Here is a 49,348-nt window from a genome sequence, read left to right on the forward strand (position 1 = left end):
GGGGCAAGAGCGTTTTGCTTACTTTTGCGCTGTTCAAAAGTGAGCCGCTGTAAGAGCGGAACCATAAGCCGCCGTTACCTAAATAACGGATATGTACCCCATCCCCCTCAGGGCCGATACAAATGCGCATGCCCCGCACGATACAACGACGACTCACCAAAACTGTCACTGGCCAAAACCCGACCCACCAGAATCAACGCCGTACGCCGAAACCCCTTGGCTGCCACCTTCCCGGCAATATCCGCCAGCGTACCAATGGCCCAATCCTGATCCGGCCAGGTCGCCCGATGCACCACCGCAATCGGACAATCCTCCCCATAGTGAGGCACCAACTCAGCCACGATCTTCTCCAGATGATTCACCCCCAGGTGAATCGCCATGGTCGTCCCATGCTGCGCCAGGCTACTGAACACCTCACCCTCAGGCATCGCCGTCTTATCCGCATACCGCGTCAAAATCACACTCTGTGCAATGTCCGGCAATGTCAGCTCAGCCTCCAACAACGCCGCACAAGCCGCCACCGCCGTCACTCCGGGAATGATCTGAAACCCAATCCCAAGCTCCCGCAAAAGCCGAATCTGCTCCCCAATCGCCCCGTACAAACTCGGATCCCCGGAATGCACCCGCGCCACATCCTGGCCTTTCTCATGGGCCGTCTTGATCAGCCCAATGATCTGCTCCAGATGCAACTCCGCACTGTTAACCACCAGCTCCGCCTGATGCCCTTCAAGCACCGCCGCCGGCACCAGCGAACCGGCATAGATGATCACCGGGCAACTGCGAATCAGCCGCTGCCCCTTGACCGTGATCAATTCCGGATCGCCTGGGCCTGCGCCGATGAAAAAGACAGTCATGGATTCATTCCTGTGAAAAAAAGCACGCGAGCAGCCTTCCAGATGAAGATTGCTCATGATCGAGGCTGACGATTATCGGGAATTCAGCCGGCGCAAGCCAATGCAAAGGTGGCCTGGGCGGTTTTTTTGCGGGTGATCAGCAGGGTGGCAGGGCTTTGAGACAGCTGTTCTGCCAGTGCCAGGGCCGCACTTTCCGCGATGCCGTAGCAACCGGTATAAGCAAAAACCGTCTCCGACTTATGGCTCAATCGATCTTCATAGGGCGCCAATTGCGCCGCACTGAAAACCACCAAAGGCAGCTCCAGAATCTCTGCCAACTCAAGTAGCCCCGGCTCATCCTGCTTGAGATCAAGGCTGGCCAGCGCAGTGATGCGCTGACGCTCAATGCCACCCTCGGCGAGGGCGGCGTTGAACAGTTCACGCAGGATGTCGACAGAACAACCCCGCTGACACCCCAGGCCAACCGCCAGGATCATGCCGAATACTGACCATCACGGTTACGGCGAAACAGCCAGGCACTGATCAAGCCCAGCGCCAGCCAGAAGGCAACGTTGGTCAACTGCGAGGCGATCTTGAATTGAGCTTCCAGAGCCTCCGGCGCCAGCATCGAGTGGACTTCCGGCTGTGGTGCGCCAATCACATGGGGCACAGCCAGGATCGCCACGCCCAGGATTTTCAGCAGCCAGTTACGACCGAACACGATCAGCGCGATACCGGCAGCGGTCGAAGCGGCAGTGCCGATCCACCAGATTTGCCGTTGCGCCAGGTCTGCCGCCGCAGTCCCCGGCAATTCAGGCGGCAAGCCCAGGGTCGGCGCCAACACAAAGGTGGCGTAACCGGCCAGGCCCCATAGCAGGCCTTGGGCCGTACGGGTCGGTGCACGCAGGGTGTACAGGCCGGCAAGCATCAGGGCAAAACCTACGGCGACCACCAGGTTACCGCCCGTAGTCGACAGCACACGCTGCCAGCCATCTTCCGGCTCCCAGGCTTCAGCGTCGTGGGTGTGGGCCGTGGCATCGGCATGTTCATGCACCTCGGTCGCGGCCGGGGCGTTTTCGAAGGTTTCCGCCTGCAGGATCAGCGGGGCAACCCAGAAGCTTTGCAGCAAGGTCAGCAGCAAGGCGGCCAGGAGGCCGGTGAAACCTGCGGTTTGGGCAATACGCTTGATCATGTCGGCAGGTCTCAGTGGCACGGGAACGCAGCGCTGTGGCGGGTATCGTGGGCGGCGTTGTGCACCGCTTCGATGTGCGAGAAACCGGCGAAATACACCAGGCACGCGCCGAGGATCGACGCGCCTATGGCGGCAGTCAGGCGTTGGCTCAGGGTGGCGGTGGTGCTGGCGGTAGAGGCGGTGCTGCTGATGATCGACATGGCGCGTCCCTTCAGGGTTTCAGGGTGACACGAGCGCATGAAAACCCCGCGAGCCAGGCACGCAGGGTTCTGAACAGCGCCCGCCCACCGCGGGTTTGTTATCTGATTTTTTCGGGCCGGTCTCCGGGCTTGCGAGGGGCCTGGGCCTTGAAAGCATCACCTTCCCATGCCGTAGAGGCACAGTGGTTTTGATGCTTCACTCGCTTACCGTTGCGGGGGCAGCACCGGACTCGTTACGCCCTTGAGTAAAGGAACATGACTCACCGGTTTCCCGTTTCACCCTGTGAAGGGCACCCGAAACAAGATGTGTAGGAGAGCATGGGCGGGCGATGGGCGTCAAATCGCCGGGTTATTGCCAGCGTTTGAACAGCACGCTGGCATTCACGCCGCCGAATCCAAACCCATTGGAAATCGCGTATTCAATCGGCAACGACCGAGCTTGGCCCCGGACCATATCCAGTCCTTCGGCAGCGGGGTCCGGGTTGTCCAGGTTGAGGGTCGCCGGGGCAATCTGGTCGCGCAGGGCGAGCACGGTGAAGATCGCCTCGATCCCGCCCGCGGCGCCCAACAGATGGCCGGTCGCCGACTTGGTGGCGCTGATCGCGACGCTGGCATTTGCACCGAACAGCGTATTGATCGCTGCCAGTTCGCCGTTGTCGCCTACGGGGGTCGACGTGGCATGGGCGTTCAAGTGCTGGATCTGTGCGGCGCTGATCCCTGCCTGCGCGATCGCCAGTTCCATTGCCCTGCGTGCACCCGAGCCATCTTCCGGGCCCGAGGTCATGTGATAGGCGTCGGCGCTGGTGCCGTAGCCCACCAGCTCTGCAATAGGCGTCGCCCCGCGAGCCAATGCATGCTCCAGTTCCTCGATCACCAACAGCCCGGCACCTTCGCCCATCACAAACCCGTCGCGGCCTTGATCGAACGGGCGGGAGGCCAATGCCGGCGTGTCGTTGTAATCGCTCGACAGCGCACGCGCCGCCGCGAAACCGCCGAGGCTGACCCGGTGGATGCAGGCTTCGGCGCCGCCACACACGGCGATGTCGATTTCGCCGGCACGGATCATTCGCGCAGCATCACCAATCGCCTGTACGCCGGCGGCGCAGGCAGTGACGGGGGAGCCCAGCGGACCTTTCAGTTGATGCTGGATCGACACGTGCCCGGCCGCCATGTTGCCGAGGAATGACGGGATCGTGAACGGCGACAGGCGGCGAGGCCCTTTGCTGTCAGCCGTACGAACGGCCTCGGCAATCGCGGGAAAACCACCCACGCCGGAGGCGATGATTGTCGCGGTACGTTCCTGCTGCGATGGCGTCTGCGGACTCCAGCCAGCCTGGGCCAGGGCCTCTTGCGCGGCGGCCAGGGCAAACACGATGAACCGGTCCATCTTGCGTTGTTCCTTGGCCGGGATGACAGTGTCCGGGTCAAAGCCGGCTTCAGGGTCCTGGATGCGGTCCAACACTTGGCCGCCGATGCTGATTGCCAGGTCGCCGATCAATGCCTCGGGTAGCCTGCGAATCCCGGATTCACCGGCCAGCAGGCGCTTCCAGGTCTGTTCCACGCCGGTTGCCAGCGGTGTCACTGCACCCATGCCGGTCACAACAATTCGCTTACTCATGATCGCTTAGCTCCGCAAATTTCAGGTTGGTAGCAATGCATGGACGAAACTATCATTATGAAAGTAACATCCGATAGCTGAAATTTCCGTAGCCGCCCCAAAGAGGAACTGCAATGCAACGTAAGTCGCTGGTGAATGCCGAATGCCCGGTAGCCCGTGGAGTGGAACGGGTAGGCGAGTGGTGGAGCATCCTGATCATGCGCGACGCGCTGCAAGGTTTGCGGCGTTTTGACGAGTTTTCCCAGAGCCTGGGAATCGCTCCGAACATGCTCACCCGCCGGCTCAACAGCCTGGTGGAAGCGGGGCTGCTGGAGCGCCGGCAATACAGCGAGCGGCCGCCCCGTTTCGAGTACGTACCGACGCCGGTTGGCGAGGATTTCCGGGTGGTGATCATGGCGTTCATCGGCTGGGGCAACCGCCATTTCGCCAACGAAGGTGAAAGTCTGCAATTGGTCGACCGGAAAACCCGGCGCCCGGTGGAAGTGGCGGTGGTGGACGCCGACGGTGCACGCGTGTCCGTCGAGCAATGCAGCGTCCAGGCCGGTCCGGCGGCGAGCGAAGGCATGCTGGAGCGCCTGGCGCTGCTTAGTGCCAAACGCTCGGACATTGACCCGTCCCCGCGCACTGCGTAGCCTTGCACCTTCGAGGTTCTTCGGCCCAGGCCGAAGCTAAGAAGGGAACGCGGTCAATGCCGCGGCTGCCCCCGCAACTGTAAAGGGTTTATCTGACTGCCACGCCACTGCCTGAACAAGGCGGGAAGGCGCAGCCAGCGCCGGCATCACCGCCGGCAAGCCCCAAGCCAGGAGACCTGCCTCGCAACCGATTTTCTACTTCAACCGGGCGGGGTGATCCGGTGGCGAATTCTGCTTCTGCGCACCTGCGCAGGGCCACTCGTCCCGTATGCCCGCCCCAAAGGGCATCCGATGAAAACACTGGCCAAACTCCCCGTCACCATCGTTACCGGCTTCCTCGGCTCGGGCAAGACCACCTTGCTGCGCCACATGCTGGATAACGCCCAGGGGCGCCGCATCGCGGTGATCGTCAACGAGTTCGGCGAGCTGGGCATTGACGGTGAAATCCTCAAGCAATGCTCCATCGGCTGTACCGAAGAAGAGGCGAACGGCCGCGTCTACGAATTGGCCAATGGCTGCCTGTGCTGCACGGTCCAGGAAGAGTTCTTCCCGGTGATGCGCGAACTGGTGGCCCGTCGCGGCGACCTCGACCATATCCTCATCGAAACCTCGGGCCTGGCCCTGCCAAAACCCTTGGTCCAGGCGTTCCAGTGGCCGGAAATCCGCAGCGCCTGCACCGTTGACGCCGTGATCACCGTGGTCGACAGCCCAGCCGTGGCCGCCGGCACGTTCGCCGCCTTCCCGGACCAGGTTGACGCCCAGCGCAAGCTCGACCCGAACCTGGACCACGAATCCCCCCTGCACGAGCTGTTCGCTGACCAACTGGCCAGCGCCGACCTGGTGATCCTCAACAAGTCCGACCTGATCAGCCCTGAAGACCTGGCCCGTGTGCGCCTGGAAGTGGCAGAAGAACTGCCGCCGGCGGTCAAAATCATCGAAGCCAGCAGCGGTCGCCTGCCGCTGGACGTATTGATCGGCCTGGGCGCGGGCTCGGAAGAACACATCGACGGCCGCCACAGCCATCACGATCATCATCACGAAGGTGAGGACGACCACGACCACGATGCCTTCGACTCCATCTCCATCGAACTGCCTCAGGCCGACGAAAGCCTGCTGCTGGACGCCCTGACCCAACTGGTGGTCAAGCACGGCATCCTGCGGGTCAAGGGCTTCGCGGCGATCCCGAACAAGCCGATGCGCCTGCTGATCCAGGGCGTGGGCACGCGTTTCGACAAGCACTTCGACCGCGCCTGGCGCGCCGATGAGCCGCGCGCCACGCACCTGGTGCTGATCGGCCAGGAACTCGACGCCGCGTTGCTCGAAGCGCAACTGCGCGCTGCCCTCAGCGTTTAAACCATGCATCTGCTCAGGACCCAGCCCGGCGGTTTCGTTTCGGATGACAACATCGCCGACCTTGGGCAAACCCCCGCCGAGCTGGTGATCCTGTGCAGCGGTGATTCCAGCCTGGCGCTGCTGGCCGAAGCGGCCCAGCAGTTGCCCGAGGATTACCCGAGCCTGCGCCTGGCCAACCCGATGCAGGTGCAGAACCATGCTTCGGTCGACCTGTATGTGGATGAGGTGCTGCGCCACGCCAAGGTCATCCTGATTTCGCTGCACGGCGGCATCGGTTATTGGCGCTACGGTATCGAGCGCCTGGTGGAGTTGGCCGAGCGCGGCGTGCAGCTGATCCTGGTGCCGGGGGATGATCGCCCGGACCCGGAACTCAGTGGCCTCAGCACCGTGGGCGCCGAGGAACGTGACCGGCTCTGGCACTTCCTGCGCCAGGGTGGTTTGGGGAATGCGCTGGATTTCTATCGTTGCCTGGCCGCCGGCTACCTTGGCCGCGATTACGCCTGGAGCGAGCCGCAAACCCTGCCGCGCACGGCGATTTATCATCCGCATAAAGCCAATGCCCGTCTCAACGATTGGCAGGCTGACTGGCAAGCTGATTTTCCCGTGGCGGCGGTGCTGTTCTACCGCTCCCATTTGCAGGCGGCCAACACCGGCTTTATCGATGTTTTTTGCCAGCGCTTGCAGGCCGCGGGTCTCAACCCGCTGCCGATGGCGGTGGCCAGTTTGAAAGAGCCCGGCTGCCTGACCGTGGTCGAGGATTTGCTGGACGAGGTGCACGCCTCGGTGATTCTGAACACCACCGGTTTTGCCCAGTCCAGCCCCGAAGCGCCGCACCTGCGGCCGTTTCGCCGCAATATTCCGGTGATCCAGGCGATTTGCGCCCAGGACAACGAGCCCGGCTGGCAGGCCAGCGAGCAAGGCCTCGGCCCACGTGACCTGGCGATGCACATCGCGTTGCCGGAACTGGACGGGCGCATCATCAGCCGGCCCATCAGCTTCAAGGACCTGGCCTGGCGCAGTGAGCGCAGCCAGTCGGATGTGGTGTGCTATCGCGCACAGCCGGAGCGCATGGACTTTGTCGCCGAACTGGCGCGGCGCTGGGTCGAACTGGCGCGCGTGCCGAATGGCGAAAAGCGTATCGCGCTGATCCTCGCCAACTACCCGACCCGGGACGGACGTATCGGCAACGGCGTGGGTCTAGACACCCCAGCCGCCGCGCTGAATATCCTGCGGGCACTGAAAATCCAAGGTTATCCGCTGCCGGACGAGCTGCCGGAAAGCGGAACGGCACTGATCCAGGCGCTCTTGGGCGGCGTCAGCAACGACCTGGACAGCCTCGACTTGCGTCCGTGTCATCAGAGCCTGGCGCTGGATGACTACGAGGCGATGTTCAACCGCTTGCCCGAGTCCAATCGCCAGGCCGTGTTGGCACGCTGGGGTACACCTCATAGCGATCCGATGTTCCGCGACGGCCGCATGATGATCGCGGGCCTGCGTTTGGGCCTGACCTTCGTCGGCATCCAGCCGGCCCGGGGTTACCAGGTGGACGCGAGTGCGGTCTATCACGACCCGGACCTGGTGCCGCCCCATGGCTACCTGGCGTTCTACTTCTGGTTGCGCCACACCTACGGCGCCCACGGCGTGATCCACGTTGGCAAGCACGGCAACCTGGAATGGCTGCCGGGCAAGGGCGTCGGGCTTTCCGAGAACTGCTGGCCCGACGCACTACTGGGGCCGCTGCCGAATATCTACCCGTTTATCGTCAATGACCCGGGCGAGGGCGCCCAGGCCAAGCGCCGCACCCAGGCCGTGATCATCGACCACCTGATGCCGCCGCTGACCCGCGCCGAAACCTATGGGCCGTTGCGCGACCTGGAGTTGCTGGCCGACGAGTATTACGAGGCACAACTGCTCGACCCACGGCGTGCCCGCGAACTGCAAAAGGACATCCTCAAGCTGGTGCGCGAAACCCGCATCGACCAGGAACTGGCCCTGGACGAAAATCTCGACAGCGACGCCGATGCGGCGATCTGGCTGCCGCGCCTGGACACCTACCTGTGTGACTTGAAGGAGTCGCAGATTCGCGATGGCCTGCACATTTTCGGCGAGTCACCCGAGGGCCGCTTGCGCATCGACACCTTGCTGGCGTTGTTGCGTATTCCGCGTGGCGATGGGCGCGGGCCGCAATCGAGCCTGCTGCGGGTATTGGCCAAGGCCTTCGACCTGGGCTTCGATCCGCTGGACTGCGCCCTGGCCGAGCCGTGGACCGGGCGCCGGCCATTGGTGCTGCAGAAGATCGACACGCAGTTGTGGCGCACCGCCGGCGACACCCGTGAACGCCTGGAGCTGTATGCCGCGCGCTTGATCGAGCAGGCGCTGGAAGGTGCCGTGGAGCAGCTTGAAGAGCCCGGCTGGGAAGACGTCAAGGCGGTGATCGAGAGCTTGCGCATCGTCGTCGCGCCACGCCTGGATGCCTGCGGCCCGGCGGAAATGCGCGGGTTGCTGGATGCCTTGAACGGGCGCTTCGTCCCGGCCGGGCCCAGCGGCGCGCCGAGCCGGGGCCGCCTGGACGTGTTGCCCACCGGTCGCAACTTTTTCTCGGTGGATGTGCGCAACCTGCCCACCACCACTGCCTGGCGCATCGGCTTCCAGTCGGCGAACCTGATCCTTGAGCGTCACCTGCAGGATCATGGCGACCACTTGCGCCAACTCGGCCTGTCGGTGTGGGGCACTGCCACCATGCGCACCGGCGGCGACGACATTGCCCAGGCCATGGCGCTGATGGGCGTGCGCCCGGTGTGGGCCACGGGCAGCCAGCGGGTGGATGACTTTGAAATCCTGCCCATCAGCCTGCTGGACCGGCCACGGGTGGATGTGACCTTGCGCGTGTCGGGATTCTTCCGCGATGCGTTCGCCAACCTGATCCGCCTGTTCGATGCGGCGGTGCAAGCCGTGGCGGCGCTGGACGAACCCGACGACCTGAACCCTCTGGCGGCCAAGGTGCGCAGTGAGCGCGAGGCTTTGCGCCTGTCGGGCCTGGACGAGGACGCGGCGGCGAAGCAGGCTGGTTGGCGGATCTTCGGTGCCAAGCCCGGTGCCTATGGTGCCGGCGTGCAGGGCGCGATTGATGGGCGCTTGTGGCAGAGCCGCGAAGACCTGGCGGAGGTTTACCTGAACTGGGGCGGCTACGCCTATGGCGGCTCCGACGAAGGCACCGCCGCCCGCGAACAGTTTGCCCAGCGTTTGAGCCAGGTGCAGGCGGTGTTGCAAAACCAGGACAACCGCGAGCATGACCTGCTCGACTCCAATGATTACTACCAATTCCAGGGCGGCATGCTCGCCGCCGTGGAAACCCTGAGCGGCGACAAGGCCGCCAGCTATCATGGTGACCACAGCCAGCCGGACCTGCCGAAGATCCGCACGTTGAAGGAAGAGTTGAACCGGGTGATTCGTGCCCGTGCGGCCAACCCGAAGTGGACCGAAGGGGTGAAGCGCCACGGCTACAAAGGCGCGTTCGAGATGGCGGCCACCGTGGATAATCTGTTCGCGTTCGACGCTACGACGGCGTTGATCGACGATCATCAATACGCGTTGCTGGCGGATGCCTACTTGCTGGACCCGGACACCCGCGCCTTTGTGCAGCAGCACAACCCGGATGCCCTGCGGGACATGACCGAACGCATGCTCGAAGCCCAGCAACGCGGCATGTGGCAGGAGCCTGGGGCGTACCGCGAGGCGTTGGAAAACCTGTTGTTGGATATAGAAGAAGGCAGTTGATGACCGACATTCCACATTTCCCGCTGTCCGCTGTGGTCGGCGCCGACGACTTGAAACTGGCCCTGTGCCTGACGGCCATCGACCCGAAGATCGGTGGCGTGCTGATTGAAGGCCCGCGCGGCATGGCCAAGTCCACCCTGGCCCGTGGCCTGGCGGACCTGCTCGCCAGCGGCCAGTTCGTCACGCTGCCGTTGGGCGCCACCGAAGAGCGGCTGGTGGGCACACTCGATCTGGACGCGGCACTCAGTGAGGGCCGCGCACAGTTTTCCCCCGGCGTGCTGGCCAAGGCCGACGGCGGCGTGCTCTATGTCGATGAAGTCAACCTGCTGCCCGACCACCTGGTGGACCTGCTGCTGGACGTGGCCGCCAGCGGCACCAACCTGGTCGAGCGCGACGGGATTTCCCACCGGCATTCGGCGCGTTTTGTACTGATCGGCACCATGAACCCGGAAGAGGGCGAGTTGCGCCCGCAATTGCTCGACCGGTTTGGTTTCAACGTGGCGCTGAGCGGGCACACCCAGCCGGCCGAACGCGGGCAGATCATCCGTCGCCGCCTGGATTTCGACAGCGACCCTCAGGGTTTCTGCGGGCAATGGGCCGACCGGCAGGCCGCGTTGCGTGAGCGCTGCACCCGGGCTCGCGCATTGCTGGAGAGCATCCCGTTGGATGACCAGGCGCTGGCGCAGATTACCGAGCGCTGCTTTGCCGCCGGCGTCGATGGCTTGCGCGCCGACCTGGTCTGGCTGCGTGGCGCACGTGCCCATGCGGCCTGGCGGGGTGCGACGGCTATCAGCGAAGAAGATATCGAAGCGGTCGCGGAATTTGCCCTGCGCCATCGTCGTCAGGAGCAATCCCCGCCTGCAACGCCGCCCGCTGGCGGTCAATCACCCAAGCCCAATGATGCACCTGAAGGCCAGGGCCAATGGGGCGACATGCCCGCACCCGCCTTGCCGATAGGTGCTCGCCGTGATGTGCCCACCTGGCCAAAAAAGCCCTAGGCATCCGCCCCAAACCTGACGCGGGGGCGGATGCACGGCCCAAGGCGGGTCGACTGAACAAGGGCCGGCACGGCCAGGTGCGCAGCGCGGCCGAAGGTTCGATCAACTGGCCGGGCACCTTGCTCGGCGGGCGGCCGCAACGCCGCGAAGATTTGTTGTATCAACTGCGTAGCCGTACGCCCCATGAGTTGTGGCTGGTGATTGTCGATGCTTCGGCCTCCACCCGGCGGCATCAGGCGCTTAGCGATGCCAAGGGATTACTGGCCCAACTGTTCGACGATGCCTATCGACAGCGGGCGCGCATGGCGTTGCTCACCGCGAGCGGGCAATCGCCAAAGTGGCAGGTGCAGGGATTAAAGGCGGCAAAAGGGCTGGGTCATTGGCTTGATGGCCTCGGTGCAGGCGGTGGCACGCCATTGTTGGCAGCGCTGAACGAAGCGGGGCACTGGTTGGCGGCTCGTCGCAAGCGTTACCCGGTGGAGCAGCAGCGGTTGCTGGTGATCACCGATGGACGGCTGAAAGATGTGGCAGGGCTGCCGCCGCTGGACTGCCCGGGCTTGCTGGTGGACATCGAGCGCGGCCCGATTCGGTTGGGCCGTTCAAAGCAGCTGGCTATGGGGTTACAGATTGACTATCGGCATATCGATAACCTGTAAGCGCCGGCACGTTCGGCCAAAGATCCGCCACCAGAAACAACCGTTCGGCTTCTTCCCATTCGCGTTCGCTGTTTTCCACCAGGCGCACCAGCAACTGCGCGGGCGCCATGGGGTCCAGTTCGGTTAGCCAGTGCTGCATCCGGGCCGCGTCCCAGGCCTCGTTCGCCGGGTAGTGCGCCGGCGCCAGCCATGCGTGGCGGGGCAGCGGTTGCCAGCGTCCTGCCGGGCTTTGCTCGATAAACCTCGACCAATCGCGCTGATGCAGCCAGCGGCCATTCAGGTGTTGGGGATGCGCGCCCTGCGGCGCCTGCGCCATGCCCGGCCATGGGTAGAGCAGATACCCGCCCAGCCACAGATGGGCATCAAAAGCCTGGATATCCAGCGCGGCCAGGACCTCGCGGCTCTCCGGCCGGGCGGAAATCGGCAGTTGGTGCTGGGCCAGGTGGGCCAGCTTGCGGTCGAGCCGGTCATGACAGCCGGGGCCGAGCCATTGCGCGGTGTCCCTGCCATTACCGTCCTGGGGCCCGAGGTAGAGTTTGATCGCCAGTTCCAGATGATGCACACCGTCACGGTCCCGCAGCAGCATGTCCAGCTCGCCCAGGGTATGCCCGGCCTGGCGGATCGGCAGGTTGGCCGCCAGCAGCTCCACGCCCGGCGCATGTTGCACGGCGAATTGCCACAGCCGTTCGTAATACAACCCCAGCCGGCGGGTGCGTGCCTGGCTCAGCCAATGCAGCAAGGCACTGCTGTCCTGGTCCAGCTGGCGCAGCCACTGCTCCAGCAAATGCGGCGCCTGCACCCAGTCGCTGCCGGTCAGCGGGTGGCGTTGTGGCCACGGCGTTTGCGCGAGCATCGGCGGGGCGAGCATCACCCACGCGAGATCGCGCACCTCGGGGTGACGCAGTTGGCGGGGCAGGTGCTGCAAATCAGGGAACAGAGTCATGGTCCGAGCATAGCCTTTTACAGCCGGGAAGGGGGCTGAGAACCGTTGTCGTCTGGGGTTTGCGGCGACAAAGGATTTTGTGTAACGCCGGCTTTCGCCCATAATCGTTCTTTTTTGCAGAACCCGAACCCCGCAGGAGCCCCATGGAGCAATTTCGCAATATCGGCATTATCGGTCGCCTGGGCAGTACCCAGGTGCTGGACACCGTCCGCCGACTGAAAAAGTTTCTGCTCGAGCGCCACCTGCACGTGATCCTCGAAGACACCATCGCTGAAATCCTCCCGGGCCATGGCCTGCAGACCTCGTCGCGCAAGATGCTCGGTGAAGTCTGCGACATGGTGATCGTGGTGGGCGGCGACGGCAGCCTGCTGGGCGCCGCCCGGGCGCTGGCGCGGCATAACGTGCCGGTGCTGGGGATCAACCGCGGAAGCCTGGGGTTCCTCACCGATATTCGCCCCGACGAGCTGGAAGTCGAAGTGGCCAAGGTGCTGGACGGCCATTACCTGGTGGAAAACCGCTTCCTGCTGCAAGCCGAAGTGCGCCGCCACGGCGAAGCCATCGGCCAGGGCGACGCCCTCAACGATGTGGTGCTGCACCCCGGCAAGTCGACGCGGATGATCGAGTTCGAGTTGTACATCGACGGCCAGTTCGTGTGCAGCCAGAAGGCCGACGGCCTGATCGTCGCCACGCCGACCGGGTCCACGGCCTACGCGCTGTCGGCCGGTGGGCCGATCATGCATCCCAAGCTGGATGCCATTGTGATCGTGCCGATGTATCCCCATATGTTGTCCAGCAGGCCTATCGTGGTCGACGGCAACAGTGAGCTGAAAATCGTGGTGTCAAAAGACATGCAGATCTACCCGCAAGTCTCCTGCGACGGGCAGAACCATTTCACCTGCGCCCCCGGTGACACCATCACCGTGAGCAAAAAGGCACAGAAGTTGCGATTGATCCACCCGCTGGACCACAACTACTACGAAGTGTGCCGGACCAAGCTGGGCTGGGGCAGCCGCTTGGGGGGTGGAGGCGACTGATGCTCGATCCCGCGCGTAGCTACGACCTGATTGGTGACGTGCACGGTTGCGCTCATACCCTTGAGCACTTGCTCGACCGGTTGGGTTACCACAAGCAGGGCGGTACCTGGCGGCATCCGTCGCGAATGGCCGTGTTCCTCGGCGATATCATCGACCGTGGCCCGCGCATTCGCGAGGCGCTGCATATCGTCCACGACATGACCGAGGCCGGCCAGGCGCTGTGCATCATGGGCAACCATGAGTTCAACGCGCTGGGCTGGAGCACTCCCGCCGCCCCGGGCAGCGGCAAGCAGTTTGTGCGCGAGCACACGCCACGCCACGCGCGGTTGATCCACGAGACCCTGACCCAGTTCGAACAGCACCCGGCAGACTGGCACGATTTCCTCGGCTGGTTCTATGACATGCCGCTGTTTGTCGACGCCGGGCGATTCCGCGTAGTGCACGCTTGCTGGGACAACGGCTTTATCGAGCCCCTGCGCGCGCATTTCCCGGATGGCTGCATCGACGAACACTTCCTGCAAGCCGCCGCCGTGCCCGGCAGTTTCGCCAGCAATGCCTTCGACCGCCTGTTGCGCGGCACCGACATGCGCCTGCCGGACGGCTTGACCCTGACCGGCGGCGACGGCCTGACGCGTTCGTTCTTCCGCACCAAGTTCTGGGAAGACGACCCGAAAACCTACGGCGATATCGTGTTCCAGCCCGATGCGCTGCCGGAACCTGTGGCCGCCACGCCGCTGTCGTCCACTGAAAAGAATTCCCTGCTGCGCTACGGCGTCGACGAGCCATTGCTGTTCGTCGGCCACTACTGGCGCAGCGGCAAACCGGCGCCGATCCGCCCGAACCTGGCCTGCCTGGACTACAGCGCGGTGCTGTACGGCAAGCTGGTGGCGTACCGGCTGGATCAGGAAACCCGCCTGGACCCGCGTAAATTTGTTTGGGTCGATGTCGAGCGCCCTGAGGTTATTTCATGAGTACCGTTGCTGTATTACGCCTGCCGCTGGCGGTGGATTTGAGTGGTTTCGTCAAGCTTCTGCAACGCATGCAAGTGCCCCATCGCGTCAGCGAAGAAGCCGGGGAGCAGGTGCTGTGGGTGCCTGACTCCATCAGTGAAGACGTGAAGGTCCTGTACCAGCGCTTTCCGGCCGGTGACCCGGACCAGCAACTGGACATTCCCGAGCAGGCGACGTCGACCAGGCGTCCCGGGTTTGCCCAGCAGCTTCGCCACAGCCCGGTGACCGCGTTGGTGTTGCTGCTGAGTATCATCGTCGGCGCCGTTACGTTGCTGGGGGATAACCTGCAAGCCATGAGCTGGCTGACCTTCCTGCCGTTCAGCGTGGCAGGCGAGTACATCCGTTTCACGCCATTGACCGACAGCCTGGCGTCGGGACAGTGGTGGCGCCTGGTCACGCCGATGTTGATCCACTTCGGCATCCTGCACCTGGCCATGAACGGCATGTGGTACTGGGAGCTGGGGCGACGCATCGAGTTGCGCCAGGGCAGTATCAACCTGCTGGGCCTGACCCTGCTGTTCAGCCTGGTGTCGAACTACGCTCAATACTATTTTGGTGGTCCCGGCCTGTTTGGCGGGTTGTCCGGCGTGCTGTATGGCTTGCTCGGGCATTGCTGGATCTATCAGTGGGTGTCGCCGAATCCGGTGTATCGCCTGCCTCGCGGGGTGTTGGTGATGATGCTGGTGTGGCTGGTGCTGTGCCTGTCGGGCCTGGTCTCGATGATCGGCTTCGGCGAAATCGCCAACGCGGCCCACGTGGGTGGCCTGGTGATGGGTTGCCTGACCGGTTTGTTGGGTGGCTTGTACAGCCGCCGCAAAATGTCTCCTATTTAGTTAAGGAAGAGTCTTATGTCCTCTTTTGTCGAAATGATCGAAAACATCACCCCGGACATCTACGAGAGCCTCAAGCTCGCCGTGGAAATCGGCAAATGGTCCGATGGCCGCAAGCTCACCGCCGAGCAGCGTGAACTGTCGTTGCAGGCGGTGATCGCCTGGGAACTGCAGAACCTGCCGGAAGACCAGCGCACCGGCTACATGGGCCCGCAGGAATGCGCCTCGAAGTCGGCGCCGGTGCCGAACATCCTGTTCAAGTCGGATGCCATCCATTGATTGAGATTGGCCGTGGTGCAGTCAGCAAGATGTCGGCGCAGTTGGGTGAGCCGACCGTTCAATACGCGTTTCGCCTGGGCGATACCGAGGTGCCGGTCAATCCATTGATCGGCACTACCGTGCGCCTGGAATACCTCGGTGCGATCCATTGCACCCATTGCGGTCGCAAGACCAAGACCAGTTTCAGCCAGGGTTACTGCTACCCGTGCATGACCAAACTGGCCCAGTGCGACCTGTGCATCATGAGCCCCGAGCGCTGCCATTACGACGCCGGCACCTGCCGCGATCCGGCCTGGGGTGAAAAATTCTGCATGACCGACCACGTGGTGTACCTGGCGAACTCGTCGGGGATCAAGGTCGGCATCACCCGCGCCAGCCAGCTGCCGACCCGCTGGCTCGACCAGGGTGCCAGCCAGGCGCTGCCGATCATGCGCGTTGCCACGCGCCAGCAGTCGGGCTTCGTCGAAGACCTGTTCCGCAGCCAGGTGGCCGACAAGACCAACTGGCGCGCGCTGCTCAAGGGCGATGCCCAGGCCGTCGACCTTGCGCAGGTGCGCGACGAACTGTTCGCCAGCTGTGCCGAAGGCATGCTCGGTTTGCAGGAACGCTTTGGCCTGCAGGCCATCCAACCGGTGACCGACATCGAACCGATCGAAATCCGCTACCCGATCGAGCAGTATCCGACCAAGATCGTCAGCTTCAACCTGGACAAGAACCCGATTGCCGAAGGCACGCTGATGGGGATCAAGGGCCAATACCTGATCTTCGATACCGGCGTGATCAATATTCGTAAATACACGGCCTACCAGCTCGCCGTGCATCAGTAGAAGGACGACAGACATGCGCACCGAACAGCCGAAGATGATTTACCTGAAGGACTATCAGGCGCCGGATTACCTGATCGACGAGACGCACCTGACCTTCGAGTTGTTCGAGGACCATAGCCTGGTCCACGCGCAGCTGGTGATGCGCCGCAACCCCGAGCGCGGCGCCGGCTTGCCGCCGCTGGTGCTGGACGGGCAGCAGTTGGAGCTGCTGTCGGTGAACCTGGCCGACCAGGAACTGACCGACGCCGACTACCAGTTGAGCGACAGCCACCTGACCGTGCACCCCACCAGCGCGACCTTCACCCTCGACACCACGGTGAAGATCCACCCGGAAACCAACACCGCCCTGGAAGGCCTGTACAAATCCGGCGGCATGTTCTGCACCCAGTGCGAGGCCGAGGGTTTCCGCAAGATCACCTATTACCTCGACCGTCCGGACGTGATGAGCGTGTTCACCACCACGGTGATCGCCGAGCAACACAGCTACCCGGTGTTGCTGTCCAACGGCAACCCGATTGCTTCCGGCCCTGGCGAAGACGGCCGGCACTGGGCGACCTGGGAAGATCCGTTCAAGAAGCCGGCGTACCTGTTTGCACTGGTGGCCGGTGATTTGTGGTGTGTCGAAGACACCTTCACCACCATGACCGAGCGCACCGTGGCGCTGCGTATCTATGTCGAGCCGGAAAACATCGACAAGTGCCAGCACGCCATGAACAGCCTGAAGAAATCCATGCGCTGGGACGAGGAAGTCTATGGCCGTGAGTACGACCTCGACATCTTCATGATCGTCGCGGTCAACGACTTCAACATGGGCGCCATGGAAAACAAGGGCCTCAACATCTTCAACTCCAGCGCCGTGCTGGCCCGTGCCGAAACCGCCACCGACGCCGCGCACCAGCGAGTCGAGGCGATCGTTGCCCACGAATACTTCCACAACTGGTCGGGCAACCGCGTGACTTGCCGCGACTGGTTCCAGCTGTCGCTGAAGGAAGGCTTCACGGTGTTCCGTGATTCGCAGTTCTCTGCCGACATGAATTCGGCCACCGTCAAGCGCATCCAGGACGTGGCTTATCTGCGCACTCACCAGTTCGCCGAAGATGCCGGCCCCATGGCCCACGCCGTGCGTCCGGACGGCTTTATCGAGATCTCCAACTTCTACACCCTGACCGTGTACGAAAAGGGCTCGGAAGTCGTCCGTATGATCCAAACCTTGCTCGGCGCCGAAGGGTTCCGCAAAGGCAGCGACCTGTACTTCGAACGCCACGACGGCCAGGCTGTGACCTGCGATGACTTCATCAAGGCCATGGAAGACGCCAACGGCGCTGACCTGACCCAGTTCAAGCGCTGGTACAGCCAGGCCGGTACGCCACGCCTGGCGGTGAGCGAGTCCTACGACGCGGCGGCTAAAACCTACAGCCTGACCTTCCGTCAAAGCTGCCCGGAAACCCCGGACAAGGTGGAAAAACTGCCGTTCGTGATTCCGGTTGAGCTGGGCCTGCTGGACGGGAAGGGCGCGGGCATCGCCTTGCGCCTGGCCGGTGAAACCGCTGCCGGCGCCACGTCCCGCGTGATCTCGGTGACCGAAGCCGAACAGACCTTCACCTTTGTCGACATCGCCGAGCACCCGCTGCCGTCGCTGCTGCGTGGCTTCTCGGCGCCGGTGAAGCTGAGCTTCCCGTATAACCGCGACCAACTGATGTTCCTGATGCAGCACGACAGCGATGGCTTCAATCGCTGGGACGCCGGCCAGCAGCTGTCGGTGCAGGTGTTGCAGGAGCTGATCGCCCAACATCAGCAGGGCAAGGCGCTGGTGCTGGATCAACGCCTGATCACTGCACTGCGCAGCGTATTGAGCGACGAAAGCCTGGACCAGGCGATGGTCGCCGAGATGCTCTCGCTGCCGAGCGAAGCCTACCTGACTGAAATCAGCGAAGTGGCGGATGTCGACGCCATCCACGCGGCCCGCGAGTTTGCTCGCAAGCAGTTGGCCGACAACCTGTTCGAGGGCCTGTGGCTGCGTTACCAGGCCAATCGCGACCTGTCGAAGAAAACCCCGTACGTGGCCGAGGCGGAACACTTTGCCCGTCGCGCCTTGCAGAACATTGCGCTGTCGTACCTGATGCTCAGCGGCAAGCCGGAAGTGCTGGCGGCGACCCTTGAACAGTTCGACGCGTGCGACAACATGACCGAGCGCCTGACGGCCCTGGCGGTGCTGGTCAACTCGCCGTTCGAAGAAGAGAAAGCCAAGGCGCTGGCGGTGTTTGCCGAGAACTTCAAGGACAACCCGCTGGTCATGGACCAGTGGTTCAGCGTGCAGGCGGGCAGTGGTTTGCCGGGCGCGCTGGAGCGGGTCAAGACGTTGATGCAGCACCCTGCGTTCAACATCAAGAACCCGAACAAGGTGCGGGCACTGGTGGGCGCGTTTGCCGGGCAGAACCTGATCAACTTCCACGCGGCGGATGGTTCGGGTTATCGGTTCCTGGCGGACCTGGTGATCCAGTTGAATGGCTTCAACCCCCAGATTGCTTCGCGGCAATTGGCACCGTTGACCCGCTGGCGCAAGTACGACAGCGCGCGGCAGGCGCTGATGAAAGGCGAGCTGGAGCGGATTCGCGCTTCGGGCGAGCTGTCCAGCGATGTGTTTGAAGTGGTGAGCAAAAGCCTCGCTTAACTGAGGCTGAGTACTGCATCTGTGGCGAGGGAGCTTGCTCCCGCTGGAGTGCGCAGCGCTCCCAAGATTTTGGGGCCACTACGCAGCCCAGCGGGAGCAAGCTCCCTCGCCACAACGGGTCTTAGATAACCGGCGGCCAGCGCAGGTCTTGGGCATCATCGTCCGTATAACGTGGGAAGCGCTCCGCGATCATCTCGTGGGGCACGCCCAGCGGTATCGCGCTGGCAGCATCCAGGCGGGCCACTTGCTCAGCCGAGAGTTGCACACTCAACGCACCCAGGGTGCCGTCCAGCTGTTCGCGGGTACGCGGCCCCAGGATCGGGATCAGCGCGGTGGTAGAACGACGGGCCTTTTCCCGTAGCCAGGCGATGGCGATGTGAGTCGGCGTGGCGTCCAGTTCACCGGCAACCGCCAGCAGGGTGTCGAGCACTGCGGTTTCCCGTGCGCTTTTTTCAGCGTGGACCAAAATCCCCAGCTTGCTGGCGCGGGTATCGTCCTGGCTGTTGCGGTACTTCCCGGTCAGAAAACCACCCCCCAGCGGTGACCATAAAGTCGCGGCCAGGCCCAGGGCCTCGGCCATGGGCAGCAGCTCGCGGTCAGCGGTGCGTTCGGTCAGGCTGTATTCGGTCTGGATCGCTACCAGGGGTGCAAAGCCGCGCACTTCAGCGAGCAGGTCGGCGCGGGCAATGCGCCAGGCGGGGAAGTTGGACAGCCCGGCGTAGTGGATCTTGCCGGCACGCACCAGGTCATCAAAACCCCGCAGGATCTCTTCCATCGGCGTGACGTTGTCGCTGATATGCGCCCAGAACAGGTCGATGTGGTCGGTGTTCAAGCGTTTCAGGCTTTCTTCGACGGCGCGCACCATGTTCTTGCGGTTGTTGCCAAGCTTGAGGGTGCCTTCGTCTTGAGGCTGGGTGCGCAGGGTGTATTTGCTGGCGATCACCAAGCGGTCGCGTTCCGAGGCAATGAACTCGCCGAGCAGCACTTCCGATTGGCCGAACTGGTAGCCGTTGGCGGTATCGAGGAAGTTTCCGCCGGCCTCCAGATAGCCGTCGTAGATTCGCTTGGACTCGTCGCGCTCGGCGCCGTGGCCCCAGCCTGTGCCGAAATTGGCGGTACCCAGGACCAGCTCTGAAACCCGCAGGCCGCTGCGACGGCCAAAGACTTTATTGCGCATACCGAAACTCCTGACGCTGTGGTTGGTTTAAATGTTTCGCAACATCTATTAAATATGATGCGAGTCATATATTTCGTCAAGGGGCTTTTTTGGCGGCTGAAGGGAAGGGTGCCTGCTCCTGACACTTTCTGACGGAGGCCTCTGCTAAGCTGCGCCACCTTTCTTTTTCGAGCATGATCAACGTGTCGCGTACCAGTCGTCTGTTGACCTTGTTGCAAGTCCTGCGGGGCAAAAAGCGCCCGGTGACGGCCGCCGTGCTGGCGGCAGAACTGGAGATTTCCGAGCGCACGCTGTACCGCGATATCGCCGAACTGACCGCGTTGGGCGCACCGATCTACGGCGAGGCGGGCGTGGGCTATGTGCTGCGTGCGGGCCTGTTTCTGCCGCCGCTGATGCTCAATGCCGACGAGACCGAAGCCATCGTGCTGGGCTTGCGGTATGTCGACCAGCGCGGTGATGACGTACTGAGCCAGGCGGCGGCCAATGCGCTTGCAAAGATCGCCGACGTGCTTGACCCGGCTGCCCAGGAAGCCTTGCGCAATCCGACGGTGCTGCCGGGCCCGCCAGGCTTCGGCTACCCGGAAAACCGCGTGCCGTTGAATGTGTTCCGCGAGGCCATTCGCGGCCAGGCCAAGCTGCACATCGACTACGCCGATGCCAGCCAGACCGCCAGCCAGCGCCTGATCTGGCCCCTGGCCCTGGGCTTTCTCAACGAAGTGCGGGTGATCGTCGCGTGGTGTGAATTGCGTGGGGCCTATCGCACCTTCCGCACCGACCGAGTGGCCGCCGCGCGCCTGCAAGGTGAACGGTATCCGGGGCGCCGCAGCGATTGGTTGCGGGGCTGGCGCAAGCTGATGGAACAGAACGAATCCGGGCCGTTCACTCCTGACAAGAACTGACACAACGCTGCTTTAGGATGGCTCCATAAATCACTAAAAAGGAGCTGTTACCATGTCCCAACCCACCCCTGAACTGGCCCCGGCTATTGCAACCTACATTGCCGCGGCGAATGCCGGCGACACCTCGCTGGTGGCCGACTGTTTCGCCGAAGATGCCAACGTGTTCGACGAAGGCGAGCACCGGGTCGGTACCGCCGCCATCGCCCGCTGGATGGAAGACACGGGGCGTCGTTACCAGCCCAGGGTCCAGGTGCTGAATGTGCAGCACCGCACGGGCAAGGTGCTGGTCAGCAACCTGATCACCGGCAGCTTTCCCGGCAGCCCGCTGGAGCTGCGCTATACCTTCCGCCTCAATGAACACGGCAAGATTGCCCGATTGGATATTTCCCTGTAGCCGTCATGGCATACTGCCGGGCATGACTTTCGACTCGCCACTTGCCGCCTATCAGCACGCCATCACCGAACAGGGTTTTGTCCCCGACGACGCCCAGCGTGAGGCGGTGCAAGCCCTGCAGGACTGCCATCAGGCCTTGCACCACGGCCATGGGCCCATCACCGGGGTGTACCTGTGGGGCCCGGTCGGCCGGGGCAAGACCTGGCTGATGGACCAGTTCTACCAAAGCCTGGGAGTGCCAGCGCGGCGCCAGCATTTTCATCACTTCATGGGCTGGGTGCACCAGCGTTCATTCCAGCTCACGGGCACCCACGATCCCTTGCAGGCCCTGGCCCGCGAACTGAGCCGGGAAGTGCGGGTGCTGTGTTTCGATGAGTTGTTTGTCAACGACATTGGTGACGCCATCATCCTCGGCCGGCTGTTCCAGGTGATGTTCGAGGAAGGCGTGGTGATGGTCTGCACGTCCAACCAGCCACCGGACCAGCTGTACGCCGACGGTTTCAACCGGGATCGTTTCCTGCCGGGAATCGAGGCGATCAAACAGCATATGCGGGTGGTGGCAGTCGATGGCGGGGAGGATCATCGGCTGCACCCGGGCACCGCACTGCAGCGTTACTGGGTCGACCAGCCCGACGCGTTGGCCGAGGTGTTTCGCCAGTTGAGCGCCGGGCAGGCAGTGAGCAGCGCCCCGGTTGCGGTCGGCTACCGCTCCATCGTGGCAGTGCAGTCCAGTGAAACCGTGCTGTGGTGTTGCTACGCCGACCTGTGTGAGCAGCCGTTGGCGGCGATGGATTTCATGCTGCTGTGTGATCGGTTCAAGGCCATTTTGCTCGGCGAGGTGCCCAACCTCAGCGCGCAAAAGCGCCCGGGACGAATCGCTCGTGGCACCGAAGACGCTGCCGAACGGGTGGACGCCGGGGACCGGGAACTGCCGGAACTGTCGGTGCATGACGACAGCGTCCGGCGTTTCATCGCGCTGGTGGACGAGTGCTACGACCGCAAGGTGCCGCTGTACATCGAGGCCCGGGTGCCGCTGGAAAGCCTCTACACCGAGGGTTACCTGGAGTTTCCATTCCGCCGCACCCTGAGCCGCCTGCAGGAGATGCAACTGGCACGGTTTGGCGAGCCTGGCGCGCTTTCACGCGGGCAAATGTAGTTAATCTCCTTCATCTAATGCCTGCACCACGCTTACAATCGAGCCCTTTTATGGGGACCGAGTCCCTGTCGCACCGTCAACGAGGAAGGAAATGGACAGCGCAGACATCCTGGTGCTGCAAGCCAGCTACACCAATCCGGTACACGCCGAGGCCATTGGCCTGGTGCTCAATCATTACGCCGAAGACCCCATGGGCGGTGGCCACAGCCTGCCGGCCGACCGCTTGCAGCAACTGCCGGCAGAGCTGGCCAAGCGTGCCCACGCGTTCAGTGTGCTGGCCTTTGTCGGCGGTACGCCGGCCGGCCTGGTGAACTGCTTTGAAGGGTTTTCCACCTTTGCCTGCCGCCCGCTGGTCAACGTGCACGACGTGGTGGTGATGGATCAATTCCGTGGCCTGGGGCTGAGTCAGAAGATGCTGCAAAAGGTCGAGGAAATTGCTCGCCAGCGCGGTTGCTGCAAGATCACCCTCGAGGTGCTTGAAGGCAACGCCGTGGCGCAGTCGGCGTATCGAAAGTTTGGGTTTGATGATTCGGTATTTGATCCGCAACATGGCCGGATGTTGTTCTGGAGCAAGCCGCTTTAATTAATGTTTATTTAATTAAAGGCAAAAAAAGGCGCCAGCAAGTGGCGCCAAATTGACCTTGGCTATCAGAGCGGAATAGCACAGGTATTGCGGGTAAATCAGCTGTTCGGTGTGTTGGTAGTTTGGTCGGCCGTTGCCGGCTTTTCGGTCTTGCCGTCAGCCATTGCGGTTTGCTGGGCAGCACCGTGAGTCTGTTCCTGAACGAAGGTGAAGTTGTTGTAGAACTCCTTCGAACGCTCTGAGCCGCCTTCTGCAAAGGCGGCTACGGAAGTCATGGTCATCAGGCCGGCAAGGATAACAGTCGAAAATTTCATGGCAGTGTCTCAGTAAGTGTGTTGGGTCCGCGCGTTGTCATCAGCGGCGGGATGGGGAGACTGTGGGCCAATGATATTAAGTAAGGGTTAACCTCGCGCTGACCGAAAGTTAACGATTTCGTTAACTTCCAATCTTTAGCAGCGATGAATTCAGAGCTTCCAGTCCAGTGCAACGCTGATAGAGCGCGGGTCTCCCCAATACACGCCGTTATAGAAGCCGACGCGCTCGTAATATTTTTTATCAAATAGGTTGTTGATATTAAGTGACGCCGACAAGTGGTCATCGAACTCATAGCGCGACATCAGGTTGACCACGGTATAGGCCTGCTGGGTGATCCGGGTGCGCTCCCTGATCAGGGCTCCATTGGTGTCCCGGCCAACCGGGCGATAGGCGAAGTCGTAGAAGTCGCTTTGCCAATTCACCGCGCCGCCGACCGTCAGCGCGTGCCATTCGCCGGGCAGGCGGTAGGCCGTGGACACGCGCAGCAGGTTCAGCGGCAGGTGGGTGTTATTGCGCTGCTTGTCCCCGTTCAGGGAGTGGGTGTAGGTGTATCCGGCGGTCAGGTTCCAGTCGGGGCGCACCTCTCCGGACACCTCTACCTCGAAACCCTGAACCTTGTTGCCTTTGCCGCCGGATGTGAAGAACTGCTCGCCGGTCTCCGGATCCGGTGGGGTCAAACTGTCCAGTTCCGCGACGTTGTCCTGTTTGCTCCAGAAGTACGCGGCCGCCAGGTTCAGGCGCTCTTCCAGCAGGCTGCCCTTGATGCCCACTTCATAGTTGCTGCCTACCACCGGCTCCAGGTATTGCTTGCTGGCGGTGCGTTCTTCCTGCGGGTTGAAGATATCGGTGTAGCTGGCGTAGACGGTGTACTCCGGGGTCAGGTCGTAGAGCAGGCCGGCGTAGGGTGTCCACATGTCGTTGTGGGTCTGGCTGGATTTTGACGTACCGAGGAACTGGTCAGTGTCCCTGTTGTAGTTGTAGGTGGTGCTCTCGATCTCCCAACTGCCGTAGCGGCTGCCCAATACCGCATGCAGGCGATCGGTCAGGCTCAGGCGGGTGGCCAGGTAGCCGGCCTTTTGGCGGGTGCTGCCTTGTTCGCCCTTGAGGCCGGTGTTGGTGTCGGGGAATTTGCCGATCCCGCCCATGTGTTTCCAATCGTCGATGCTGGTGTAGTCCTTCGGCACCGTACCGCTGCGCAGGTGTGGCGAAGCGTCACGCTGCTCGGACTCGCCGTAACCCACCATCAATTCGTGCTCATGACCCAGCAGGGCATAGGACCCGGACAGGTTCAAGTCGACCACGTCCATTTTCGAGGTGCCGAGCATGTGGCTGGTCCAGGCGGTCATGCCGCTGCGGTCGGCATTCGGGAAGCCTGAGCCGCCGTAATAGACCTTGCCGTCGGTGTCGCTTTCACGGTGGGTATAGGCGGCCTTCAGGTGCCAGTCACCCGCCAGGCGGTGGTCGAGGGTAGCGAAGGTGGTTTCATCTTTCAGCGGCCAGGAACTCCAGTGGGCCGCGATGTTGGCGGAGCGGGGCAGCCTGGCTTTGCTGCCGTCGCTGTTCCAGTAGGGCAAGGTGCCCCACGCGGTGCCCTGCACATGCTTGTTCTGGTAATCGAAGCTCACCGCCAGCACCGTGTCGTCGGTCAGGTCGCCTTCGAGGATGCCGTAGCCGACTTCCCGTTGCAGCGCGTAGTTGTCGCGGTAGGACTGGGTGTCACGGTAGGCGAGCACCGTGCGGCCGCGCAGGCGCCCATCAAACGCCAGGGGGCCGCCAACGTCCAGGTAGCTGTAGTAATTGTCGTGGGAGCCGCCACTGACGCCTGTCTTGGCCTGCCACTGTGCGGTCGGACGTTTGCGCACCATATTGACCGTGGCCGAGGGGTCGCCGGCGCCGGTGGTCAGGCCGGTGGCGCCGCGGACCACTTCGACCCGGTCGTAGATGATGGTGTCGGCATCGGACTTCATGCGGCCGAAGGTGTTGAGCATGCCGTCAATCTGGAAGTTGGTGATGCCGTAGCCGCGCGAGGAATAGCCGACCCGGTCGGAGTCCAGGTGCTGCACCACCACGCCGGTGGTCTGGCGCATCACTTCGGTCAGGGTGTTGAGGTTGAAGTCGTCCATCTGCTGGCGGGTGATCACCGAGACTGACTGCGGGGTTTCCTTGATGGACAGGTTCAACCGGGTGGCGGTGCCCATTGAGCCTGTGGTGTAGGCACCGGTGTGTTCGGTGTTGGCGCCAAGGCCTTCGGCGGTGATGCTGGTGCTGCCCAGTTCCAGGGCTTTGGCCGGCGCTTGGGATTCCTGGTCGGGGTCGTTTTCGGCCAGCAGGTCCGGGCTCAGCACCACGCTGAAGAGGCCCAGGGTCAAGGTCATGGAACGGGTAATAGGCGCGAACATCGCGGCGAACTCCTTGTCGTCTATGAAAAATGCCATTGGCTCAAAGACGAAAGGAGGCGGGGAACTTTAGCGCTAAACGAGAATAATTATTATCTTAACGTTGCCGCCAAATCGGGTTTCACCGCTTTGCGCGGATGAAACCCGGGCGATTCAAGCTACTTGACGACCACGTTGACGGCGTCTGGCTTGGGCTTGATCAGGCTGAAATCAATCAGCGGTTTTTGCTGGCGTGCATACGGGTCGCCAATCATCCGTGGCCGAGGCTTGAAGCTGTCACTGACCAGGCTCTTGCTGTGGTCCAGTTCGTCGAAGCTCAACCCGGCCATGTCGGCCCAGGTATGGATCAGCTGCGAGCTGGTGTAAGGGCGCTGCAAGTCACCGGCAAAACTCCAGTCATGGCTTTCACGCCACTTGGGTGATGCGTAGGCCATGAACGGAATGGTGTACATCGGTGCTGTCGGTTTGCCTTCGTTACGGCCCAGGGTGTTGTGGCCGGCCGAATCGAACACGTCTTCGCCGTGGTCGGAAAGGTACAGCAGGAAACCGTTCGGATCGGTCTTGGCGTAGTCCTTGATCAGGCTCGACACCACGAAATCGTTGTACAGCACCGCATTGTCATAGCTGTTGTAGGTCGGCAACTGTGCGTCGCTGACCCCCTCAGGCACACCCTGGCGGTCGGTGAACTTGTCGAAGGTCGGCGGGTAGCGGTACTGGTAGCTCATGTGGGTACCCAGCAGGTGCACCACGATGAATTTGCGTTCGGCGGTGTCGGACATGGCCTTGGCAAACGGCTCCAGCACGTCGCCGTCATACTGGCGCGCATTCTGGTTGCGGTTGTTGTTCAGGTACACCTGCTCGTCGGCCTGTTCGGAGAAGGTCGTGAGCATGGTGTTGCGCTTGGTCATGGTCTGCTGGTTGGTGATCCAGAAGGTCTTGTAGCCGGCCTGCTTCATCACGCTGACGATGGACGGGGTCTTGAGGTACAGGTCCGGGTTTTCTTCGTCAGCGAAGGTCAGCACCTGTTGCAGCGCCTCGATGGTGTACGGGCGCGGGGTAATGACGTTGTCGAACACCGCCAGTTGGTCCCGCAGCTTGTCCAGTTCCGGCGTGGTGTTGCGCGGGTAGCCATACAGGCTCATGCGCTGGCGGTTGGTGGACTCGCCGATCACCAGCACCAGGGTCGACGGCTGGCCGGCCATGCTGTCCTTGAGGTTGGTCAGGGGCGGGATCTTGCTGGCGCTGGTCAGCATGCCTTGCATGTTATCCAGTTGTTCGGTGTAGCGGCGGTAGGCGACGATCATCTGCCATGGCACTGCCGGCTCGATACGGGTTTCGAAGCGGTCGATGGCCAGTTCCATGGTCTCGCTCTTGGCGATCTGCTTGACCAGCGGGTAGCCGACGATGGCAATCACGATTGCGGCAGCCGCCAGCATGGCCTGGCCACGTGGCAGGTACACCGGGCGCACGCGGGTCCATAGGAAAACGGCCATGGCGGTGTGGGCAATAAACGCCAGCACGATCCACCAGGCAAAGTATTGGGTGGCGTATTCGCCGGCTTCAGAGATGTTCGACTCGAACATGATGAAGATGACGCTTTGAGAGAATTCCTGCTGGTAGATGAAGAAATAACCCAGGCTGGCCATGGAACAGGCCCACAGCACCACGCCAATCAACCCCGCCACCAGGCGCGCGCGACGCGGGAACAACAGCATCGGCGCCAGCCACAGGGCGCTCATGAAGAATGCCTGGCGGAAACCACTGAAGCCGGAGGTGCCGGTCAGTTGGATCAGCAGTTGGGTAATGCCCGAGAAATACCAGAAGAACAGAAACATCCAGCCGAGGCCGGCCCAATCAAAACCTTTCGCAGACGTAGTGCTGCGTTTGAACATCGCCATCCAGCGCTCCAACCCGATAATTTCAGTGTCAACGCGCAGGGATGCACGCAAACAGAGGGCCTGCGCACGTAGCGCGGCCCTATTCGGCGGGAGTATCGGGAGGGGGATGTGAAAACTTCGTGAGTTATTCCTGAACGGTTCGTTCAGCCCACGTTCAGCAAAGTGCGGGCTGGGTGCCGGACGGCTGATTGAGCTGGCCCTGCAGGTGCGAGCGCAAACGCATGACTTCCTGCTGCAGTTGGTCGCGCTCGTTTTTCAACTGGCGCAATTCATCGCGGCGAATGGTGACGTAGAGGGTCTGTGGCGGACGGGTCATGTGTGCAGTGCTCATTGCTTACCTCGCAAATAGCCGGTCTATCGCGGTGCCAGAGCGCTTGAATCGAGGCTCTCGGCAACAGTCGGGGCAATTCTGAATTCTTTTTTTAATGAAGGGAACTTTTTTATTTTTGATGGTCGTTGTGACTTTTAACCCACTGAAGGCGAAAGGATGGCCACTTTTTGTCATGAAACTATGCCAATCCGCTCTGGACTAACCCTCATTAGCCTCATTGCGCTATAAACTGTGACACACATTTATTCGTAGTAAGGAGCATCAGCACATGCAACTGGGGATTATTGGACTAGGCCGCATGGGTGGCAACATTGCGCGGCGCCTGATGCTCAATGGGCATACCACCGTGGTTTACGACCGCATTGAAGCATTCGTAAAAGGTCTGGCAGGCGAGGGCGCCACGGGCGTTGCTGACCTGGCAGGCCTGGTGGCCGGGCTGCAAAAGCCCCGGGCGATCTGGGTGATGCTGCCGGCAGGCGACCCGACCGAGAACACCATTGAAGAACTGAGCCAACTGCTTGAAGACGGTGATGTGATCATCGACGGCGGCAACACCTTCTATAAGGATGACATCCGTCGGGCCAAGGCCCTGTCGGAAAAAGGCCTGCACTATGTCGACGTCGGCACCTCCGGCGGCGTCTGGGGCCTGGAGCGCGGCTACTGCATGATGATCGGCGGCGACGCCGAGACCGTTAAGCTGCTGGACCCGATCTTCGAAAGCCTGGCACCGGGCCTGGGCACAATCCCGCGTACCAAGGACCGTTCCGCCGCAGCGGACAGCCGTGCCGAGCGCGGCTATATCCACGCAGGGCCTGCCGGTTCCGGGCACTTCGTCAAGATGATCCACAACGGCATCGAGTACGGGATGATGCAGGCCTTCGCCGAAGGTTTCGACATCCTCAAGACCAAGAATTCGGAGAACCTGCCGCAAGACCAGCGCTTCGACCTGAATGTTGCCGATATCGCCGAAGTCTGGCGCCGCGGCAGCGTGGTGTCGTCCTGGCTGCTGGACCTGACCGCCGACGCCCTGGCCACCGATCCGAAGCTCGACGGGTATTCCGGCTCGGTCGCCGACAGTGGCGAAGGCCGCTGGACCATCGAGGCCGCCATGGAACAATCGGTACCGGTTCCGGTGCTGTCGAACTCGCTGTTCGCACGCTTCCGCTCCCGCCAGCAAAGTACCTACGGTGACAAAATGCTTTCTGCCATGCGCTTCGGCTTTGGCGGCCATGTGGAGACTCCCAAAAAATGACCGCCAACGGCAAGAAACCCAAGGCCGAACCCGCTCCGCCCACCACACTGTTTCTGTTTGGTGCCCACGGTGACCTGGTCAAGCGCCTGCTCATGCCGGCGCTGTACAACCTCAGTCGCGACGGGCTGCTGGGCGATGGCTTGCGCATTGTCGGCGTTGATCACAACGCCATCAGCGACGCCGATTTCGCCAAGAAGCTCGAGGACTTCATTCGCACCGAGGCCGCCAGCAAGGTCAAGGGCAATGCCGAGAACGCCCTGGACCCTGCATTGTGGGAACAGTTGGCCAAAGGCATCAGCTACGTCGAGGGTGATTTCCTCGACGACGGCACCTACGCCGATATCGGCAAGAAGATTGCCGACAGCGGTACTGGCAACGCGGTGTTTTACCTCGCCACTGCGCCGCGTTTCTTCGCCGAAGTGGTGCAGCGCCTCGGCGCGGCCGGCTTGCTGGAAGAAACCCCGGAGGCGTTCCGCCGGGTGGTGATCGAAAAGCCGTTCGGCTCCGACCTCGCCACCGCCGAAGCGCTGAACGCCTGCCTGCTCAAGGTGATGAGCGAAAAGCAGATCTACCGCATCGACCATTACCTGGGCAAGGAAACCGTCCAGAACATCCTCATCAGCCGTTTTTCCAATGTGCTGTTCGAGGCGTTCTGGAACAACCACTACATTGACCACGTACAAATCACCGCCGCCGAAACCGTCGGCGTGGAAACCCGTGGCAGTTTCTTCGAACACACCGGCACCCTGCGGGACATGGTGCCCAATCACCTGTTCCAGTTGCTGGCGATGGTCGCCATGGAACCGCCGGCTGCCTTTGGTGCCGACGCAGTGCGGGGCGAGAAGGCCAAGGTGATCGGGGCCATCCGGCCCTGGTCGCTGGAAGACGCACGGGCCAACTCGGTGCGTGGCCAGTACACCTCGGGTGAAGTCGGCGGCAAGCAGTTGCCGGGTTACCGCGAAGAGGCCAATGTTGCGCCCGACAGCAGCACCGAGACCTTCGTTGCCCTCAAGGTGTTGATCGACAACTGGCGTTGGGTGGGTGTGCCGTTTTACCTGCGCACCGGCAAGCGCATGAGCATCCGCGACACCGAGATCATCATCTGCTTCAAGCCGGCGCCTTACGCGCAGTTCCGTGATACCGAGGTCGATGAACTCAAGCCGACGTACTTGAAGATCCAGATCCAGCCGAATGAAGGCATGTGGTTCGACCTGCTGGCGAAAAAGCCCGGGCCGACCCTGGACATGGCCAACGTGGAACTGGGGTTTGCCTACAAGGACTTCTTCGAGATGCAGCCGTCGACAGGTTACGAAACCCTGATCTACGACTGCATGACCGGCGACCAGACCTTGTTCCAGCGCGCCGACAACATCGAGAACGGCTGGCGTGCGGTGCAGCCTTTTCTCGATGCGTGGAAGCAGGACGACGGCATCCAGGCCTACAAGGCGGGTGAGGACGGCCCGGCGGCGGCTGATGCGTTGCTGGCCCGCGATGGCCGTACCTGGCACAGCCTCGGATGAGTGACTTGCCGAGTCAACCCATCCGTTTTGTGTTGAGTGATATGGATGGCACGTTGCTGCATCCGGATCACAGCCTCAGCCAGCGCACCATTGATACGGTTCGCGCCTTGCGCGCGGCCGGGGTGTTTTTCAGCCTGGCCAGCGGGCGACCTCCCAAGGCCATGCGTCAGCAGGTCGAAGCACTGGGCATCGATGTGCCGATTGCCGGCTTCAACGGCGGCACGCTGGTCAATCCCGACGGCAGTATTCTGGTGGCGCATCACTTGCCGGCAGAAGCGGCGCTGGTGGCGTTGGCCTTGTTTACGCCGCAGCCGGACGTTGAAGTCTGGCTGTTTGCCGACGGCGACTGGCTGCGTCGCGATCCCGGCGGACCGATGGCGGTTCGCGAGGAGCACGGCCTGGGCTATGGGGCGATCGTGGTGGAGAGCTTCGAGCCGTATCTGGATCGGGTCGACAAGATTGTTGCGGCCAGTACCAATACCCATCTGCTGATGGAGCTCGAGGCGCAGTTGCAGCCCAGGGTCGAGGGATTGGCCCAGGTGTCGCGTTCGCAGCCGGTGTTCCTGGATGTCACCGCCATGAAGGCCAACAAGGGTGAAGCATTGAGAACCCTTGCGGCGCACCTCGGTGTGCCACTGCAACAGACCGCAGCCATCGGTGATGGCGGCAATGACCCGGCGATGTTTCATGTGGCGGGGTTGTCGATTGCCATGGGCCAGGCAGAAGAGGTGGTCAAGCGCCAGGCCAGCGTCGTGACCGGCAGCAATGTCGATGACGGTGCGGCGGAAGCCATCGAGCGGTTTATTCTCTCGGCCTATTGATCGGTAACCACACTAATAAGTAGTCAGCTATGCAAAGTTGCAACTTGCATGGCTGACTGTCCACTTGAGTTAGTGCGGGTCAATATATTGCGCAGCCGGGCGGCACACTTTCGGGTGCCGTCTCACGCACGCTTCAGTTACTTGGGCATTGCCCAGGATTGCAACTGGTAGCCATCTTTGTCGAGTTCGGCACGGGCCTGCAACAGCAAGTTCTCAAGCTGTGCCGGGTCGGTATAAGTGCTGGAAGACAGCTGCTTGCTACCGATACGGGTATTGGTGCGGTCGATGACGCTCAGGCTCAGGGCGCCGTTGCCGTCGTGCCAGGCCACACATTGAAAGGGCTGGAAAGCACGGTCTGCGATCAAAAGAGCTTCGTTGATGCGGAGCGGGGCGTTCATGGGGTCTTCTCTCTAAATGCCCATTCAAGTGGAAGCCGTTGGTTGGGCGTGCCTAACGACTGGTTACTTGTACTGATGCACGATTACCGGGTGCGGGTCACATGTTAGAAGAAGATTTTTTAACTTTCCCTGATTAAAGTCATGTAAGGGGCTATTTTGAAAGCCTCATGAAAGTTATGCCGCGGCAATTGACCGCACCCGACTGACATAAAAGACCCGGTTCGTTCGCGACTTATAGCGAATCGGTACAAAGGGTGCGTCAAGATCTTGCTAGGGTTACCAGCAGACTTTGCAAATAGTTGTTTTTAAATAACTTTAACGATTTTGACGCCAAGGAATAGTCATGATTGTTACACCTGCCCCGCGCCGCCTGCTTGTGGTCGATCCCTGTGATGACTGCCACCGGCTATTGCCCGGTTTGCGCGCAGCGGGGTGGGACGTGGACAGCTGCGCCCTCGAGTCGGTGGGTGAGCGCTCCTGTGACGTGGGTTTGTTGCGCCTGCAGCCGTTTCACCTGGAGCGACCCGAAGCGGTCAAGGAACTGATCAGCCGCAGCGGCACCGAGTGGATTGCGGTGCTTAACCAGGAAGTGCTGCGCCTGCAGAATGTCGGCGATTTTGTCTGTGAGTGGTTCTTCGACTTCCATACCTTGCCGTTTGACGTGTCGCGGGTGCAGGTCACCCTGGGCCGCGCCTTCGGCATGGCGCGCCTGCGGGGCAAGGGCAACAACGCGCCTGCGGGCCAGCCGGAACACGAGTTGCTGGGGGACAGCCGTCCGATCCGGGAATTGCGCAAGCTGCTCGCCAAGCTGGCGCCCACTGAATCCCCGGTGTTGATCCGTGGCGACAGCGGCACCGGCAAGGAATTGGTCGCGCGTACCTTGCATCGCCAATCCCAGCGCCATGCCAAGCCGTTTGTGGCGATCAATTGCGGGGCGATTCCCGAACACCTGATCCAGTCCGAACTGTTCGGCCATGAGAAGGGCGCCTTCACCGGCGCCCATCAGCGCAAGGTGGGGCGGATCGAGGCGGCGCACGGCGGCACCCTGTTTCTCGATGAGATCGGCGACTTGCCTATGGAGCTGCAAGCCAACCTGCTGCGTTTTCTCCAGGAAAAACAGATCGAGCGAGTCGGCGGCAGCCAGCCGATTGCGGTGGATGTACGCGTGTTGGCGGCCACCCACGTCGACCTGGAAGCCGCGGTCGCAAAGGGCACTTTTCGCGAAGACTTGTATTACCGGCTCAACGTCCTGCAAGTGGTCACCGCGCCGTTGCGCGAGCGCCACGGTGACGTGGCGATGCTGGCCAACCATTTTTCACACTTCTACAGCCAGGAAACCGGCCGCCGTCCCCGCAGCTTCAGTGAAGACGCACTGGTGGCCATGGGCGAGCACGGTTGGCCGGGCAATGTGCGCGAGTTGGCCAACCGCGTGCGGCGGGGCCTGGTACTGGCGGAAGGGCGGCAAATCGAAGCCGTTGATCTGGGATTGCAAAGCCAGCAGGCAATCGCGCTGCCGATGGCTACACTGGAGGATTACAAGCACCGTGCCGAACGCCAGGCATTGTGCGATGTGCTCAACCGGCACAGCGACAACCTGAGTGTCGCGGCGCGTGTGCTGGGGGTTTCCCGGCCGACGTTCTACCGGTTGCTGCACAAACACCAGATCCGCTAGGGCGGGTAAACCGAAAAGCCCCGCAACGACCCTTATCGTTGCGGGGCTTTTCCCGTTGTCATGCCTTAAAAATAATACGGGAACTTCAGGCTGAAGCTGAACGACGGCGCATCCGGTGTGATCCCGATGGCCAGGTTCGGCACGATGGTCAGGTTGTCGCTTGCCGCAATCGTCATGCCCACGTTGAAGTAACCCGCGTTGGCATCGCTGGAAACCACTGACTGCCAGTCGCCGCCATCCGGCTTGAGCTTGCTCTTGCGTTGCACCAGGTCGGACACCGAGAACGACATACTCATCTTCTCGTTCAGCGCAAACGCCACGCCAGCGCCGATCTGGAAGCTGTCGCCCAACTGCACTTTCCCCGGGGTCTTCTGGCCGACCTGGGAGCTGATATCGCTGAACGAGTCTTCGAAGTTGTGGGTGTACGACAGCGAGCCAAACAATACCGCCGGGTCGAAGGTCTTGACCAGCGAGATACCCGGCGTGATCGACCACACACCGTTGCCGGTGGGCAGGCTTTCCGGCACGAAGAGGTTGGTGTTGCTGGATGACTGGACCAGCTTGATCCCAAACGGATCTTCGCCGGTGGGCGCCTTGACCCGCACCGACACCACGGCATCCGGCAGGTTGACGCTCTCGTCGAGGAATTTGTAGGCAATCCCGAAGTTGACGTCGCCGATAGTCGGGTCACGCGTGACCGATTGTTCCGAGGTCGCGGTGCCGCTGCCACCGTTGGCACCACCGGACTGATAGGTCGACTCGCGGTACACCACCGGCACGTTTATATCGAACTGCCAGCGGTTGTCGAGGTTGTAGCGGCCCGTGAGGTCGACGGTCCAGTTATCCGACTTGATCCGGTCCAGGTTGATGTTGCCGAGGAAGATCGAGTCCAGCGCCAGGAAGCCGTTGAGGGTCAACTGGCGGGCATCGTAGCGGGAATAGGTGACGCCGGTTTCAAAGCTGAACTTGCCGTTGCCAAAGAACCCGCTGGCCTCGTTATACAAGTTGCTCACGCTCTGCGCCGGGGCCGAATCATCCTTGAGGGACTGGCCGTAGGACGCGCCACCGGCTGCACCGCCCGAGGCCGCAGCCGCGCCGACTCCCGGCGTGTTGCCGGCCACCGTGGTGCCGCCTTTCTGGAAGTCTGCCGGGGATTTGGCCAGGCGTTTGGGCGGCGGCGCCACCGGTTGTTCTTCCACCTGGCGTACCCGTTGCTCCAGCACCGCCAGTGCTTTTTGCTGCACTTCGTAGCGTTGCTTGAGCTCCAGCAATTCCTTTTTCAATGTGTCTATGTCGGTGTCCGGCGCGGCATACAACATGGATGCGGGCAGGAGCGTGCTTAAACAAATTACGGCACGTAACGATAGCGATCGATGCATGGAATAAGCCGTCCCTTTCTAATGCGCAAGTGTCGAGGCACAGCGTAGTTCAATAACCGTTAGGGCGTAGGCCCCTGAGCTGATTCAGGTTGAGGTTCTGCCCCAAATTGTTCAAACCGTTGTTGCCCAGCACCACATTGAGTTGGGTCATGTTGCTGACGAAGTTGCTGTTACCCTGCAAAACCGTGCCTTGCAGGACATTCCCGGCGCCGATCTGCTGCAACGAATTGCCCTGATTGTTGTTGGCCAGGATCGCCATTTGCAGCCCGCCATTGGCGGCCGACACCGTGACCTGGCCGGCACCCGTGCTGCCGGTGACCGACTGGCCAGCCACCAGGGCTTGTCCGGACTGGACGACATTGGCCGGCGACAAGCCATTCTGGTTCACATTGATATTCACGTTATTGCTGGCGGTGTTGCCATCGCCGGCGGCGCGCACGCTTTGGGTCACGCCCTGGCCACTGCCCAGGCCGGCACCACCGACCACCGTGCCGGTGCCATTCGGCTGGTTGGGCGAGACTTTGGTGGGGCTGTCGGTTACCTGCACATAAAACTGCGGGGTGACGGTCGACGCGTTGACGTTCATGCTGGCCGAGCCGGTCACGCTGTCGCCGGCGGCATTGGTCCAGGTGCTGCTCATCACGATGCCAAAACTGATGATCCGCCCCGGCATCACGTAGCGACCACGCAGGTCAGCCAGTTCCGAGTCCTTTATTTCAATCGGTTTGAACACCGATGACGCATAAGCGGGCATTGAGGCTGCCAGGCACATGACCGTCAGCCAACGGTAAGTGTTCATCGTTTGCTCCTGGAGCGTCCTGCCCCTTATTGCGCTTCTAGAAGAAGTCGCTCTGGATAAAACCGAAGTCCATCAATTCACTGTCCCGCACCGGACTGAACTCATTGATTCTGTTTTTCGCCGTCAGTGGGGTGGGCGGGTCGAGCAGCACGTTGGTCTTGTCATAACCTTCGCCCAATACCGCGAAGACGATGCCATTCCAGCCTTTGACGAAGTCGTCGCGGGCATAGCGTTTATGGCCCAGTACCGGGTCGCCGATGTACACCCAGTCCTTGTCGGCGCGCTGCATCACCACGAAGTGCTTGTAGCCGCGAATCTCCAGCAACACCACCACCGGGATCTTCACCGTGAGCAGGGTGTCTGCATTGATCCGGTAACCCCGGGCGCGCATCCCGATGCTTTCCAGGTAGCGCTTCATGTCCAACATCGAAAAGCCCTGGGTACGCACCAGGTCCTGATCGGCGTTGACCAGCATGCCCTTGATGATGTGGTCTTCATCCACATCCATCCAGTAGGCCTGGCGCAGGATGGTGGCCAGGGCGGCGGCACCGCAGCTGAAATCGGTTTTCTGTTCCACCAGGTTGGCGAACTTGCGTTCACGGATGCTCTCGACCTTCTTGAAAATCAGGCCACCGCCGGGCATGGCAGCAATCGCCATTTGCCCCGCCCAAGTCGGGCCGGTGAGCAATAACAGGAGGGTGAGGGCGATGATCCGCATGATCGAATGGCCTGGAGGACACTGGAATAAAAAGGGGCCTTGTCGCCAAGGCCCCGTTGCATCAGAAACGTACGCCGGAGGAAATCACAGTGGTGTTGCCCTGCTGATTGCCCACGCCTGCAGCAATGTTGGCGCCCAGGTTGCCCGAAGAGCCATTAAGCGAGTTGTTGGCGCTGGCGTTGTTCACGACAGGCAGGTAAGTGTGGCTGCCCCATGGGCCAGACTGAGTGGCCACGGTATTGAGGAAGGTGTTGTCGACGCTGGTTTGAGTAGTGTTGCTCGAGGCAGCGGCGGCGGCACCACTGGCAGAAGCAATTGCCAGTTGGTTTTTCTGTTGGTTGAAGTTACCCGCGGCAACGCTCACACCCAGGTTGCCGGAGCTGCCGTTGGCCGAGTTGTTGAGCGAAGCGTTGTTGTGGGTAGCCACTTGCACCGAGACGTTGTTGCGGTTGTCTTGGGTAATGGTAGCTTGGGCAAACACGGCATCTGCATCACCGGCCGCAATGGCGGTCTGGTTGTCTTGTTGGTTGCCATCACCGGCTGCGATGTTGGCCTGGGCGTTGCCGCTGCTGCCGTTCAACGAGTTGTTGGCCGACGCGTTGTTCTGGGTGCCCAGGTTGAGCACGCCATTGTGGTTGCTCGATTGCGCATCGGAAACGGCGGCTACTGCAGCGGTAGGCTGATGAGTAGGTGGGTTGGCATGTGCGGCGGCAGCCATGATTGCAGCGAGAGCGAAGGCCAGTGGTTTAAGAGCCATTGTAGTTTTCATGGTATTTCCCCTTGCTTCTAATTAGTTGGTTAAGTGTTGGTACGGTCCAGCTTCGAGCTCCAATGAATCATTGGATCTGTACGTTCAGGGCGTTAGCCATGCGGTTCCCCACCCCGGCACTCTGATTCACCTGTACCACTCCACGGCTGCCGGTGAAGGCCTGGTCGCTTGTGACGACCTGGCGGCTGCCAGTGGTAGAGGTGAACCCTGAGTTTGGTGACAGCGCCACGTTCTGTTGCGACATGACGCTGTCGTCGATGCTTTGCGGGCCAGCATTCACGCTGATCCGCACCGCATTGATCATCTGGTTGCTGGCCCCGGCCGACTGGTTGACGCCCAGTACACCGCTGCCATTGCTGAAAGAGCTGCCCTGGATCGCCACCCTGGCGTTCTGGGAGCGATCGGCCGGTGCGCCGCCGATGGTCTGGCTGAGGGCGCCGCCCGCCTGGGAGTTGCTGCCCGCCGAAATCGCGCGGCTGTTGAGCTGTTGTTGCTGATTGCCGGCCGCCTGGTTGATCGAGACGATGCCGTTGTATTGCTTGCCGGAGTTGTCGATCACTGCGCTGTTGTCAGCCATGGCCGCCGAGCAGCCCAGGATCGCCAGGAACAACCAGGAATGGTTCATCTCACTGGCCTCCCATCAGGCTGCCGATATTGTTCAAAGGCGCCATGCCGCGGGAGATTGAGCCATTGATCTGCCCCGAGAGGCTGGAGCCGCCACCATGGCCGGCCGCTGCGCCGCCACCGAGGCCTACGCCACCCCCGTTGTTGGTCAAGCCGGGAAGGTTGCCGCCGGGCAGGATGGCGCGAGTGATGCTGGAGCCGCTGCTGATGTTGGCGTAGTCGTTGTCGCTCAGCTCGCTGGTGGCCCGCAGGATCTGTGGAGAAGAATTGGCATTGACGGTGACCGGGTTGGGGTCGACGCCAGCGGTGCGGCCAGCCATGTGGCCCTGGACGGTGCGCTGAATCACGATCACACCGTCGCCTGCCGCGAGCACCGGGAGGCTCACGCTGATACTCAGTACACAGCTGATCAGCAGAAGGCTCAATGAGCCTGGATTAAGTGTCTTCACGACGGCATTCCTTATTCTTGGCGCTGACCCTAAACAGCGCTGTCAGGAAGAGAGCAGGAGCTGTGCCGCTTTTGAATTTGGGATGACATTCATGGGGTTATGAGCGCGGGGGATAGAATGCACAGTGGATGTGTTTCAACTGTGAGACAGCGGGCCTTTGTCCAGCCCGCCTGGCAGGTGTCTCAGGGATGAAACACTGCGCGCCGTAAACCCGGCACTCCGCAGCCGGCTGTCAGCTCAGCCGGTGCAAGTGTTTCAAAAATGGACGATTTGACGCAGGCAGCATCCGGGAGGAGGGCGCAGGCCCATGACCCTGGCTCAGCTCTTTGGGGTTTTGCGCGGAATCGAATTGAGTACAGGGTTGCCGTCCTGGTTCTGGGTCAGGTAGACCGGCAGGACCTTGGGCAGGGAGGGGACGAGGTTGGACACCTCGTTGATGTTGTAGATGCCACCAATGCGGATCGCGCCGGTGCCTGCGTCGGCCAGCATCACGGGTTTGCTCAGGTAGCGATTGATCAGCGGCAACGCGTCGGCCAGGGCCAGGTTGTCGAGGATCAGCTTGCCTTCACGCCAGGCCAGGGCGGTGTCGCCCGGGGCAATTGGCTGGGCCTGGGGGCTGGCATCGCCACGGTTGTAGCTGGCCTGCATCCCGGGTGACAGGCGCAGGCCGCTGTGGGCGTCGTCGCTGCTCACCAGCACCGAGCCTTGCAGCAGCATGACCCGCACATGGTCTTCGTATTTCCAAACATTGAACTGAGTGCCGGTCACCCGAACCTGGCCGTCACCGGCGTGGACGATAAACGGATGTTGCGCGTCATGGCTGACCTTGAAAAACGCCTCGCCTTTTTTCAGGGTAACCCGGCGCTGATCCTTGAAATTGCTGTAGACCAGTTCGGTGCCCAGGTTAAGTTCAACCTGGCTGCCGTCGTCAAGGGTGACCTGGCGCAAGCTGTTTTCAGCTTCGTAATGGTTGTACGAGCTGGGCAGCCAGCCTGCTTCCCAGCCGGTAAAGGCCGCCAGTGGCAAGGCCACCAGGCATATCGCCGCCGCTACCGCGTAGTTCCTCAAACGGCTGCGAGGTTGTCGTCGCGCCACGACGGGGGCCGGCTCGCTGCGGGGCAAGTGATCGGCAACGTCCCAGATTTCCAGCATCGCGGCGTATTCGAAGGCATGCAGTGGATGCGCATCGTGCCACTGCTCGAAGGCCTGACGCTCCGCCGTCGTGCAATCGCCAGCGTGCAGACGCATGCACCAGTGCGCAGCGGCATCGGTGATGGCGTCGTATTCGGCTTCTGATAGGGACTTATCTGTCATTAACTCATCCTGATTTCCGACATTCTAACCTCCACAGCAGGACGGCGAGAACAGCCATCATGGCGAATGCACATCAATTGGAACTAATTCTCGTCTGCAGGGCCCTAAAAAATTCAGGACAGGTAACACTCATTCCCTAATGGAGCACGAAAATGCTTAAGAAAACCTTAGCCGCCGTTGTCGCAACCACCGCCTTGCTCAGTGCTGGAGCCGCCCTGGCGGACAAACCGGGCGCAGGCTGGATCACCATCGAAAAAGCCATCGAGACCGCCAAGACCAAGGCTGGTTACGTCCAGATCTACAAGATCGAAGCCGATAACGATGGCTACTGGGAAGGTGAGGGGCGCAAGGCCGATGGCGTGGTCTATGAGTTCCGCATCGATGGTGAGTCGGGCAATGTGTTGCGCGATCAGAAAGACTGAATGAACTGACGGGTGCGGGCGTTCGGCCCGCACCCTGTCTGTTACGGTGTGGCTTCGGCAATCGAAGGCACGGGGTCCAACTGGCGCCCCAGGGTGGTGATCAGCAAGGTCAGTGAGTCGGCGTTATCCATCTGTGTATTGAACCGCCGCGTCAGGTTGGTTTTGAAAATTCCCCGCGCGTTGCTCAAGTCCACGCCTCCGGTCGTGGCAAGAATCTGCTGCTTGATGTAGTCATCTTCCGGGTCGGTCCCCAGGTCGAATCCGGTAGGCCCCCACGCGTCCGTTGATTTGAACAATTGCCCAACAGGCGTGTTGATCGAGTACGCATTCTCCTGCACGTTGCGCAGCCAGTCCTGAAGATCGCGACCGGCTTGGGTCTGTACTTCAATCAGGTCGGAAAAAGGTGATGTGGAATTGAGGTAGGCGACGTCGGCGGTATTGCTCACGATATGAGTCAACTCATGAATCAAGGTGGTCGCGCGGGCATGGGCTCTTTGGTCGAAGTGATTGATCAGGCGCCCTTCGAAATCGGCCGTAGGGGGGTTGAAGAAGTTTTCAGTGAGGTAGATGCGTCGATCCGGGTCGCCGTCGATGGTAAACGCCCAGTGCCGTTCGGGTTCGGCAATATGCACACCGGAGACGAAACGCCGGGAATTGAGCGAGTAGAGTGTCGGCTCCAGCGCCTCATCGAGGAGGGCGGTCACCGTGTCCATGAGTTTTTGCGCGAGGGCTTCCGGAAACTTGGCCGGGCCGGTGTCGGCGTCTATCGGGATGCCGAAGAAGCGGTTGATAAAGCGATGCACCCGGGTCACGGGCGGATACTGGTGGTCGAGCAGTTTCAGGTTCTGCTGGCAGTTGTGCAGGTAGAAGGTTGCCAGGTCCAGTGCCTCGACGATCGCCTGGGCCCTGGAGGGCGACACACGCCGAATCTCGGCGAGGCCGCGGGCCTCGACGTTCATCACCTGGTCCACGGCTGTCCGCACCTCACGGCGGTCCATCATTGCACTCCACCCGGGGCCGTGGCGGCGAACTGATGCGCCCGGGTCCAGGGTCCATTTGCGGTTGGCATCCAGGCGCACAAACGGTCCTTTGGACCGTGCACTGAAAAGCCGCCAATGGCCTTCGACCTGCCTGGCGCGGTAGACCTTGCCTGCGCACGGCAGGTAATGCCGGTTGTCCGTCGCTGTGTAGACGCCCGTGTTGCTTGCCGTCAGGCCCTCCAGGCTGATGTCGCAGGCTTCGTACGCTTGCAGCCGGGTTCGGGCCCGGGCGGTGACGTCGATGTCGTGCCAGGCACTGGCCGTTTGCGTCGGCGCGGGTTGCGCGGGGGCGGTGCCTGGTGTCGAGGGTTCATCCATCAATGCGCGGATCGAAGCCATTTGCGCGACACCGCCGATGAAGGTTTGCAGCGCTTCGCGCCAGCGGTGTTGCTGCAAGTCTTCGGCAGAGGCCTGGAACAGTTTGTAGCTTTGCCAGATCACCAGCGGCACCATCAGCTTGCCCGGCAGCAACGCCTGCGCGTGCTGCAGTCCGCTGCTGAACAAGGCTTTGAGGGTGTCCCAGGCTGACCGGCCGTTGGCCTGGGATTGCTGTTCAAACAGGTTCGAGATCAATCCGATGTTGTCGCGGTACAACTGCCTGAGCGCGTGGCCCCTGATCGGATTGGCCCCCAGGGTGATTTCCGAGGTTCCCCCGACTGTGCTGGCCCAGAGGTGTCTATACGTGGCTTGCTCAGCCTCTGGCAGGCGACCGATCACCCAGTCCTGCAAGGGGCCGGGCAGGTTGAGCCGGCGAATCAAATCCGCCTCGTTGTCGAACTCCTGGAACGCCTGTTGCGGCCCATAGGGCGCATACATCACCAGCGGAGTGCTTTCGACGGCACTGATCAAGTAGACCCCAAGGGCCTTGATGGACCGGGCCCCCGCCGTGGCGATCAACTCCAGCGGACGCACTGTCGAGGTCGCGCGCTCGACCGCTGCGCGGGCGAGCGCGTCCGGCATGTCGAGGACCTGTTCGACCAGGCTCAGGCCCGCGGGTGATAACAGTTCCTGCAGCCTCAGCGCGTGGGCATTTTGCAACAGTTGCCAGGGCAGTTGCCGAATAAACCGGCGCTCCCGCACGTCTGCGCCCGGCTTGCCCGGGGTGAGTTTTTCGACCAGGCAAGCCTGGTGGTCCTGCTTGAGGGGCAGGCGCGCGAGGATCTGGCGCACCACAGCAGGTGTCAGGCCGGCGGCTGTGGACTCGACATCGAATGCAGCAGCTTGCTGGCTGACGTGATTGAGGGCGTAGTCCACCAGGTTCTGCCGCTGGCCGGCCAATACCAGCTTGGGCAGGATGTAGACGTCTTGGGGGCGCACGTCATAGGGCTGCAACAAGTCGATGAGCTTGCTGCCGAGATACGCTGGCAGCGGCAGGAAATCGTCAAGGTAGTCCTTGTCGTCCGTGAGGCTGTGGCGGTATTGCTCAAGGATTTCGACATGGCGACGCTGTTGGCTGACAGACGCCATCCCCAGCCAGGCGGGCAGTGATTGTTGTGCCATGAAGGTCTGGGCGATTTGTGAGGCATGGCTCAGGTCGTTGGCCGGCAAGGCCTTTTCCAGCCCCCCGAGACGCTTCAGCAAGGCGTCCCCTGAGAGCGTCAGGGTGAGGCAGTGAGCCCGTTGTGCCCTGTAATGATCAATCCAGGACTGCTGGCAGTGCTGTGCGACCGCGCCGTTGATCAGCATGAACTGACCGAGTGCGCAGGCCTGGTGCGGTTTGAGATAGCGCGGGTCGAGATTGGCCAGTAGCTGCCTGCGAAGGTCCGGGGCGGCCAGTCGTCGTTGCAGTTCTGTCTGCAACTGGCTGACATTGGCGAAACTCTCCAGGCCGCGCGCCGGCGTCCACAGCACGGCCCGGCCTGAGTGGGACGGGGCCAGGCCACCGCGTTCGGTGAGCATCAAGCAATGCGCCAGGGGCACCCGTTGCGTCAGGCCCTCGGGTTCGACGGTCAACGCATAGGCATCCGGGATGAATCCACCCAGGCCCTGGCGCCGGCGGCGATCAGGGTGTTGAAGATCAAACACCGTCTGCACGATCGCCTCATCACGCGCGTCCAGGCTGTTGTTGAGGCGCCTGAGCCTGGCTTCGCCCTGGATCGCCACCGCCATGGCATGGGCCATCGGCGCCCTGAGCTGTTCCAGGTATTCGCGGGGAATATCGGCAATGTTGGAGTGATGAAACTTGACCAGTGCGGCATCGAGCGCCGCGTTGGCTTGCGCTATGTCCAGGCCGCCCAGCGGTGTAACAGACCCATCGCCCTGGCTGGCGTAAAGGCCATAGTGCGGCGTTTGCGGAATCGGCCCGCGCTTGTGTATCAGGCGCGCAAGAAAGTAACTGCGCAGGCTCTGGCTTTCCAGGGGCGCAGTGGCGGGTGTCGCGGTTGTGCTGGCGGCGTAGCGATTGACGTAGATCTTGCCGGGATCGTGGCCAGCCAAGCCGCGGCGGTTGAACTCGGCGGTGAGCGCCTGATTGACGGTGTTGGCCAATGTGGGTTGCGCTCGCACCTGGGTTGCCAGCGTGTCCTGGATATCGGTCATCTGCTTTTGCAGCAGGGCGGCACGTTCGGCGGCCACCGACACCGGGCGAGTCGGGTCGGCCAGTACCGAATGAGGCGTCCAGCGTCCCGCGGTATCCAGGCCCGGGAGGTGGCTGTCGATCATGTACCGCACATCCACCGCGTAGTCGAGCAAGGCCGCGGGGTCAATGCCGGCGCGGGTGCGTCGGTACAGGTCGAGTGCGTAGCGTAGGTTCTGTTGCTGCTTGCCGATGATGGTTTCGAGCACCTGCTCAAACAGATTGCCGGCGATAGGAATGCCGGAAAACTGCGGCGTCTTGAACCCCACAAACAGCGCCCGCTCCTCCAGGGACATCAGGTTGTAGAGGTCGTCTTCATAGCCTGGTGCCTTGACCATGGCCTTGAGGGTGCCCATCAGATCGTCGTAGGTCCCGAGCACCTGCAGGCCCTTCTCGGGGGTGTAGAGAAAGGTCTGCGAATTGCCGATCATCAAGGTGCTGGCCAGCTCGACGGTGTTGCTTGGCTGCTCCCAGATCTGTACGTTCTCGACGCGCAGCGTCTGGCTGTTCGGGGGGGCCTCGTTACCCCGGGAAGAGTACAGCGCTGCCAATGCCCGGCTTTGCTCCGGACTGATGATGGATTGCTGGCGCTTGAACAGCAGATCCAGTTGCGCATTGGCGGCCATGGCCCGGGCGAACCAGGCCCGACGCGACACGCCCGGTGCGATCTCGCTGTTCCAGAACGTCTCCAGTGCACTGTGCAGGAACGGGATCAGTTGGCCGGCTGCTTGTTTGATCGCGGTTTCCCAACGCTGCGTGTCGCGGGCCTTGGCGTCGGCAGGCCGCTTGGGGTGGAAAAACTCCCGGGTTTGCCCGGCGGGCCAGGCTTGTTCACGGTAGTACAACAGCACCGCGTCATTGAGTTGCAGCGAGTCGAGCCAGCGAGGCACCGTGTGCCCAACGGGCTCTTTGGCGAAAAAACTCACGTGGGCTTCGCCGGGGCTGAGCCCGGGGAACAGTGGGCGGCAGACGCTTTCGAGCAGTTTTGAAAGCAGGGCGCCGAGGGCGGGCAACTGTTTCAACGCCGCCAGCAGCGCCTGGCGATTATTCTCCTGATAGCGCCTGAGGGTTTTTTCCTGTTCACCCAATACGTCGCCGAGCATGGCCTCCGGTGTCAGCACCAGTCGGTTGTCGAGTAGCGGCGATGGTTGTTGCTGCAAGGGCAGGAAGTACAGCAGTTGCGTGGCGCTGTCCGGGGTTTTCAAGCGCTCGGTCAGTGCTGTCAGCAAGTGGGCGGGGCTGTCGAATTTTTCCAGGCCGCCGTACGGGGTGTAGAGCCAGGCATGTGGGTAGGCGCTGGTTGAACTCATCATGAAGCTGCCGGCCAGTTCGACGGCATTGGCAGTGCTTTTATTCAACCAGATGCGCTGCGCGATCATTGGCGGCGACTGTTGGCGACGGCCTGCATCGCTGGCAAAAAACACCTTGCCGAGAAACTCGATGTCCCTGCTGTCGATGTTCAGCTGGCGCTCACGGTCCAGCGCCCTCCAGCCCACGCGCATGGCTTCGGGGAAAAAATACGGGAGAGGGGTGTGGCTCATCATCCTGATCCTTGAAGAGTTGCGTGCCTGCAACCTATCCAGGCCTGGCGCCACGAGGGGCTAGATATGTCTGGCGCTCCCTGTCGACAGCCATGGGGCAAACCCTGTCTAATCGACGGACCGATTCTTGTACGCTGTCGCCCATTCCAATAATTAAACGGGAGCTTCAGATGTCTGCATCGCCTTTGGATGTCGAGTCTTCATCAGAGCGACTCAGTTATGCGCAATTGACCGACCTGCTGCGCCAGGTTTTTGTCCGCCACGGTACGTCGGCCGATGTGGCCCAGGTGCTGGCCGAGAACTGCGCCAGCGCCGAGCGCGACGGTGCCCACAGCCACGGTGTATTCCGTATCCCCGGTTACGTCTCGACCCTGGCCAGTGGCTGGGTCAACGGCAAGGCGGTGCCGGTGGTCGAGGATGTGGCCAGCGGATTTGTGCGGGTGGATGCCGGCAACGGCTTCGCCCAGCCCGCACTGCAAGCCGCCCGCCCGTTGTTGGTGGAAAAGGCCCGCAGTGCCGGGATTGCCTTGCTGGCGATCCATAACTCCCACCACTTCGCGGCGCTTTGGCCGGATGTCGAGCCCTTCGCCGAAGAAGGCCTGGTGGCCTTGAGCGTGGTCAACAGCATGACCTGCGTGGTGCCCCACGGCGCCGACCGCCCGCTGTTCGGCACCAACCCCATTGCCTTCGCCGCGCCCCGCGCCGATGGCCTGCCGATCGTGTTTGACCTGGCCACCAGCGCTATCGCCCATGGCGACGTGCAGATTGCCGCGCGCAAGGGCGAGCGCCTGCCGCCGGGCATGGGCGTGGACAGCCTCGGCCAGCCGACCCAGGACCCCAAGGCGATCCTCGAAGGCGGCGCGCTGCTGCCGTTTGGCGGGCACAAGGGGTCGGCCCTGTCGATGATGGTCGAGCTGCTGGCCGCGGCCCTCACGGGCGGTAACTTCTCGTTTGAGTTCAACTGGTCCGATCACCCCGGCGCTCGCACCCCATGGACCGGCCAACTGCTGATCGTGATCGACCCTAGCAAGACCGCCGGGCAGAGCTTCGCCGAGCGCAGCCAGGAATTGGTGCGACAGATGCATGCGGCAGGGTTGCGGCGTTTGCCGGGGGATCGGCGCCATCGCACACGGGCGAAGTCGCAGGCAGGCGGGATCGAGATCGAAACGCAGGAATTGGGTCGGTTGCGGGTGTTGGCACAGGCGTGAAGCGAGCTGCGCCCGGGGAGGGCGCAGCCGTTGCATCAGATCAGTTGCGGCGGCCCAGCAACAGGCCGACTACCAGGCCAAACCCGGCGGAAATCGCCACGGTCTGCCATGGGTGGCCACCGATATAGGTTTCGGTGGCATCCACCACCGGCTTGCTGCGCTCGCGCACGTTGGACACCGAGTCCAGCGCCTGCTTGAGCTTGATGGCGACCTGTTCACGCAGGGTTTCACCTTCTTCCCCCACCAGTGACGCGCTGCTTTTGAGCAGCTTGTCCGATTCTTCGATCAGTGCGGTCAGCTCACTGAAGGCTTGGTCCTTGATTTGGTCTTCGACGGCTTGGGCGGCAGATTTGCGAGCCATTGGGTTAACTCCTTGCGGGTGAATGTGGCAATGAATGCGCTTGATGAAGAATGGAGTGTTTGAAGCGGGCAAAAGTTGCAGTTTTTTTCCTGTGGTCAGCTTAGGAGAAATCCAGGCCAGGAAATTTCAACCTACAGTGTAAGATGTCACCTATTTGTGCAGCAGGTAATTCAACATGAGCTTCAATCTGGCCAACAAGCCCCTCGCCGAGCGCGCCGCGCTGGAAGATGAAAAGTCCCGTCTCTACGACCTCTGGCAAAGCAACCTGGGCAAGGCCAAGGGCGAGGCCGCCCGCCTGTTTGGCGAACGCGCCAAGCGCAAGGGCAAATGGGCCGAATGGGTGCGTGCAGAACTGGACGGCATGTCACCACCGGAGTTCTCGAACATGGTGCGCAGTGAAGTCAATCGCCTGATGGCGGCGAAGTAAAACAAGCCTCGATTGCCTCGCGCACCTTGAGCAGCAACGGATCCAGTTGCGCCTGGGTGCGCCAGCCCAGCTCCACCGGGTAACGCGGCAGCGCCAGCGGGCAAGGCAGCTCCCTCAGTCCGGTCATCTGCGCGATGGCCTGGGCCGCATGGCCGGGGATGGTCGCCACCGCCTGGCTGCCCTTGAGCAGGAACGGCAGCGCCGCGAAGTGCGTGGTCGAGGCACCTACGTGGCGGCTCAGCCCCTGCGCGGCCAGGCCCTCGTCGGTGATCCCGATAAACCCGCCGGATGACACCAGCACATGCTCGCGCCTGACGAACTCGTCGAGGTCGATGGCCTGTTGTCCCGGCGCCAGGCTGTCGGGGTCCACCAGGCACGCGTAATGGCCTTCCCCCAATACCTGCCGGCTCAACCGGCGCTCGGCAAACCCGCCGGCGGTGATTGCCAGGTCCAGGCTGCGGTCGAGCAGGGCGTCGGCAACGATCTGGCTGTGGGTCTGGCGGAACATCAACCGTAGCTTTGGCGCACGCCGGGCAATCTCTTCAATCAGCCGCCGGCCGTAGGCGATTTCGAAATCATCCGATAACCCCACCACCACCGAACGGCCCTGATAGTGATTGCCCTGGGGATCCACCATCGCCAGGCTCTGGCGGCAGCGATCCAGGGCTTCGCTGATCACCGGCTTCAACTGATTGGCCCGCAAGGTGGGCGCCAGGCCCCGGCCGGTACGCACGAACAACTGATCGCCGTACACATCGCGCAAGCGGCGCAGGGCTGCACTGATCGCCGACTGCGTGACGCCAAGGCGCAGGGCGGCACGGCTGGCACTGGTTTCGTCGTGCAGGGCCTCGAAGGTTTTCAGCAGGTTGAGATCGACGTTGGCGATATTCATATGGCTCATATCAGTTAGCAGCGAAGTGGGCTTTATTCATGATTGCCGCTGGCCGGAGAATGGGCAACCCCCATTGATACGGAGTGATCGTGATGCCTGTTTCTACCGTGGCTGCGCTGCAAATCGGTTCCTTGCCGGGTGGCAAGGCTGAGACCCTGGAACAGATCCTGTCCTACGAGGACGAAATCCTGCGCAGCTGTGCGCAACTGGTGGTGATGCCGGAAGCGTTGCTCGGGGGTTATCCCAAGGGTGAGGGCTTCGGCACCCAGCTGGGGTATCGCCTGCCTGAAGGGCGCGAGGCCTTTGCGCGATATTTTGCCAATGCGATTGATGTGCCGGGCGTGGAGACCGAAGCGTTGGCCGGCTTGTCGGCGCGTACCGGGGCGAGCCTGGTGTTGGGTGTGATTGAGCGCAGTGGCAGCACGTTGTATTGCACGGTGCTGTATTTCGAGCCGGTGGGCGGGTTGGTGGCCAGGCATCGCAAATTGATGCCTACCGGCACTGAGCGGCTGATCTGGGGCAAGGGTGATGGTTCGACGTTGCCGGTGATTGATGCCGCGGTAGGGCGCATCGGTGGCGCCGTGTGCTGGGAGAACATGATGCCGTTGTTGCGCACCGCGATGTACGCCAAGGGTGTGGAAGTGTGGTGCGCGCCGACGGTGGATGAGCGGGAAATGTGGCAGGTGAGCATGCGGCATATTGCCCATGAGGGGCGGTGTTTTGTGGTGAGTGCGTGTCAGGTGCAGGCGTCACCCCAGGCGTTGGGCGTGGAGGTGGCGAACTGGCCGGTGGATCGGCCTCTGATCGCGGGGGGCAGTGTGATTGTCGGGCCCATGGGGGACGTTCTTGCCGGGCCATTGCTCGGTGGCGCGGGGTTGCTGGTGGCGCGGATTGATACGGATGATTTGGTGCGGGCGCGGTATGACTATGATGTGGTTGGGCATTATGCCCGGCCGGATATTTTCGAATTGATCGTGGATGAGCGGGTTAGGGCGGGGGTGCGGTTTATTGGTGATTGAGTACATATCCGTTTCTTCGGTAACGGCGGCTTATGGTTCCGCTCTTACAGCGGCTCACTTTGGAAAAGCCCCAAAGTAAGCAAAGGGCTCTGCCCCGCCTGTCGGCACCTCGCCTAGGCTCGGTGTTCCCTCACTCCGGCATTGCT

At 61.9% G+C, this 49,348-nt stretch carries 45 protein-coding genes and 2 riboswitches; of the genes, 23 read left to right on the forward strand and 22 right to left on the reverse strand.

Translation table 11 applies throughout. The features are described 5' to 3' along the window. Positions 1–107: 107 nt before the first annotated feature. The 5 genes from cobM to fabF all read right to left on the reverse strand — a co-directional run bounded on the left by cobM (position 108) and on the right by fabF (position 3,843). On the reverse strand, positions 108–854 hold the full coding sequence (cobM, locus tag HX821_RS29985) for a precorrin-4 C(11)-methyltransferase (protein WP_008431975.1): 747 nt from the start codon (positions 852–854) through the stop codon (positions 108–110). 83 nt (positions 855–937) lie between these two features. Beyond that, positions 938–1,330, reverse strand: coding sequence for a cobalamin biosynthesis protein (locus tag HX821_RS29990; RefSeq protein ID WP_177037243.1), 393 nt, complete (start codon positions 1,328–1,330; stop codon positions 938–940). Continuing rightward, positions 1,327–2,025, reverse strand: a complete 699-nt coding sequence (locus HX821_RS29995; RefSeq protein ID WP_087694356.1) for a CbtA family protein — start codon at positions 2,023–2,025, stop codon at positions 1,327–1,329. The genes HX821_RS29990 and HX821_RS29995 overlap by 4 nt, the downstream gene beginning before the upstream one ends. An 11-nt stretch (positions 2,026–2,036) precedes the next feature. Then, a complete protein-coding gene (locus tag HX821_RS30000; RefSeq protein WP_003217883.1) occupies positions 2,037–2,225 on the reverse strand; it encodes a CbtB-domain containing protein in 189 nt (62 codons plus the stop codon). 96 nt (positions 2,226–2,321) lie between these two features. Then, positions 2,322–2,538, reverse strand: a riboswitch (cobalamin riboswitch). A 36-nt stretch (positions 2,539–2,574) separates the two neighbouring features. Continuing rightward, complete coding sequence (fabF, locus tag HX821_RS30005) at positions 2,575–3,843, reverse strand: beta-ketoacyl-ACP synthase II (protein ID WP_177021151.1); 1,269 nt, start codon at positions 3,841–3,843, stop codon at positions 2,575–2,577. Positions 3,844–3,956: 113 nt separating this feature from the next. Between fabF and HX821_RS30010 the strand changes: the two genes are divergently transcribed. The 5 genes from HX821_RS30010 (at position 3,957) to HX821_RS30030 (ending at position 11,259) form a co-directional block, all read left to right on the forward strand. Next, positions 3,957–4,475, forward strand: a complete 519-nt coding sequence (locus HX821_RS30010) for a helix-turn-helix domain-containing protein (protein ID WP_177009805.1) — start codon at positions 3,957–3,959, stop codon at positions 4,473–4,475. After that, positions 4,472–4,674, forward strand: a riboswitch (cobalamin riboswitch). (Overlaps the previous gene by 4 nt.) Before the next feature lie 92 nt (positions 4,675–4,766). Beyond that, positions 4,767–5,828, forward strand: a complete 1,062-nt coding sequence (cobW, locus tag HX821_RS30015; protein ID WP_003217887.1) for a cobalamin biosynthesis protein CobW — start codon at positions 4,767–4,769, stop codon at positions 5,826–5,828. A 3-nt stretch (positions 5,829–5,831) separates the two neighbouring features. Further along, positions 5,832–9,605, forward strand: coding sequence for a cobaltochelatase subunit CobN (cobN, locus tag HX821_RS30020; protein WP_177037245.1), 3,774 nt, complete (start codon positions 5,832–5,834; stop codon positions 9,603–9,605). Next, the gene (locus HX821_RS30025; RefSeq protein ID WP_177037247.1) at positions 9,605–10,603 is read left to right on the forward strand and encodes an ATP-binding protein; all 999 of its coding nucleotides are present in this window, start codon (positions 9,605–9,607) and stop codon (positions 10,601–10,603) included. Before cobN ends, HX821_RS30025 begins: the two co-directional genes overlap by 1 nt. Before the next feature lie 53 nt (positions 10,604–10,656). Beyond that, positions 10,657–11,259 (forward strand): VWA domain-containing protein, encoded by a 603-nt coding sequence (locus tag HX821_RS30030; protein WP_177037275.1) that lies wholly within the window; start codon positions 10,657–10,659, stop codon positions 11,257–11,259. Here the strand turns inward: HX821_RS30030 and HX821_RS30035 are convergent. After that, a complete protein-coding gene (locus tag HX821_RS30035; RefSeq protein WP_177037249.1) occupies positions 11,216–12,202 on the reverse strand; it encodes a DUF1853 family protein in 987 nt (328 codons plus the stop codon). The two genes, HX821_RS30030 and HX821_RS30035, sit on opposite strands and share 44 nt — an antisense overlap. Before the next feature lie 143 nt (positions 12,203–12,345). Here HX821_RS30035 and HX821_RS30040 point away from each other — a divergent pair, with 143 nt between their 5' ends. The 6 genes from HX821_RS30040 to pepN are packed head-to-tail and all read left to right on the forward strand — an operon-like array spanning position 12,346 to position 18,853. Beyond that, a complete protein-coding gene (locus tag HX821_RS30040) occupies positions 12,346–13,236 on the forward strand; it encodes an NAD(+) kinase (protein WP_003217892.1) in 891 nt (296 codons plus the stop codon). Further along, positions 13,233–14,207 (forward strand): metallophosphoesterase, encoded by a 975-nt coding sequence (locus HX821_RS30045; protein ID WP_161635726.1) that lies wholly within the window; start codon positions 13,233–13,235, stop codon positions 14,205–14,207. Before HX821_RS30040 ends, HX821_RS30045 begins: the two co-directional genes overlap by 4 nt. Continuing rightward, positions 14,204–15,079, forward strand: coding sequence for a rhomboid family intramembrane serine protease (locus tag HX821_RS30050; RefSeq protein ID WP_008431996.1), 876 nt, complete (start codon positions 14,204–14,206; stop codon positions 15,077–15,079). The genes HX821_RS30045 and HX821_RS30050 overlap by 4 nt, the downstream gene beginning before the upstream one ends. Positions 15,080–15,094: 15 nt before the next feature. Further along, positions 15,095–15,355 (forward strand): YeaC family protein, encoded by a 261-nt coding sequence (locus HX821_RS30055; protein ID WP_003217900.1) that lies wholly within the window; start codon positions 15,095–15,097, stop codon positions 15,353–15,355. Then, positions 15,352–16,182 (forward strand): DUF2797 domain-containing protein, encoded by an 831-nt coding sequence (locus tag HX821_RS30060; protein WP_003217902.1) that lies wholly within the window; start codon positions 15,352–15,354, stop codon positions 16,180–16,182. The genes HX821_RS30055 and HX821_RS30060 overlap by 4 nt, the downstream gene beginning before the upstream one ends. A gap of 13 nt (positions 16,183–16,195) precedes the next feature. Then, positions 16,196–18,853: an aminopeptidase N gene (gene pepN, locus HX821_RS30065; RefSeq protein WP_177037251.1), complete on the forward strand. Its 2,658-nt coding sequence runs from the start codon at positions 16,196–16,198 to the stop codon at positions 18,851–18,853. A 121-nt stretch (positions 18,854–18,974) separates the two neighbouring features. Here the strand turns inward: pepN and HX821_RS30070 are convergent, their stop codons facing one another. Next, positions 18,975–20,030 carry an aldo/keto reductase gene (locus HX821_RS30070; RefSeq protein WP_177037253.1) on the reverse strand — a complete coding sequence of 352 codons (1,056 nt, stop codon included), beginning with the start codon at positions 20,028–20,030 and terminating at the stop codon, positions 18,975–18,977. A gap of 182 nt (positions 20,031–20,212) precedes the next feature. On the opposite strand from HX821_RS30070, the gene HX821_RS30075 reads away from it, so the two are divergent. The 4 genes from HX821_RS30075 (at position 20,213) to HX821_RS30090 (ending at position 23,062) form a co-directional block, all read left to right on the forward strand. Further along, on the forward strand, positions 20,213–20,929 hold the full coding sequence (locus HX821_RS30075; protein WP_032898885.1) for a YafY family protein: 717 nt from the start codon (positions 20,213–20,215) through the stop codon (positions 20,927–20,929). A 52-nt stretch (positions 20,930–20,981) separates the two neighbouring features. After that, positions 20,982–21,323 (forward strand): nuclear transport factor 2 family protein, encoded by a 342-nt coding sequence (locus tag HX821_RS30080; RefSeq protein WP_008432007.1) that lies wholly within the window; start codon positions 20,982–20,984, stop codon positions 21,321–21,323. Positions 21,324–21,345: 22 nt separating this feature from the next. Beyond that, positions 21,346–22,479, forward strand: a complete 1,134-nt coding sequence (gene zapE, locus HX821_RS30085) for a cell division protein ZapE (RefSeq protein ID WP_177037255.1) — start codon at positions 21,346–21,348, stop codon at positions 22,477–22,479. A gap of 91 nt (positions 22,480–22,570) precedes the next feature. Then, complete coding sequence (locus tag HX821_RS30090; protein ID WP_008432012.1) at positions 22,571–23,062, forward strand: GNAT family N-acetyltransferase; 492 nt, start codon at positions 22,571–22,573, stop codon at positions 23,060–23,062. A 98-nt stretch (positions 23,063–23,160) separates the two neighbouring features. Here HX821_RS30090 and HX821_RS30095 read toward each other — a convergent pair whose 3' ends face one another. From HX821_RS30095 to HX821_RS30110, 4 genes are all read right to left on the reverse strand, one after another. Next, entirely contained in the window at positions 23,161–23,376 is a 216-nt protein-coding gene (locus tag HX821_RS30095; RefSeq protein ID WP_003217916.1) for a hypothetical protein, read from the reverse strand. A 150-nt stretch (positions 23,377–23,526) separates the two neighbouring features. Then, positions 23,527–25,776 (reverse strand): TonB-dependent siderophore receptor, encoded by a 2,250-nt coding sequence (locus HX821_RS30100; RefSeq protein ID WP_177037257.1) that lies wholly within the window; start codon positions 25,774–25,776, stop codon positions 23,527–23,529. A 155-nt stretch (positions 25,777–25,931) separates the two neighbouring features. Then, positions 25,932–27,671, reverse strand: coding sequence for a phosphoethanolamine transferase CptA (locus tag HX821_RS30105; protein ID WP_087694370.1), 1,740 nt, complete (start codon positions 27,669–27,671; stop codon positions 25,932–25,934). A gap of 154 nt (positions 27,672–27,825) precedes the next feature. Further along, positions 27,826–28,002 carry a DUF6026 family protein gene (locus HX821_RS30110; RefSeq protein WP_023658901.1) on the reverse strand — a complete coding sequence of 59 codons (177 nt, stop codon included), beginning with the start codon at positions 28,000–28,002 and terminating at the stop codon, positions 27,826–27,828. A 244-nt stretch (positions 28,003–28,246) separates the two neighbouring features. Between HX821_RS30110 and gnd the strand changes: the two genes are divergently transcribed. Genes gnd through HX821_RS30125 form a run of 3 tightly spaced genes read left to right on the forward strand, consistent with a single transcriptional unit; the run spans position 28,247 to position 31,595 of the window. Further along, positions 28,247–29,254 carry a phosphogluconate dehydrogenase (NAD(+)-dependent, decarboxylating) gene (gnd, locus tag HX821_RS30115; protein ID WP_371316417.1) on the forward strand — a complete coding sequence of 336 codons (1,008 nt, stop codon included), beginning with the start codon at positions 28,247–28,249 and terminating at the stop codon, positions 29,252–29,254. Next, positions 29,251–30,774, forward strand: a complete 1,524-nt coding sequence (gene zwf, locus HX821_RS30120) for a glucose-6-phosphate dehydrogenase (RefSeq protein WP_003217928.1) — start codon at positions 29,251–29,253, stop codon at positions 30,772–30,774. The genes gnd and zwf overlap by 4 nt, the downstream gene beginning before the upstream one ends. Next, positions 30,771–31,595, forward strand: a complete 825-nt coding sequence (locus HX821_RS30125; RefSeq protein WP_177037261.1) for an HAD family hydrolase — start codon at positions 30,771–30,773, stop codon at positions 31,593–31,595. The genes zwf and HX821_RS30125 overlap by 4 nt, the downstream gene beginning before the upstream one ends. Before the next feature lie 137 nt (positions 31,596–31,732). Here the strand turns inward: HX821_RS30125 and HX821_RS30130 are convergent, their stop codons facing one another. Next, the gene (locus HX821_RS30130; protein ID WP_003217933.1) at positions 31,733–31,993 is read right to left on the reverse strand and encodes a hypothetical protein; all 261 of its coding nucleotides are present in this window, start codon (positions 31,991–31,993) and stop codon (positions 31,733–31,735) included. A 343-nt stretch (positions 31,994–32,336) separates the two neighbouring features. Between HX821_RS30130 and HX821_RS30135 the strand changes: the two genes are divergently transcribed. Continuing rightward, a complete protein-coding gene (locus tag HX821_RS30135) occupies positions 32,337–33,665 on the forward strand; it encodes a sigma-54 dependent transcriptional regulator (RefSeq protein WP_003217935.1) in 1,329 nt (442 codons plus the stop codon). Between the two features lie 65 nt (positions 33,666–33,730). Here the strand turns inward: HX821_RS30135 and HX821_RS30140 are convergent, their stop codons facing one another. The 7 genes from HX821_RS30140 to HX821_RS30170 form a co-directional block, all read right to left on the reverse strand. After that, positions 33,731–35,044, reverse strand: a complete 1,314-nt coding sequence (locus HX821_RS30140) for an autotransporter domain-containing protein (protein WP_043224814.1) — start codon at positions 35,042–35,044, stop codon at positions 33,731–33,733. Positions 35,045–35,093: 49 nt separating this feature from the next. Continuing rightward, the gene (locus HX821_RS30145) at positions 35,094–35,843 is read right to left on the reverse strand and encodes a hypothetical protein (protein ID WP_003217939.1); all 750 of its coding nucleotides are present in this window, start codon (positions 35,841–35,843) and stop codon (positions 35,094–35,096) included. A gap of 37 nt (positions 35,844–35,880) precedes the next feature. Continuing rightward, the gene (locus HX821_RS30150; protein WP_177037263.1) at positions 35,881–36,561 is read right to left on the reverse strand and encodes a C39 family peptidase; all 681 of its coding nucleotides are present in this window, start codon (positions 36,559–36,561) and stop codon (positions 35,881–35,883) included. 61 nt (positions 36,562–36,622) lie between these two features. Next, a complete protein-coding gene (locus tag HX821_RS30155; RefSeq protein ID WP_008432027.1) occupies positions 36,623–37,318 on the reverse strand; it encodes a hypothetical protein in 696 nt (231 codons plus the stop codon). Between the two features lie 79 nt (positions 37,319–37,397). Next, positions 37,398–37,955, reverse strand: coding sequence for a hypothetical protein (locus HX821_RS30160; protein WP_003217945.1), 558 nt, complete (start codon positions 37,953–37,955; stop codon positions 37,398–37,400). Between the two features lies 1 nt (position 37,956). Next, on the reverse strand, positions 37,957–38,403 hold the full coding sequence (locus HX821_RS30165) for a hypothetical protein (RefSeq protein ID WP_177037265.1): 447 nt from the start codon (positions 38,401–38,403) through the stop codon (positions 37,957–37,959). 318 nt (positions 38,404–38,721) lie between these two features. After that, positions 38,722–39,717, reverse strand: a complete 996-nt coding sequence (locus HX821_RS30170; protein ID WP_087694374.1) for a FecR family protein — start codon at positions 39,715–39,717, stop codon at positions 38,722–38,724. Positions 39,718–39,869: 152 nt separating this feature from the next. On the opposite strand from HX821_RS30170, the gene HX821_RS30175 reads away from it, so the two are divergent. Further along, a complete protein-coding gene (locus HX821_RS30175; RefSeq protein ID WP_003217951.1) occupies positions 39,870–40,139 on the forward strand; it encodes a PepSY domain-containing protein in 270 nt (89 codons plus the stop codon). A gap of 41 nt (positions 40,140–40,180) precedes the next feature. Here the strand turns inward: HX821_RS30175 and HX821_RS30180 are convergent, their stop codons facing one another. Continuing rightward, complete coding sequence (locus tag HX821_RS30180; protein ID WP_177037266.1) at positions 40,181–45,295, reverse strand: dermonecrotic toxin domain-containing protein; 5,115 nt, start codon at positions 45,293–45,295, stop codon at positions 40,181–40,183. Positions 45,296–45,465: 170 nt separating this feature from the next. Here HX821_RS30180 and HX821_RS30185 point away from each other — a divergent pair, with 170 nt between their 5' ends. Continuing rightward, complete coding sequence (locus HX821_RS30185; RefSeq protein WP_177037268.1) at positions 45,466–46,503, forward strand: Ldh family oxidoreductase; 1,038 nt, start codon at positions 45,466–45,468, stop codon at positions 46,501–46,503. A 40-nt stretch (positions 46,504–46,543) separates the two neighbouring features. On the opposite strand, the gene HX821_RS30190 is transcribed toward HX821_RS30185, so the two are convergent. Further along, the gene (locus HX821_RS30190; RefSeq protein ID WP_003217958.1) at positions 46,544–46,864 is read right to left on the reverse strand and encodes a YqjD family protein; all 321 of its coding nucleotides are present in this window, start codon (positions 46,862–46,864) and stop codon (positions 46,544–46,546) included. Between the two features lie 175 nt (positions 46,865–47,039). Here HX821_RS30190 and HX821_RS30195 point away from each other — a divergent pair, with 175 nt between their 5' ends. Beyond that, positions 47,040–47,291 carry a hypothetical protein gene (locus HX821_RS30195; RefSeq protein ID WP_003217960.1) on the forward strand — a complete coding sequence of 84 codons (252 nt, stop codon included), beginning with the start codon at positions 47,040–47,042 and terminating at the stop codon, positions 47,289–47,291. On the opposite strand, the gene HX821_RS30200 is transcribed toward HX821_RS30195, so the two are convergent. Beyond that, a complete protein-coding gene (locus HX821_RS30200; protein WP_177037272.1) occupies positions 47,266–48,183 on the reverse strand; it encodes a LysR substrate-binding domain-containing protein in 918 nt (305 codons plus the stop codon). The two genes, HX821_RS30195 and HX821_RS30200, sit on opposite strands and share 26 nt — an antisense overlap. Positions 48,184–48,275: 92 nt before the next feature. Here HX821_RS30200 and HX821_RS30205 point away from each other — a divergent pair, with 92 nt between their 5' ends. After that, a complete protein-coding gene (locus tag HX821_RS30205; protein ID WP_177037274.1) occupies positions 48,276–49,202 on the forward strand; it encodes a carbon-nitrogen hydrolase family protein in 927 nt (308 codons plus the stop codon). Positions 49,203–49,348: the final 146 nt, after the last annotated feature.

Origin of the sequence: Pseudomonas sp. B6001, from assembly GCF_013386015.1 — a bacterium.
Classification (GTDB): Bacteria; Pseudomonadota; Gammaproteobacteria; order Pseudomonadales; family Pseudomonadaceae; genus Aquipseudomonas.

What these genes read in the sequence shown, in the direction of transcription:
- HX821_RS30090 (WP_008432012.1), top strand. Translation starts at nt 22,571, where the DNA reads ATGGACAGCGCAGACATCCTGGTGCTGCAAGCCAGCTACACCAATCCG.
- HX821_RS30050 (WP_008431996.1), top strand. Translation starts at nt 14,204, where the DNA reads ATGAGTACCGTTGCTGTATTACGCCTGCCGCTGGCGGTGGATTTGAGT.
- HX821_RS30000 (WP_003217883.1), bottom strand. Translation starts at nt 2,225, where the DNA reads ATGTCGATCATCAGCAGCACCGCCTCTACCGCCAGCACCACCGCCACC.
- HX821_RS30145 (WP_003217939.1), bottom strand. Translation starts at nt 35,843, where the DNA reads ATGAACACTTACCGTTGGCTGACGGTCATGTGCCTGGCAGCCTCAATG.
- HX821_RS30135 (WP_003217935.1), top strand. Translation starts at nt 32,337, where the DNA reads ATGATTGTTACACCTGCCCCGCGCCGCCTGCTTGTGGTCGATCCCTGT.
- HX821_RS30095 (WP_003217916.1), bottom strand. Translation starts at nt 23,376, where the DNA reads ATGAAATTTTCGACTGTTATCCTTGCCGGCCTGATGACCATGACTTCC.
- HX821_RS30100 (WP_177037257.1), bottom strand. Translation starts at nt 25,776, where the DNA reads ATGTTCGCGCCTATTACCCGTTCCATGACCTTGACCCTGGGCCTCTTC.
- HX821_RS30110 (WP_023658901.1), bottom strand. Translation starts at nt 28,002, where the DNA reads ATGAGCACTGCACACATGACCCGTCCGCCACAGACCCTCTACGTCACC.
- fabF (WP_177021151.1), bottom strand. Translation starts at nt 3,843, where the DNA reads ATGAGTAAGCGAATTGTTGTGACCGGCATGGGTGCAGTGACACCGCTG.
- HX821_RS30200 (WP_177037272.1), bottom strand. Translation starts at nt 48,183, where the DNA reads ATGAATATCGCCAACGTCGATCTCAACCTGCTGAAAACCTTCGAGGCC.
- HX821_RS30190 (WP_003217958.1), bottom strand. Translation starts at nt 46,864, where the DNA reads ATGGCTCGCAAATCTGCCGCCCAAGCCGTCGAAGACCAAATCAAGGAC.
- HX821_RS30140 (WP_043224814.1), bottom strand. Translation starts at nt 35,044, where the DNA reads ATGCATCGATCGCTATCGTTACGTGCCGTAATTTGTTTAAGCACGCTC.
- HX821_RS30205 (WP_177037274.1), top strand. Translation starts at nt 48,276, where the DNA reads ATGCCTGTTTCTACCGTGGCTGCGCTGCAAATCGGTTCCTTGCCGGGT.
- HX821_RS29990 (WP_177037243.1), bottom strand. Translation starts at nt 1,330, where the DNA reads ATGATCCTGGCGGTTGGCCTGGGGTGTCAGCGGGGTTGTTCTGTCGAC.
- HX821_RS30150 (WP_177037263.1), bottom strand. Translation starts at nt 36,561, where the DNA reads ATGCGGATCATCGCCCTCACCCTCCTGTTATTGCTCACCGGCCCGACT.
- HX821_RS30025 (WP_177037247.1), top strand. Translation starts at nt 9,605, where the DNA reads ATGACCGACATTCCACATTTCCCGCTGTCCGCTGTGGTCGGCGCCGAC.
- HX821_RS30055 (WP_003217900.1), top strand. Translation starts at nt 15,095, where the DNA reads ATGTCCTCTTTTGTCGAAATGATCGAAAACATCACCCCGGACATCTAC.
- pepN (WP_177037251.1), top strand. Translation starts at nt 16,196, where the DNA reads ATGCGCACCGAACAGCCGAAGATGATTTACCTGAAGGACTATCAGGCG.
- HX821_RS30125 (WP_177037261.1), top strand. Translation starts at nt 30,771, where the DNA reads ATGAGTGACTTGCCGAGTCAACCCATCCGTTTTGTGTTGAGTGATATG.
- cobW (WP_003217887.1), top strand. Translation starts at nt 4,767, where the DNA reads ATGAAAACACTGGCCAAACTCCCCGTCACCATCGTTACCGGCTTCCTC.
- HX821_RS30130 (WP_003217933.1), bottom strand. Translation starts at nt 31,993, where the DNA reads ATGAACGCCCCGCTCCGCATCAACGAAGCTCTTTTGATCGCAGACCGT.
- cobM (WP_008431975.1), bottom strand. Translation starts at nt 854, where the DNA reads ATGACTGTCTTTTTCATCGGCGCAGGCCCAGGCGATCCGGAATTGATC.
- HX821_RS30180 (WP_177037266.1), bottom strand. Translation starts at nt 45,295, where the DNA reads ATGAGCCACACCCCTCTCCCGTATTTTTTCCCCGAAGCCATGCGCGTG.
- cobN (WP_177037245.1), top strand. Translation starts at nt 5,832, where the DNA reads ATGCATCTGCTCAGGACCCAGCCCGGCGGTTTCGTTTCGGATGACAAC.
- HX821_RS30195 (WP_003217960.1), top strand. Translation starts at nt 47,040, where the DNA reads ATGAGCTTCAATCTGGCCAACAAGCCCCTCGCCGAGCGCGCCGCGCTG.
- HX821_RS30070 (WP_177037253.1), bottom strand. Translation starts at nt 20,030, where the DNA reads ATGCGCAATAAAGTCTTTGGCCGTCGCAGCGGCCTGCGGGTTTCAGAG.
- HX821_RS30105 (WP_087694370.1), bottom strand. Translation starts at nt 27,671, where the DNA reads ATGGCGATGTTCAAACGCAGCACTACGTCTGCGAAAGGTTTTGATTGG.
- zapE (WP_177037255.1), top strand. Translation starts at nt 21,346, where the DNA reads ATGACTTTCGACTCGCCACTTGCCGCCTATCAGCACGCCATCACCGAA.
- HX821_RS30160 (WP_003217945.1), bottom strand. Translation starts at nt 37,955, where the DNA reads ATGAACCATTCCTGGTTGTTCCTGGCGATCCTGGGCTGCTCGGCGGCC.
- HX821_RS30035 (WP_177037249.1), bottom strand. Translation starts at nt 12,202, where the DNA reads ATGACTCTGTTCCCTGATTTGCAGCACCTGCCCCGCCAACTGCGTCAC.
- HX821_RS29995 (WP_087694356.1), bottom strand. Translation starts at nt 2,025, where the DNA reads ATGATCAAGCGTATTGCCCAAACCGCAGGTTTCACCGGCCTCCTGGCC.
- HX821_RS30080 (WP_008432007.1), top strand. Translation starts at nt 20,982, where the DNA reads ATGTCCCAACCCACCCCTGAACTGGCCCCGGCTATTGCAACCTACATT.
- HX821_RS30040 (WP_003217892.1), top strand. Translation starts at nt 12,346, where the DNA reads ATGGAGCAATTTCGCAATATCGGCATTATCGGTCGCCTGGGCAGTACC.
- HX821_RS30155 (WP_008432027.1), bottom strand. Translation starts at nt 37,318, where the DNA reads ATGGCTCTTAAACCACTGGCCTTCGCTCTCGCTGCAATCATGGCTGCC.
- HX821_RS30175 (WP_003217951.1), top strand. Translation starts at nt 39,870, where the DNA reads ATGCTTAAGAAAACCTTAGCCGCCGTTGTCGCAACCACCGCCTTGCTC.
- HX821_RS30010 (WP_177009805.1), top strand. Translation starts at nt 3,957, where the DNA reads ATGCAACGTAAGTCGCTGGTGAATGCCGAATGCCCGGTAGCCCGTGGA.
- zwf (WP_003217928.1), top strand. Translation starts at nt 29,251, where the DNA reads ATGACCGCCAACGGCAAGAAACCCAAGGCCGAACCCGCTCCGCCCACC.
- HX821_RS30185 (WP_177037268.1), top strand. Translation starts at nt 45,466, where the DNA reads ATGTCTGCATCGCCTTTGGATGTCGAGTCTTCATCAGAGCGACTCAGT.
- HX821_RS30170 (WP_087694374.1), bottom strand. Translation starts at nt 39,717, where the DNA reads ATGACAGATAAGTCCCTATCAGAAGCCGAATACGACGCCATCACCGAT.